Genomic DNA, 55,434 nt, shown 5'->3' with positions numbered 1-55,434 from the left:
ACGAGCCGTTGTTGACGGCGATCATCTTGCCTGCGTCGCGGATTTCCTGGGGCAGACGTGCTCGCAACGCGTCGTCCTGGGACTGCCTCTGGATGTCTTGGGACCAGGCAGCGTTCGCTGCAAGGATCGCTGTCAGGGCGGCGAGAATAAAGGCAGGTTTCTTCATGGCATTCCTCCGTGATTTTGTCCGATTGCTTCGGGTTTGGTCGCCTAAAACTTGTCTTCGAAGGGAAAAAGGGTCTGGGGCGTGAGGTCCGATTCCAGGATGCCCTGCTCGGACAGTTCTGTGATGAAGTCCTCGATCATCGGGCTATTGGCTTCCAGTCCGCTGTCGTTCCAGCTCGTCGGCAGGGCGCGCGCCGAGCGCAGCAGTTCGTCAAACATCCACGGCGTCGTCTCGGCATATTTGCGCCGCTTCGAGGTCCAAAGCCGCTGGCTCTCGTCGACAAGGCGTGCCAGTTCGCCGGGAAGCCACGGATGCGTTTCGGCAAGCTGCTGCTTGACTGCGACGATGTGCATGCCCGGCACATAGCCGACGGCGTCGAAATAGGCCTTTTCCGCTGCGACGAAATCCGGCAGCAACTGGCGGAACCCCGACCCGTCGTCAAAATAGCCGTCGGGCATGAAGGGCGTGAAAACGGCATCGAGCCGGCCTTCGGCGAGCAGTTCCATCATCGGACGGTCACCGGGAGCTGCCTCGATGCGTCCCGGCCGGCCAAAGCCGTCCAGGCGATCCACGACGGGATGGGAAGACGTCAGGCGCCCGGCGAACCAGTAGGCGTCTTCCACTCCTACCCCTTCGCGCCGAAGTGCTGCACGTGTCCACGTGTTGCCGGAATCCCGCCAGCCGGTAACGCCGATGCGCTTGCCGGCGAGATCCGACAGCTTGGTCATGGGGCTGGCTTCGGTGGTGATGATGCACCGGTGACGAAAGCCGCGCATGATGAAGCAGGGGATGCCCACAGCGGTCTCTACGCCTTTGGCCATCGCGGATGTGTAGCGACTGAAGGATACTTCCGCCGCATCGTAGATCTCGCTCGCTGCGAGGTCGGGTATCAGCGTTCCGACGCGATCGACCTGGATATCGAGACGTTCGGAGGTCACGTCGCCCAGCACAAGCGGCGTCAGGTAGTCCCAATCCCTTGTGGCGAACTTGACCGGAACGCGCATGAATTTCCTCGTACTGCTAAAATTGACGACCGCTCCGTAAATGTTTAAGTCCGTTCCAGCAAATGTTATTATGGCATTAAACATTTAAAGTTGCGACGATGGCTGATCGATATGATGCTCAATGGTTTGCGGATCGGCTTGGCGATCGAACGTCTCGCGGCATAGCCCTCGAAACCGGAGCCATGATCCGCTCGGGGCTTCTTCCCGTCGGAACGAAGTTGCCATCGGTGCGCGATCTCGCCTTTCGGCTCGGCATCAGTCCGGCGACAATCTCCATTGCCTGGGCCGACCTCAGGCGTCACAAGATCATCGGCGGGCGAGGCCGGAATGGCGCGTGGGTGATGGGAGATCGTTTTGCTCCACGTCCAACTCGACTGGTGAGCACCGGCAATTACGGCCCGGATGTCCTTAATCTCGGGATCGCCTCTCCGGACGTCGAATTGCTGCCTCCGCTCGAACAGGCACTGCTGCATGGCGCGAAGGCCAGCCAGCTGAACAGCTATCAGCGGGAACGCATCCTGCCGGAACTCGAGCAGGTCGTTCGGCCCAGTTGGCCCTATGATCCGGGTGCCTTCCTCGTCACCAACGGCGGATACAACGCCGTCTACACATTGCTGCATGCGCTGGTGCCGCCCGGGGCGCCGGTTGCCATCGAAGATCCGACAGCCTTGCGTCTGCTCGACATTCTCGAGGATCTCAATGTTCCAATCATCCCGGTCCGATGCGATGCCCAGGGACCAATCCCCGAGGCTCTGGCGGAAGCGCTGAAAGCGAAGCCCGTGGCGTTTCTATTCCAGCCAAGGATCCATTCGGTCACGGGCAGTTCCGTGACCCGAGACCGCCTCGAAGCGCTTGGCGATGTGCTCAAGGGCTCGGATGCGTTGATCATCGAAGACGACGGCGTCGGCGACGTGTCGGAGACCGCTCGGCAATCACTGGGAAAGCGTTTTCCGGATCGCGTTATTCATGTCCTGTCCTATTCGAAGACGCTCGGGCCTGATCTCAGGCTGGCCATTCTGTCAAGTTCGGCAAGCATTGTGGAGCAGATCCAGTCCTATCGCAGCTTCAGCGCAGGCTGGACCAGCCGCATCCTGCAGGCTGCAGCATCCTGGCTGCTCCAGGATGCTGAAACCGAAAACATTGTTCGTCGCGCACGAACCGTGTACCAGGCCCGCCGGCATGCCCTGGCCTCTGCCCTTTTCGCATTGGGGATCGAAATCAATGAGGGGGAGGGGCTCAGCGTGTTCGTGCCTGTGGAGACGGAAAGCTTCGCGCTGGTGACGCTCGCTTCGCGTGGCATCGCCGTAAGTGCTGGTTCGAGATTTTCACTGAAACCAATCAACGCCATCCGCATTGCCACAAGCGTGCTTCCGCTGTCGGAGGTCGATCGCGTGGCTCACGCAATTTCGGCAGCTGCCGCCAAACCCAGATAGCGCGCAGCGGGTTCGCTAAACCTGCATTCGCACGGTCTGCTGATCCTGTTTGTCAGGGCATGCTATGCCGGTCGCCACCGTCGGCCTGCGTCCATCAAGCCGCCGGTTAAGGCCCCTTGTTACGCGCGCTCGCGTCATCGTCGAGATGCAATGCGATCTGCCGCATGCGTTCGTTGAGCGCCTCGATCTCTTTCGAGATCCGACGCATCACTTGTGGCAGATCCTGCGCATGACCGTCGATGCCCGGTCTCATCGGCCCTCTGCCAAGTCCGGTCAGAAGCCAGGATGGGCTGACACCGAGAATGCCTGCCATGGTCGTCAGCCTGTTTCCGCGCGGAACGTCGCGGTCGCATTCCCAGGCGCGCCAGCTCGACGGAAGGACACCAAGTCTCTCGGCCGCATGCTCCATGGAAAAGGCCTTCGCGTCCCGGGCGAGCGATATGCGACCGCCGAGCGTTTCGTCATTGTGTGCGAGGCGATTGTCGTCAAGCATGTTTCATTCTCCAGTTCGTCAGGATATTGAGGCAGGGTGGACCAGCCCGCAGACGGCGGCGGTGCATGCCGTCGGCACGCCGGCTGTTCACCGAGTTTCGCTGCTGGCCTGCCGGCTGGAGCGGGCGCGACAGCCCGCTCGTTCGCCGGGGCGCCTAGTCGCCTTCAACCCATTGCTTGATCTTGTCCGGATGGTCGACGATGTATTTGTCGACCGCCTTTTCGTAGGAGGTTTCCTGCGCATTGAACATTGCCGCCTCGAGTTCGGGGATCGGCAGTTTGATGCGCGAAAGCAATTCCGCGACCTTGGGGTTTTCATCCTTGAATCCCTTGCGGGCGAGGATGTCGATGTGTTCGGCCTTGCCGAGCGCCCCCTTGGGGTCGTCGATGTAACGCAGCTTGTACTTGCCGAACATCCAGTGCGGGCTCCAGGCTGTGGCGACGAACCACTTCTCGGAACGCATGTCCCGGTCGATCGTGGTCAGCATGCCAGCCTCGCTGGAGATCTTCAGCTTGTAGTCCAGGTCATAGTCCTTGACCGCCTGCTCGGAAAGTCGTGTCAGGCCGGCACCAGGGTCGATGCCCTGCACTTCACCGCCAAGCTTCTCCTTCACCTCGTCCTTCTTCAGATCTTCGATCGAGCTGATTTCGCTTTCGGGAATATATTGCGGAACGACCCAGCCCAGTTTCGCGCCGTCATAGACGGTGCCGAGCGTCTCCACCTTGGATTCCACGCGCTTGAAATAGTCGGCATGGGTTTCCGGCAGCCAGGCCATCATCATGGCGTCGATGTCGCCGCGGCTGACACCCTGGTAGAGCGGCGCGACGTCGGTCTGTACCAGCTCGACTTTCTGGCCGAGCTTGTCCTCGATGAGTTTAGCAGCGAGCTTGGTGACGAATTCCGCGTCCGACCACGCAGCCCAGCCCAGTTTCACAGGTTTTCCGTCCTGCGCGAAGGCCGATGTGGTCATGCTGGCCGCGACGAGCGCGGCAAGTCCAATACGGGTCAGTGTTCTGAACATATTTTCTCCTTCGTATTTGGAAGTTCAGGCAGCGACGGAGCGCTGCTCGTCGTCGGTCGGAGCGCCGTCCGACGAAGTCGATTGCGGGCGTCCCTTGCCGTTGCGGAAGGCCAGGAAGCTCAGGAAGCCCGAGCTGCCCTTGCCGCAGCTTTGCGTGATCCGGTCGAGCACCACGGCCAGAATCACGACAGCCAGACCACCTTCGAAGCCGGCGCCGACGTCGAGCCGCTGGATGCCTGTCAGCACGGAATTGCCGAGCCCGCCGGCGCCGATCATCGAGGCGATCACCACCATCGAAAGCGAGAGCATGATCGTCTGATTCACGCCGGCCATGATCGAAGGCATGGCATTCGGCAGTTGAACCTTGAATAGAAGCTGCGAGGGCGTACAGCCGAAAGCCAGTCCGGCCTCAACGAATTCCGGGTGCACCTGGCGTATGCCAAGATTGGTGAGGCGCACGACCGGCGGCATTGAAAAAATAACCGTGGCAATCGTGCCCGGCACGGCCCCAAGGCCGAAAAACATCGCGGCCGGGATCAGGTAGACGAAAGCCGGCATCGTCTGCATGAGATCGAGCACGGGGCGGAACAGGCTTGCCACCTTGTCCGACCTTGCCATCGCTATGCCGGCAGGGATGCCGAAAACCATCGCGATGATGGTGGCAGAAAGCACCAACGACAATGTCTCCATGGTGCCTTGCCACAGGCCCATATGATCGACCAGGGCAAGCGCAAGCAATGTGAAGCCGGCAAATTTCCAGCCCACACGCCACAGCGACAGCATCGTCAGTATGGCAATACCTGCAGTCGGCGGAATCCCGGTCAAGGTGCCTTGGATGTTGTCGGTAACGAAACCGATTGCCGTGGCGATAGCGTCCAGCGCAGGAGTGAAGTTGTCGAGAATGTAATTGACGGTGACATCGGCGCCATGGCCGACACTGAAACTGAAATCCATTGATTGTTACCTTCGGTTCGGCTCAGCCGGTCCGGTCGAGCGTTTCCAGAAGCGCCGATTTGCTGATGGAGCCGACATAGCGGCCATGCTCGTCGACCACGGGAACGGGCCAGCGGCTTTCGGCCACACGACTCAGAACATTGGACAGGGGTTCACCGGCGGGTATGGGTGCTACGTCCTGAAGGAAGGCGTTGCGGGAGGGCTCTACGGCCTTTGTCTTAACCTTTTCGATCAGCGCATCCTGGCTGATCATGCCGTGGAATTTCTTGTCGCGGCCGACTACGATAGCGACATCGCGTCCGGACTGTTCCATCTGCTCCAGCGTGGCAGCCACTGACGCGCCTTGCCGATCGATAATGGTCAGTTGGGTCTTGCGGGCGATATCGCCGGCTTTGAAGACCTGCGAGACATCCACGTTGCGAAAGAAGGATCGCACATAGTCGTTGGCCGGCTTGGAAACGATCTCATCCGGCGTGCCAACCTGCACGACCTTGCCGTGTTGCATGATGCAGATTCGGTCGCCGATGCGCATTGCCTCGTCGAGATCGTGGCTGACGAAGATGATCGTGCGGCTCTTCTCGGCTTGAAGACGCATCAACTCATCTTGCATCTCTGTGCGGATCAGCGGGTCGAGTGCCGAAAAGGCCTCGTCCATGAGCAGGATGGTCGGCTCGCCGGCCAGCGCCCGCGCCAGGCCGACCCGCTGTTTCATGCCACCTGAGAGTTCGTCCGGCCTGCTTTTCGCATAGGGCTTGAGCCCAACCGCATCGAGTGCGGCAAGCGCTTTCGCGGTGCGCTGCGCCTCGCCCACACCGGCGATCTCCAAGCCGAATGCGGCGTTGCCGAGGACATCGCGATTGGGAAGCAAGGCGAACGATTGAAACACCATGCTCATGTCGCGCCGGCGCAATTCGATCAACTCGCGCTTCGACATTTTCGTGATATCGCGGCCGTCGATCTCAACGGCACCGGCAGTTGATTCGATCAGGCGGTTGAGAAGGCGGAGCAGGGTCGACTTGCCGGAGCCGGACAGGCCCATGATGACAAAGGTCTCACCGGCCATGATGTCGAAGCTTGCATTGTCGACACCGATCGTACAGCCGGTGGACGCGTAGATCTCGGCTTTGCTCTTGCAGGCTCGCGCCATACGCAGCGCCTGCTCGGAATCGTCTCCAAATACCTTATAGATATTTTTCAGACTGATTTTAACAACAGATTGTCTATTGTATTCTATGCTTTTTATAGTCAAGGGCACTCTAAGATTACAATCCGCTTGCTTCGGCGGATAATCTCTCCTTTGTTCCGGCAAATGCGCAGAAGAACACCGCGCCACGAATACTATACACAAACGCCCTCCCCAGGATTGGAGAGATTCGTTTGTTGCGCTCCGTTATATAAACCGCTGAGCTGGCATGTCCACCCAACATGGGGAACCATGTCACCGGCAACGACGGAGTTCTGCTTCGAAAGCGACGGCGTTGGCGCTTCAGGCGCAGCGAGGACTAAGCTTTCGCTTCAGAGGTCAGCCAGGAAACGAACGCTGCAACGGCGGGTCTTTCTCTGGCCTGCGGCAAGGTCACCACATAGTAGGCGAATTCGGTTGGCCAGGGACGGTCGAGGGCAACAGCCAGTCGTCCTGCCCTGACTTCTTCGCGGGCATAGATGTCGCGGACCAGGGCAATTCCCTGACCGGCCTCGGCAGCCCGCACGAGCAGGAAATCCTCGTCGAAAGCCTGCCCGCGTTCGATTCGGGGGTCGCCCTCGACGCCAAAGGCCTGGAGCCAGAGGCGCCAGTCCGCGCGGTCGGAATCCTGCAGCAGGGGGTAGGCGAGGCAATCGGCCGGGCTATCGATTCTGGGGCCATCGGCAAGTAGTCGCGGACTGGCCACCGGGATCAATTCGGGCGCCATCAGGTGAGTGGCCTCAAGGCCAGGATAGTCGCCAAGCCCATGGCGGATCGCGATATCCACCCGCTGCTTGCGCAGATCGGCGAGTGCCGATGAAGCCTCCACGCGAACCTCGATCTGCGGATGGCGCTCCGTGAAGCGCCCCAGCCGTGGCACCAGCCAGGAAGCGGCGAAGGAAGGCACCGTGCAGACCGTGAGCGATTGGGCGGCCTTGCTTGCCTCCAGCGTTTCCAGACCGCTTTCGATCTGATCGAAGGCGCGAAGCATTGCCGGATGCACTTTGGCCGCAGCTTCGGTCAATTCGACACCGTAGCGTGTGCGGGAAAAAAGGGGCGCGGCGACACGCTCCTCCAGAAGCCGCAATTGCTGGCTGACGGCGCCGGAGGTCACGCCCATGACATCGGCTGCGCGTTTTATGCTGCCGTAGCGTCCGGCTTCCGCGAAGGCTCGCAAGGCAAGGAGGGGAAGTACGCGGCCCATTCGGTATCTCGTCCAGGATTTAACAAAACTAAATTTTCTTTTGAGCGTGTCAATTACCTCTTGGTGTTCCCCTAATGCAAAACCTAAGCCTGAGGTTGGCAGTCAGTTAAGCTGATAGAGATCGGTCTATGAACTTTAGAATTTAGCTGGCCTAACTCCAAAGAGAGAAACGATCGTTTCTCTTCGCCAACCGGTCTCCATAAACATCGCAGCCGAAGACAGTCGTGGATTCGGTCGGAGACGGCCGAGCCTGCTGGCCTGAGCCAGCGGCAAGGCACGCTGTCGCGCAAAGGAGTTTGTCATGAACATAGCCGCTTCAAAAACAGATCGCGCAACCGCGCTTTCCGGGTCCTCGTTCGAGGCCTTTGCAGATCATCCGGGCTATCGGCGCATGTTCGCGCCCGACCGGCTGACCATCGGCATCTTCCTGCCTTTGCGTTTTTTTCAGGGAAGTATGGCTGTCCTGCAAGGGCAGGCCGAGCTTGTCACGGAAATCGATCACCTTGGCTTTTCGGCTGTCTGGGTTCGCGACGTGCCGTTATTCGATCCCGCCTTCGGCGATGCCGGCCAACTGTTCGACCCCTTCACCTACCTGTCCTATCTGGCGGCACGCACGCAGAAGGTCGCTCTGGCGACCGGCAGTGCGATTTTCACGCTGCGGCATCCGATCGACTTGGCGAAGGCAGCAACGACCATCGATCATCTCTCCGGCGGGCGGCTGATACTTGGAATTGCCTCAGGCGACCGGCCGGTCGAATTCCCTGCCTATGGCATCGACATGGAAAGCCGCGGCGAACGGTTTGCCGAGACGGTTGCGTATTTCCGCCAACTTATCGCGGCCGGCCGACCCGAGATCGCCTCGAGCCTGGGTAGGATGCGCGGCGTGGATTTTTACCCGAAGCCGGTTTTCGGGCGAATCCCTCTGATCGTCACCGGCGCAAGCCGCCAGGAGCGATCCTGGGTGGCGGAGAATGCCGACGGCTGGCTGACCTATCCCCAGGCTGCCCACTCGCCGGAAGGACCACAGCGATTAGCTACCATCATTCGCGACTGGCGCGCGAAGATACCGGGCGGCGGCTTCAGGCCGCATATGACCAATGAATGGCTCGATCTGGTGGAGGATCCGGATTTTCCGCGTACGCCGCTCAGGGGAGGTTTTGTCCTGCAGACCGGCCGCAAGGGCCTGATCGATCTGCTGACAGAATGGCATGGCGCCGGCGTCAATCACGCCGCGCTAGGCATCCAGTTTGCAAGGCGTCCTGCGGGCGAAATCATACAGGAACTCGCCGAAGAGGTCCTGCCGCTTTTCCCCTCGCTGGAGGGGCCGCAGCCGCTGTCGACCCAATGGTGAACCATACCAGCAACAAGCCGTCGACCGAAGCCCTCAAGGAGCTTTTCGCGCATATACCGACGTCGGTCGCGGTGGTCACGGTCGGTGGCCGTGCCGGGGCTTATGGGCTGACGGTAGGCACGTTGAACACCCTGTCGCTCGAGCCGCCATTGGTGATGTTCGCGGTCAACGCAGCTTCGCGCTTGCTGCCACGACTGCATACCGGTGCAGCGATAGGCATAAACCTTCTCGCAGCCGACCAGACCGACATTGCCCGGCAGTTTGCAACGGCGGCAATCGACCGCTTCGATGGCATCCGATGGTGCGAGGAGTTCGCGCTACCGCGTATCGATGACGCCCTGGCCTGGATACCGGCGCGCGTCCAACAGCGCGTGAGACTGGGCGACCACAGGTTGATCACGGCCTCGGTTGCGTTCGGCGAAACCAGCCAATCCCTGCCGCTTCTGCATTGGCGTAGAGCGTTTCACGCGCCGTCGCCCGTCGCTCCGCCCAACTTCCCGCCGCGATCCGATGCGTAACCGACGATGTTATCAGACAAGGAAGAGATGATGTCCGCTATCCAGCCAACTCTCGTCATTCGCCCCGCGGAACCGGTCGATGCACTCACATGGAGGGAGCTCTACCGCCAGTATGGCGAATTCTATCAAACGTCCCTAGACGAAGACGTCCTGGATCGCGTGTGGAACTGGCTGCTCGATGCGGGGCATCCCTTGAACGCTATCCTGGCGATCGCGCCGGACAACACGATGGTCGGCCTTGCCCATTATCGCGCTTTTTCGGAAACACTTCTCGGTCGCGACGCGGGATTTCTGGATGATCTGTTCGTGTCACCGGCGCAACGCGACAAAGGTGTCGGACGAGCTTTGATCAACGGCGTTGCGAAAATCGCCAAGGCGCGAGGGTGGCCGTTCGTGCGGTGGATCACGGCGGAAGACAATGCGCCGGCCAGACGGCTTTACGACGATGTGGGAGCCAAAACACATTGGGTTACCTATGAGTTGAACCTTGCTGACTAGAGCCGACGTGATCACTGGCGGGGATGTCTCTCGCCGCGACGCTGATGAGGCTTGGCGTAGCAAGGGCCCCAAGAATTGCTCATGTCCTATTTGACAAGCTTTTTTCTTGATATTTGCATGCACATACAAATATATGAGGAATGCGACGGCGGTTTACCTGCAACGTGAGGAGCAGTGAAGGCGAGGTCCCGACGGAGGTCGTCGACGAAATGCCGTTGCTGGCGCATTAGTCATGAAAGGAAAAGCACAATGAACTGGCTGTATCTTGGCATCGCCGTGATTTTCGAAATCGCGGTCGCGATCAGCGCGGGCAACGCGAAGGGGTTCACGAACCTCTGGTGGACAGTTGCCACGCTGGTGAGTGGCGCGATCGGCACCTTCTTTCTCAGTTTGGCTCTGCTCACCTTCGACGTAGGAGTCGGCTATGCGATCTGGACTTCGGTTTCCGGGGTGGGGATCGTCATCCTGGGCGTGCTCTTCTTCGGACAGAGACTTAACTGGAAGAAGGCCTTCGGCATCGCTCTGGTCATCGGAGGTGTCGTCGGTCTCCGTCTGAGCGGGGCTGCCTAGAAGGCGGCCTATCCTCCCAAACCTCGTGAAACGGAAAGAAACAGAGATGACATGTTCAAATGAAAAGCATCAGGGTGACGGCCGCGCATGGGTCATGCTGCTGTTCGCCGGCGCGTTTGAAATCGGCTATGCCCTCAGCGTCGGCGGCAGCCAGGCGTTCACCGTTCCAGGCTGGTCGGTCGCCGCATTGATCTTCTTCCTGCTGACGCTCTACTTCCTCAGCGCCGCCTTGCGAACCATCGATGTCGGGATCGGTTATGCGGCGTGGGCGGGCATCGGTTCCGTCGGTGCCGCGGCTTTCGGCAGCGTCCTGCTCGATCAACCGCTTACGCTGGTTCAGACGTTCTGGCTCGGGGTCATTATTGCCGGTGTCGTCTGGCTGAAGCTTGCCGACAGCGCGAAGCTTCAGGGCGAAGTGAATGCTCACTGATGTTCTTGCCCGTTGCTCGTAACTTATGGAGAGTATCAGCGAGTTGGCCGTCTCAGGTGACTAATGTCCATTTCTTGAATTTTCAAAGTCGGACACGCACGCATCCAAACGGCGCCGTCCTTGAATAAATCTTTTGCATGGACATACATAGTGATCATACTCATCGCTCATAGCGGAGCCCGAAGACCATGCCCAAAAAAAGCGATTCATGGCTCAAGCTGATCCATGCCGTGGCGACTATCGAGTCCACGCTTGGCCAGATGCTGCAAGGACAACACGATCTGGGTCTGTCGGAATATCGTGCGCTGCAGATCTTATCGCGCTCTCCGAAATCCGAACTCAGGATGCAGGACTTGGCTACATATCTGCGGCTGAACCAAAGTTCGGTTTCACGCATGGTCGAGCGCCTGGAGCGTGACGGGCTTGCCCTTCGGGACCTTTGCCCCGACGACAAGCGTGGTGTTTACGCGGTTCTGACCGACAAGGGCCGCTCGCGGCTCGCGAGTGCCCAGCCCGATTACGAGAAGGTGCTGGGCAGCGCCCTCAAGCAACATGGTGGTGAAGAACTGCTGTCTGCCAAACTCATTGAGGCGAAATAAGCGTGATCAAGGCATCGTTTCACCGGACGACGTCCAGACTGTATTCGTGAGTGCCAGGCGATCCGGTGGTTTATCTGCAAGAATGTTGCGTCCGGGCAGAGCGTTTTTCATTTGAGAGCGTGACCAGCGATATGGATAATACCAGCCGCTGTGACGTGGAGCATTGCGATGTGGCCGAACCGACGGATCGTTGACCTCTTCGGCATCGAGTTGCCGATCATCCAGGCGCCGATGGCTGGCCCTGTTTTCTCCGATATGGTTGTCGCGGTCGCTGAGGCGGGAGGGTTGGGCTCGCTTCCCTGTGCGATGATGGATGCCGAGCAGGTGCGAGCCGAGCTCGGCACGATCAGGAGTCGAACCAGACGTCCGATCAATGTCAACTTTTTCTGCCATGTCGCGCCGGCGGTGGATGCGGCACGCGAGGCCAACTGGCGAAGGCAACTCAGGCCTTACTACGAGGAATTCGGTCTTGACCCAGATGGACCAATTCCGACCTCCAACCGCACACCGTTCGATGACCGGCTCTGCACCCTGGTCGAAGAATTCAGACCCGAGGTGGTGAGTTTTCATTTCGGACTGCCGGAGCGCCAATTGCTTGAGCGGGTGCGGGCGACGGGCGCAAAGATCCTTTCGTCGGCTACGACGCTCGACGAGGCGCGCTGGCTGGAAGACCACGGCTGCGATGTCATCATCGCGCAAGGACTTGAAGCCGGAGGCCATCGAGGCATCTTCTTGACCGAAGATGTCGCCAGCCAGATCGGTACTTTTGCTCTGGTACCGCAGATTGTCGATGCGGTGAAAGTTCCCGTTATCGCGGCTGGGGGGATAGCCGATGCCAGAGGGATCGTAGCAGCTTTCGCGCTCGGCGCTTCCGCAGTCCAGATCGGCACCGCATATCTGTTTACGCCTGAGGCGCGCATCTCCAAACCGCACCATGCCGCTTTGCGCAGCTCGTTGGTGGTGCACACAGCCCTGACCAATGTGTTCACCGGCAGGCCCGCGCGCGGCATCGTCAATCGTGTCATGCGCGAAATGGGTCCGATGAGCGAGGCAGCACCGGCCTTTCCGCTTGCTGGTGGAGCCCTTGCCCCTCTGCGGGCGGCGACCGAGAAGGCAGGCTCCGGCGACTTCATGTCTCTTTGGTCGGGGCAGTCTGCCAGCCTGTGCAGGGAGCTCTCCGCTGGCGAACTGACCCGCAACCTTGCCGCCGAAGCCTTGTCGCGTCTCTCGGCGCTAGGCGAATCCGGGCGCAAGGCAGCCGGGTAAGATCGTCGCTAAAGTTCCTTGCAGCAAACTCCGCGGCACACACCGTAACGGACTTAAGCTCCGGAGCGGTTCGGTGAACGTTGCACGGATGGAAAAGGAAAGCTGCGAGATTCCGGGTTGACGTGAAGTCTCGCGCTTAATAAGTTCGGTAACAGAACGAATTAATGAGGCGGCAGTGACAGACAGCCTGCGGATCTCCCGACGGTTTTCGCAACGCTCGGTCATGGAGGCGATCGTGCAGGGTGGGCCGATCTCGCGCGCATCCATCGCCAAGCAGACCGGGCTGTCAAAGCAGACGATCTCGGAGATCGTGCGGGCCCTGGAGCAGGATGGCTGGGTACAGGAGACGGGGCGTACAAGCGGCCACGTCGGACGCACCGCCGTTACGTACGAACTGGTCTATGATGCTGCCCACATCGTTGCTGTGGATCTTGGTGGCACCAAGGTTAGGGTTGCCATCACTGATCTTGCCTGCCAGATCTTCGCAGAAGACACCGTGCCAACCGATCCACGGGGTGGTCAGTACATTGTCGACCAGATCGTCGCGCTGGCTTTCCAGGCAGCATCGCGCCGCGGAATTCCTCGGAAGAAGATTCGCCTTGCGGTGATCGGTGTCCCAGGCGCGCCGGACAATGCGACGGGCCGCGTACTCATGGCGCCCAATATTGCCGGCTTCGACACGATGGACGTAGTCGCGGCATTCGAGCGCGGATTCGGTTTCGATACCATGCTTGAGAATGACGTTAACCTAGCAGTTCTCGGCGAGAACTGGCTGGGCCAGGGCCAAGGCCTCGACAATCTCGCCTATGTTGCGCTGGGCACCGGCGTGGGCTCCGGGCTAATGGTTGGCGGCCATCTGGTTCGCGGCGCCATCAATGCAGCCGGTGAGTTGGGTTTCCTGCCTTTAGGTGCTGACCCCTTCGAGGCCGAGTCGCTGCGCACCGGTGCTTTCGAACGCGTTGTCGCCTCGCATGGCATCGTCGAGCGTTATGCCGCCCTTTCCGGTGAGCGGCTGGGCGTTCCGGCCATCTTCGAAAAAGCTGAGGCAGGAGACAGGGCAGCGCTGGCCGTCCTGGACGAAACCGCTCGCTATCTGACCCGTGGCATCGCGGCCATTGCTGCGATCGCCAATCCGGAAAAAGTCATCCTCGGCGGGTCGATCGGTCTGCGTCCGGAAATGCTGGCCCGGGTGAGAACCTTTTTGCCGCAGTGTTTTCCTTATCCCGTCAAGGTCGAGACCGGCGAGCTTGGATCGCGTGCAGCGATCATCGGCGCGGCGGCGATCGGCCTTGGCCAACTGCATAACTCCCTGTTCGGGGTCAATGCGCCCGACGGCAGGATTTCGCTGCCACCCGCCAATATGAGTGCGGCACTTCGGGAGGCGGTGTGATGGTGGCCACGAATGATTTGACCAGCCGGTTGCTTGCCGCGCTTGATCGTGACGAAGCTCTGACGCTCTTCCGGGGTGCCGTTCAACGGGAAAGCGTCACCGGCAACGAGGCGAACTTCGTCGCCTATCTGGAAGAGAAGTTGCGTACGCTCGGCCTGACGGGTTTGAAGACCGCCGATTTTCTGCCAGGTCGGCCCAACATCTGGGGAGAACGCAAGGGCGTGGGGCAAGGCCGGAGTCTGCTGTTCATCGGCCATACCGACACCGTCCACGTCGATGGCTGGCGAGAATATTGGGGCGGCACAGAGCGCGAAGACCCATTCGGTGCACCGGTGATTGACAATGCGGTCTGGGGGAGAGGCTCGGGCGATCTGAAGGCCGGCATCTCGGCGTCTCTCGCTGCGCTTTCATTGCTGGATAGAGTCGGGATCAAGCTGGCCGGCGACGTCGCCTTCGCTTTTGTCGGCGACGAGGAGAGCGGCCAACCCGGCACAGGCGTATCCGCGGGCATCAAGGATTTCGTTTCCCGCATCGAGGCAGGCGAGGTGGCGGCTCCCGATTTCGTCATCTATGTCGAACCCACGCGGCTTTCGGTCTATCCGGCGCAGATCGGCTTCTTCATCACCGACATCGCGATCACCGGCAAATCCGCCTATTTCGGCGTGCCGGAACTGGGCAAGGACGCGCTGCGCGCCAGCCATGCCGTCATGACCGCGTTGTGGAAGCACTCCGACGAGATCGCGGCGCGGGCTGAGCACAAACTGGCGGGCCGCGGCTTCCTGCTGATCACCGGCCTGACCGGTGGCGGCTATATCGCCGTTCCCGAGCGCTGCTCGTTGTCACTGATCCGCAAGCTGCTTCCGGGCGAGTCCCTCGATACGGCCGCAGCCGACATCGAGCGGACGGTGCGCGAGGCCATCACCGATCCGGAAATCCAGGTCGAGTTCTCCTATCCGGCCGGCCGCGACCACGCGCTCGGCGGCACTGCCGCCGAGATCGATGCGGCGGCACCGGAAGTGCGCATGCTGTCGGCCGAAATGGCTGCCGCGATGGCTGGGCGTGGGATCATCGAAGGCGCTCCGTTCTGGTCGGAGCAGCCCTTTTTCGTGAACCGACTCGGCATTCCCGCCGTCTATTGCGCGCCGGGCGATATCCGCAATTGCCACACCTATGAGGAACATGTGGACGTCGAGGAGTACCTGGCCGGCGTCGTCGGTTTCGCCGCCTTCATGGCCCGCTATTGCGGTGTCGTCGAATGATCCTGAAATTCTAACGAACAACAAAAGGAGGAGAAAATGATCTTGAAGAAATTGTTGGGAGCTTCACTGGCGGGTGCCTTGGCGCTGACTGCCAGTGTCACCCTCGTGCAGACGGTCGGACCGGCTGGGGAGGCCGCAACACCGAGCGCCGATGTCAAGCTGAACGAGGCTGATATTGGCGCGCTGAAAGGCAAGGGCTACAAGGCCGCCTTACTGTGGCACACCTCTTCGGACTTCACCAATGCGGTCTCGGCAGGCGCCAAGGACGAATTCGCGCGTGCCGGCGTCGATATCGCAGTGACCACGGATGCGGGGTTCGACGCGGCCCGCCAGCGCAGCGACATCGAAACCGCGCTGGCTGCCAAACCAAATGTCATATTGGCGCTGCCGCTCGATCCCGTTACCTCGGCCGAGGCATTCCGTCAGGCGGTCAAGGACGGCACCAAGCTGGTGTTCCTGTCCAACGTGCCCAGCGGCTACAAGCAGGGCAGCGATTATGCCTCGATCGTGACGGACGACCTGTTCCAGATGGGCAAGCAGGCTGCCGATGCGCTGGCCAAGTCGATCGGCAGCAAAGGCAAGGTCGGCTACATTTTCCACGACGCCACCTATTACGTGACAAACCAGCGCGATCAGGCGTTCAAGACCACGATTGAAAAGAGCTATCCCGAAATCAAGATCGTTGCCGAAAAAGGGATATCGGATCCGGCACGCGCCGAAGAGATCGCCAATGCGATGCTGCTGCAGAACCCGGATCTGGACGGCATCTACGTGACTTGGGCCGAACCTGCCGACGGCGTGCTTTCGGCACTGCGTTCGGCCGGCAATGCCAAGACCAAGATCGTAACGCTGGATCTGGCTGAACCGGTGGCGCTCGACATGGTCAAGGGCGGTAACGTCACGGCGCTTGTCGCCGACAAGGCCTACGAGCTTGGCCGCGCCATGGCGGCGGCCGGCTTGAAATCGCTGCTCGGCCAACAGACGCCGGCTTTCGTGATCGCGCCTGCACTGACCGTTACCAAGGGAAACGTCGCCGATGGTTGGAAGGAGTCGCTCAATCGCGATGCGCCGGAATCGGTGCTCGATGCCGCCAAGTAGTGGGACCACCTGCGGCTTGCCGCAGGGTCCCCCAATGGGCTCCACGGAGAGGAGACAATGTCGATGAAACTCAATAGCCTCAGCCTCGCGCTGTTCGCAGGTCTGGTGGCGGCGACATCCGCTTTTGCTGCCGAAGGTGTGACCACCGGTCCGCATGGCGAGAAGCCGACACCGGCGGCCACCATGACGCTGAACCAGGAACAGGAACAGAAAATAAGGGACGGAAAATTCACCGCGGCGCTGGTCTGGCACGAGATGAGCGAATACACCAATGCGGTGAACCGCGGCGCCCAGGACGAGTTCAAGCGCCTTGGCATCGAGGTCGTTGCCCAGACGGATGCCGGTTTCGACGGCGCCCGTCAGAAGGCCGACGTGGAGACGGTGCTGGCCAAGAAGCCTTCGATCATCGTCTCGTTGCCAGTCGACCCGGCCAGCGCGGCAAGCGTCTATGATCCGGCACGGGCGGCCGGCGTGAAACTGGCTTTCGTCGACAATTCCCCGGCCGGCTACGAACACGGCAAAGATTATGTCACCATCGTTTCCGACGACCTGTTCCAGATGGGCAACAAGGCCGGCATTGCCATGGCAGAAGCGCTCGGTAAGAAAGGCAAGGTCGGCTACATTTTCCACGACGCCGATTTCTACGTTACCAACCAGCGTGACGGCGCCTTCAAGGTCACGATCGAAAAAGATTATCCTGAGATGAAGATCGTCGCCGAGGCGGGCATGGCCGATCCTGCGCGCGCCGAGGAGATCGCACAGGCGATGGTCACTCAGAATCCGGATCTCGACGGTATCTACGTCACTTGGGCGGAGCCCGCGCTCAGCGTGCTTTCCACCCTGCGCAACGCCGGCAACACCCATACCAAGATCGTCACGCTCGACCTCAATGAACCTGCAGCACTGGATATGGTCAAGGGCGGTAACATCGCAGCGCTCGTTGCCGACGAAGCCTACGATATCGGTGTCACCGTCGCGCGTGCGGCCGCCGGCTCACTAGTCGGTCGGCAGGCAGAACCGTTCCTGGTGGTCGACTCGCTGGCCGTCACCAGGGAGACCGTTGCCGATGGCTGGAAAAGGTCACTTCACAAGGACATGCCTACCAGCATTGCGCAAGCCACGAAGTAACAAGGATGCAGGGGCTCGCGCTCCTGCCTTTCCGGAGGAAAAATGATGTCCAGTGCCAATACGAGCGCTGCCGGCCAAGGCTTGGCCAATCGCTTCAATCTGCAGCAGTATGTTGTCTATCTTGGCTTCCTGGCCATTTTCCTGTTCTTCGCCGTGGTGCTGAGGGACAGCGGTTTCCTGACGGTTCGGAACCTCTCCAACATCGTGCTGCAGACCGCACCAGCCACGATCATGGCGATTGGCCTGGTCTTTGTCATGTCGGCAGGAGAAATCGATCTTTCGATCGGCTCGACAGTCGCCGTCGCTGCTTTGGCCGCGGCGGTGACACTTGGCCAGTACGGGCTCATTGCCGGCGTCCTGACGGGTCTCGGCGCCGGCCTGCTTGTCGGCCTGCTCAACGGCGCACTGGTCGCCTATGTCAAACTGCCGTCCTTTCTGGTCACATTGGCGACGCTTGGATTGTTTGCAGGCGTGTCGCGATCGATGACTGATCTTCGCTCCATCCCGGTCACCGACAGCGTTTTCACGGGCTTCTTCGGCTCAGGCGCTTTTCTAGGCATTCCATCGTTGATCTGGTGGACGGCAATCGCTGTCGCCATTGGTCACATCATTTATCGCGAGACCCGTTTCGGCGCGCATGTCCTGGCGACGGGCGACAATGCCCGGGCTGCCAGCGTGTCAGGCATCAGCGTGCCACGCATCCGTCTGGCCGTCATGGCCATCAGCGGCTGCCTCGCCGGTCTTGCCGGCCTGCTTTATGCCGGCCGTCTGCAGGCTGCCAAATACACGCTCGGTGAAACCGATCTGATGACCGTCATCGCCGCCGTGATCGTGGGCGGTACGCTGCTGAATGGCGGTCGAGGGTCGATCATCGGTGCGCTGGTCGGCTCGCTGATGATGGGCATGCTCAACAATGGTCTCATCCTCATGGGCCTGTCGGTCTCGGACCAGATGATCGTGAGAGGCCTCATCATCCTGGCTGCAGTCGCCGTGTCGCTGCGCGAAAAGTCCCGCTGAAGGAGCAACCATGTTTCTCGACGTTCTGCGCCGCCGCAACCCGGCTTTCATCGAAGTGGCGATGGCCCTGCATCAGCAGGGGAAAATCCCGGCGAACGCATATGTGCTCGACCTGGATACGGTCGAACGCAATGCACGCCTGTTGTCGGACGAGGCCACGCGGCTTGGGCTGAAGACCTTTGCGATGACCAAGCAGGTCGGTCGTTCCAGTTCATTTTGCCAGGCCGTCAAGCGCGGCGGTGTCGACCGCGCGGTCGCCGTCGACATGGCGTGTGCGCGTGCAACCCACAAGGCGGGCCTGAAGCTTGGCCATCTCGGACATCTCCAGCAGGTCGCACGCCACGAAGCTGCGGCTGCGGCGAAGACATTCAGCCCGGACTATTGGACGGTTTTCAACGACAGCAAGGCGCAGGAGGCTGCCGCCGGGGCGAAGGCGGCCGGATACACCCAGGATTTGCTTGCGCGCATCCGCGCCGAAGGAGACACATTCTATCGCGGGCATGAGGGCGGCTATGACGCGGCAGATATCGCGGTTGTGGCTGATCGGCTGGATACGCTGGATGGGGGGCGCTTCGCCGGGATCACAACGTTCCCCGCCCTGCTGTTCAACCACGCTACGCGCAAGGTCTTGCCGACGCATAATCTTTCGACCCTTTCAAAGGCCGCGGAGACGCTGGCGAAATCCGGCCGTAAGGATATCGAGATCAACGCACCCGGCACCACTTCCGCGGTGATGCTGCAAGCTCTTGCGGATGCGGGCGCTACACAATGCGAGCCCGGCAATGGCCTGCACGGCACGACCGCGCTGCACGTCATGGAGGATCTGCCGGAACTGCCGGCGGTGCTTTACCTTACCGAAGTATCGCATCTTTCGGGCGGCAAGGCCTATTGCCTGGGTGGCGGTTTCTACATCGATCCGATTTTCCCGGACTATGACGTGAGGGCTCTGGTTAGCGCCGAGCCCACCGTGGCGTCGGCCGCTTTGCGCAGTGTCGAGGTGCCACCACCTTCGGCGATCGACTACTACGCGATGATTGATGCTGCTGGTTCCTCTGCGCCCAAACCAGGAGACACCGCTGTCTTCGGCTTCCGCGGGCAGGCTTTCGTCACCCGCGCCTTCGTCGTCGGTGTTTCGGGCATTTCGAAAGGACAGCCGAAGGTCGAGACAATCGAAAACGGCTTTGGCGAGACGGCCGCCTGGCCGGTCTAGGAGACGTGTCATGATTCCCTCCGAGGCAAATGCACCGGTGCTCAAGCTGCAGGACATCCACAAGACGTTCAGCGGCATCACCGCGATCGAGAATTTCTCGCTGGAGGTCTATCCGGGCGAGATCGTTGCGCTGGTCGGCGACAATGGGGCCGGCAAGTCGACGTTGATCAAGATCATCTCCGGGGTTTATTCGCCGACTTCGGGCACGATCTCCATCGAGGGCGAGACGGTAACGATGTCCAACGCCACCATGGCGCGGTCGCACGGCATTGAGGTGGTTTACCAGGATCTTGCTCTCGCCGATCAGCAAAGCGTCTACATGAACATGTTCCTGGGCAGGGAACCGGTGAATGGTTTCGGCTTGCTGGATCGGCGTCGCATGATCGCGGAGACCGAAAGTCTGGTGAAGGAACTGGACGTGCGCATTCCTTCCGCGCACGCCACCATTCGCGACCTGTCAGGTGGTCAGCGCCAGGGTGTGGCGATCGCGCGTGCGACGCATTGGGCGAGCAAGCTGATATTGCTCGATGAACCGACCGCTGCGCTGGGCGTTGCCGAAACCGCCAAGGTCGAGGAAATCGTACTGTCCTTGAAACGGCGCAACATTGGCGTCCTGATCATTAGCCACAGCCTCGATCAGGTCTTCCGGCTCTCCGACCGTATTTGCGTGCTGCGTCGCGGCAAGCAGATTGGCGTGCGCGAGACGGCAAAGACCGACAAGAACGAGATCATCGCCATGATCACCGGCCTGCAGCCGGTGTGATGATCAACGGCTTGAGAAGGAGGCCCTTGACCAAATCCGGTGCCATCCCTCAGTAGGACTGTAGCCACCTGTCTCTCCGGAGTGGCCAAAGGTCAACCCGCGCTCGCGTCCGTTGGACGCTAAAAGCGAGCTAATTCGATGAGCGAATTCGATTTCGGTGCTCGCAGCGCCAGGGAATTCCGGCACCGGAGCTTCTGGGCGCTTTTCGAGGAGCGGCATCCCGCGGAGCGTTCCGGCAGAGTGAGACACGGTCCCTGGTCTGGCAGCGTGGCCTGCCGGAACTCAATCTCGTCATCACGATGTATGTGGCGCCCGAGCAGAGCCTCGTCGGTGTCTTTTTCGGCCGCAACGAGCGGCTTGGCGCGGTCGATACAATGAGGCGACTGGAGCCATTCAGAGCCGCGATTGAAGACAGGCTGAGGCTTAAACCGGAACAGAGCGCGCAGGGTTTCGGCGTCAACGCGATCTGGCGGGTCAACTGTTTTGCCGATGACAATTGGCCGGCGATGGCCGACTGGCTGGTTACAGAGGCCAGTCGTTTCGAGCGAGCGGTGACCGAGGTTCTGAACCCGGGGACGTAATTTCGATCGTTCTTTTTCGGCCGGGTCGATAGCCAGACTTTGCGGATGTCTCGTTGATATCTTTCCACTGCAATGATCAGATAACGGCGGAGGGGGCCCAAGATCGCATTCTTTGAATGGACGGAACGTCGTCGCGAGCCGGTGTTCCGTGAGGAGGAGGCCTTTGATGTGGAATCAGGTTTATGACCCTTTCGGCAATGCAACCCTCTCGACGATCGTGGCCGCCGTGCCGGTCGTCATCCTTTTGGGGTTGATTGCCTCGAATGCCGTCAAGGCGCATATCGCAGCGCTAATCGCACTCATCGCGGCCAATCTGGTCGCGATTTTTGTTTTCACGATGCCAGTCGACATGTCCTTGCGCGCTACGGTGCTCGGTGCGGTCACCGGCTTTTTCCCTATCGGCTGGATCGTGCTCAACGTCATCTTTCTCTATCGCCTCACGGTCGAGAAAGGGCAGTTCGAGAAGTTGCAGCAAACCATCGGCAGCGTGACCGACGATAGGCGTATCCAGTTGCTGCTGATCGCCTTCGCCTTCGGCGCCTTTTTCGAGGGCGCTTCCGGATTTGGGACACCCGTCGCTGTTACCGGCGCAATCCTCATCGGTCTCGGCTTCTCACCTCTGGCAGCATCCGGCCTGTCGCTGATCGCCAACACGGCGCCCGTTGCCTTCGGCGCGCTCGGTACGCCCATCCAGGGCCTTTCCCAAGTCACCGACATCGACCCCTATCTGCTCGGCGCCATGGTGGGGCGACAGCTGCCATTCTTTTCCGTGCTGGTGCCATTCTGGCTTATCTGGGTCTTTGCCGGCTGGCGTGGCATGATGCAGATCTGGCCAATGATCCTGGTTGCCGGCGTTTCCTTCGCCGTGCCCCAGTTTCTGATATCCAACTATATCAATCCCTGGATCGTCGACATCGGCGCGTCGCTGATCTCGATGGCTTGCATTATCGGGTTCTTGCAGGTGTGGCAGCCAAGCGAAATCTGGACCTCGCCCAAACTGCGCGGCCACGATGTTTCCGATGACGGACGCCTCGCGGCGGCCAAGCCGGTAGAGCGGCCAAGCCGCCAGGAAATCTGGAAGGCGCTGACGCCGTGGATTATCGTATGTGCGGTGCTGCTCATCTGGGGCACGGGCATGTTCAAGAGCGCGGTCAACAGTTGGGCTGTCTGGAACTATCCGGTCCCGGGTCTCGACAAGATGATCGCAAAAATGCCGCCGGTTGCTCCGGCTCCAACGCCCGAGGGCGCGACATTTGCGTTCACATGGCTGTCCTATACCGGCACGGGCATGCTGATCGCGGCAATCTTCTCCGGCTTCGCCATGGGTTTCAGTCCACTGCAAATGCTGAAGACTTATGGGCAGACCGTAAAACTCTGCGCCTATTCCTTGATTACCATCTCCGCGATGCTGGCGATTGGAACCTTGACCAGGCTGTCCGGTATCGATTCCACACTTGGCCTTGCGTTCGCCACGACGGGAATTCTCTACCCGTTCTTTGGCACTCTGCTTGGCTGGCTGGGTGTTGCGTTGACCGGTTCCGACACCGCCTCCAACGTGTTGTTCGGGAATCTCCAGAAGGTGACATCGGAACAGCTGGGTCTGTCGCCGATCCTTATGGGAGCGGCCAACTCATCAGGGGGTGTGATGGGCAAGATGATCGATGCGCAATCGATCGTTGTCGCGTCGACAGCGACAAATTGGTTCGGTCACGAAGGATCGATCCTGCGCTTCGTCTTCTGGCACTCGATTGTGCTGGCCTGCCTGGTTGGTGTGCTCGTCATGTTGCAGGCCTATGTCTGGCCATTTACGGCGATGGTGGTCCAGCCATGACCTCGATTGAGCTGATTCTGATTGGCGAGGGGAGCATCTGAAGCGGCTATCCGGGCCGGATCGGATCAACTTGTATTCGCCCCGGATCGACCTGCGGAGATAAAGATCGAAAAACGCTTGCGGCGTGCAATGCCGCAAGCGTGTCCTTTGCCAACTACGCGGTTTTCAAGAAACGCGGGTCAAAAGTTTGGGAGAACGCGATATTCGCGTTGGCAAGTTCCGGATCGAGCGTCTTGAGCATTTCCAGGAGACTTTTGAACCCTTCTTCAGCGATCAGGCCTCTTTCGGAATACATGGCACGCGATTTTTCAAAACCGGTCTTGTACAGCTCGCGGTCGCCCAGCAGGAATTCCTCCGGTACGACATCGGCAATGTCGTCGGCCGACGCCTTGTGGATCCATGCGAGCGATTTGGTGAAAGCATTGACGACACGCTGGGTGGTGATCGGATTGGCGTCGATGAAGCTTTGCTGCAAATAGACGGTGGCGGCCGGGTTCGTGCCGCCGAAAAGCTGACGCGTGCCCTCCTCGGTCCGCGTGTCCAGCAACAGCGTGATGTCACCATCGACTTCCAATCGGGTGATGACCGGGTCGAGGTGAACAAGAGCGGCGATTTCACCTTTCTTGATGGCGGCAACAGCGCTTGCACCGCCGCCAACCCCAATGATCGAAGCGGCATCGGCCGATTGGCCGTTCCTGATCAACGCATATTGAAGCAGCAGCGCGGTAGAAGAGCCGGGTGCCGTGACGCCGACATTTTTGCCCTTCAAGTCGGCAATCGTCTTGATTTCGTTTGCCAAATCCTTGCGTACACCGATGCATATGCCGGGAAAGCGGCCGAGTTCGCAGACGGCCTTGATGTCCTGTCCCTTGTTCTGCATTCGGATCGTATGTTCGTAGGCGCCGGTCACGATGTCGACCGAACCGCCGACCAAGGCTTGCAATGATTTCGCGCCGCCGCCGAAATCATTGATCGTCGCCTTGATGCCCTCTTCTTCGAAAAACCCCTTACGCTCTGCGATCGTCAACGGCAGATAATAAAACAGCGGTTTCCCACCAACGCCGAACATGAGTTCGGCTTTCTCAGGCGCTGCCGACGCATCCTGCGCATAGGCCGGCAAGCGGGACACAGCACTGGCAAGGCCGAAAGCAGCCGCCCCTTCCAACAAATTTCTGCGGGTGATCCTCATGGTCTTCCTCCTTGATGATTTCGGCGCTCAGATGCTGTTCTGCCCGGTCGCCTTCGGCCGCCACACCAGCAAGCGTTCCTCGATGATCGTCACGCCCCAATCGATCAGCAGCACGAAAGCGGTGAGCACCAGCATGCCCGCAAAAACGCCCGTCACATCGAACACGCCCTCGGCTTGATGGATAAGGTAACCGAGACCTGCCGAGGAACCGAGATATTCACCGACCACGGCGCCGACGACCGCGAAGCCCACGGCTGTGTGCAGGCTTGAGAACATCCAGGACAGCGCGGAAGGCAGGTAGACGTTGCGCAGCAACTGCCGTTCGTTCATGCCGAGCATCCGGGCATTGGCGAGTACGTTCTGGTTGACCTCCTTCACGCCCTGGTAAACGTTGAAAAAAACGATGAAAAAAACCAGCGATACGCCAAGTGCCACTTTCGACCAGATGCCAAGGCCAAGCCACAACGCGAAAATAGGCGCGAGGACCACACGTGGCAGCGAGTTGGCGGCTTTGACGTAGGGATCGAAGATTGCGGCCAGCACCGGTTTGCGGGCGAACCAGAAACCGATCAGCACGCCACCGGCCGCGCCGATGGCGAAAGCCAGAATGGCTTCCAGCAGCGTGATGCCGAGATGGTACCAGATGGTCCCTTCGGCAAACCATTTATAGGTTCGCAGCGCCACATCGCCGGGCGTTGCGAAAAAGAACTTGGCCTTGGAAGGATTGCCGAACAGGTCCGTAGCCGTGAAAAGATGCCAGGCAACGATGACAAAAGCAGCGACGCTGAGCTGCGCCAGAAATAGCATCGGTTTCTTCATTGGCGATCTCCGCTGGTCTGTCTGTAGCCCTTGAGGACCTCTTCTTTCAACGCACCCCATATTTCGCGGTGAATATGATGGAACTGGTTGTCGAGGCGGATCTCCGAGATTTCGCGGGGCCGGGCGAGCGGAATGCGGTATTCGGCCATGATGCGCGCACGCGGTCCGGCGGACATGATGACGACCCGGTCGGCAAGCGCGATGGCTTCCTCCAGGTCGTGCGTCACGAATATCACCGCCTTCTTGTCTTGAGACCATAGATCGAGAAGGAGATCACCCATGATCACCCGCGTCTGCGCATCGAGCGGACCGAACGGCTCATCCATCAAGAGGTATTTCGGATTGCGGATGAGTACCTGCGCAAGCCCGACGCGCTTGCGCTGACCGCCGGAAAGCATATGCGGATACCGGTCGCCGAAATTCCCCAATCCGACTTTTTCCAACCATCCTCGCGCCTGTTCGCGAGCCTGCGCCTTGGGTACTCCAGCAATCTCCAGGCCGATCGCGACGTTCTCAAGCACCGTTTTCCACGGCATGAGAGCATCTTGCTGAAAGAGGTAACCTGCCTTTCGGTTGAGTCCCTGCAGGCGTTGGCCACCAATTTCCACAGCCCCGCCTGCGGGAACAAGAAGACCGGCCACTGCATTGAGCAAAGTCGATTTTCCGCAACCGGTCGGGCCGACGATGGCAACGAATTCGTTTTCGGCCACTTTGAGATTGCTTTCCGCGACAGCGTCAAATCGACCGCCATCGGCGAGCTTGAATGATATCTGGATATCCTTGAGTTCAATCACGGTTTCGCGGGATTGGTTCGGCTGAGCGATTTCCAGAGGGTTGGTACTCATTTTACTTTTCGCTCCAGATCGTAATTTCGCTTCGCCGCGCGGTTCATGTTCACATCTCAAGAGTTTGCTTCGGCACGCCATCACACTGGAGGTCGTACAGGTGGAGGGGGAGCCTGGCAGATTCACCTATACCTATCTGGAGCAGCGGGACGCAAATCACCCTGCGAGCCGCTGTCGGCGTCGAAGGTTGCGCGTCAAGCACGCAACCGATTCATGCAATGGCTGCCAGATAGCGCTCCACGGAAAAGCGCATCGCTTCCTTGGCGCCACCGATCACGTTGCTTCCCCACCAGGCTCCATAGATATGATCGTAGTCGAACGGTTCGACCGCCGATGCGATGCGTTTTACGGTCGGTGCGTTGAGCGGGATCTGGTTGGGATAGCTATACATGAAGGAGAGGTGGCGGCGCGTCGGCACTACCTGCAGGATATCGCCGGAGAGGATGGCGTTGCCGCCGTTGCCGCGCCTCCAGTGCAGGACTTGTCCGCCGGGAAAGTGACCGCCGCAACGAATGAGGGTGAGCGAGGGATTTAGAGCCAGCGTTTCGCCTTGCCAGAAGGTGATGGACGGATGCGGCCGCATCACCCATTGGCTGTCGTCGGCATGGATATGGATCGGCACGCCGCCGAAGGCCTCGCTCCACTCGACCATCGCTGAATAGTAGTGGCAGTGCGAGATCGCGATCGCCTGCAGGCCGCCTCGGCGTTTGATCTCGGCGACGGCCTCATCGCTGACCAGGCTGATGCAGTCCCACAGAACATTGCCATCGGGTGTTTCAGCAAGCAGCGCACGTTGTCCGATGGCAAAGCGCGGCTCGATGCCGAAGGCAAGCACACCCGCGTCGTCCTTCATCGCCAGTCTGTGGGTTTTTGCGAGGTCCTCGTAGGTCGTCCATGCCTGGCCTTCCCAGCGCACATATTGGCGCTCGTCCTCGCAGATCGGGCAATGGTCTGGCGGCAGTTCACTTTCGGCGAACTGCACGCCGCACTGCAGGCACATAAAGCGCGCCATTCTTCTCCTCCGGCTTTCCACCCCAAGGGGACATAGGTCAGCCGGAAGCAATACGGAAGAGCCGGAATGAGCGCAGTTGCTATCAGGCCGGTTCGAAATTGAGGGCCACGCCGTTGATACAATAACGCAGGCCGGTCGGTGGCGGGCCATCCTCGAAGACATGGCCAAGGTGGCTGCCACAGGTGGCGCAATGCACTTCCGTGCGCACCATACCGTAGCTACGGTCGACCGTGGTCTCGACCGAACCTTCGACGGGATCGTTGAAGCTCGGCCAGCCGGTGCCGCTTTCGAATTTCAGCTTGGCTTCGAAAAGCGGGCTGTCGCAGCCCACGCATTTGAAAGTACCGGCGCGCTTCTCATAGAGGAGGGCGCAGCTTCCTGGCCGCTCCGTGCCGTGCTGGCGCATCACCTGATACTGTTCCGGCGTCAACAAAGCGCGCCATTCGGCATCGGTGCGGGTGACGGGGTAGGTGTGAGTGTCCATGAGGGTCTCCTTGCCTTTGCGGCTTGTTGTTCGTTGCAAAGGGTGTTCGCCCAAACATAGGGATTTGTTACGCGCCTGCACAGCACCGGCGTCGCTCAGATTCCGCTGCCGGCGCTTTCCTGTTCCTGCCTCAGCGTGGCGATGAAGCGCTTGGTGCGCTGGTGCTGCGGATTGCCGAACACGGTTTCCACCGGTCCTTTTTCTACGATGACGCCGGCTTCGAGGAACACCACTTCGCGCGCCACTTTCGAAGCGAGCCTCAGGTCGTGCGTGGCCATCACCATGGTGGTGCCTTCGCCGGCGAGCTGGCCGAGCACGTCGACCACTTCCTGTGCTAGCTCGGGATCGAGTGCCGAAGTCGGCTCGTCGCACAAAAGCACGCGCGGCGAAGGTGCCAGTGCGCGGGCGATGGCGACACGCTGCTGTTGCCCACCGGACAGCGTTGCAGGCCAGGCATGGGCTTTGTGTTTCATGCCGACCTTTTCGAGCAGTGAAAGCGCGCGTTCGCGCGCTCTGTCTTCAGGCCATTTCAATACGGTCACCAGCCCTTCCATGACGTTCTCGATCGCCGTGCGATGCGGAAACAGCTGGAAATTCTGGAACACCATACCGGTCTGGCGTCGCAGCTTCAGTATATCGCCGGAAGAAACCTTGCCACCGGGTTGGAAGGTCAATCTTTCCGATCCGATGCGTACGGTGCCGGCAGTCGGGATTTCCAGGAGGTTGATGCAGCGCAGAAGCGTCGACTTGCCGCCGCCGGAGGGGCCGACGAGCGCGGTGACGCTGCGTTCGGCCATGGCGACATTGATGTCGTTCAAAACGATGTTGTCGCCGAAGCGCTTTTCCAGATTGGAGAGTTCGATCACGAGCGTGCCTCCAGGAAACCGCCATAACGGCTGAGCCGTTCCTCCAACCGTACCTGCAATGCCGAGAGCACCGAGCTCATCGCAAGATAGATCAGAGCCGCCTCGATATAGAGGATCAGCGGCTCGTAGGTGACGGCCACGATGCGCTGCGCCGATTGGAACAGCTCAGGCACGGTGATGGCCGCAGCCAGCGATGTGTCCTTGACCAGCGAGATGAAGGTGTTGGAAAGCGGCGGCACCGCGACCCTGCCTGCCTGTGGCAGGATCGTGCGGCGCATGGCCTGGCTCCAGGTCATGCCGATGGAGTAGGCGGCCTCCCATTGACCTTTCGGCACCGAGCTGATCACCGCGCGGATGATCTCGGACGAATAAGCGCCGATGTTGAGCGTAAAGCCGATCAGAGCCGCCGGGAACGCATCAAGCACGACGCCGATGCTCGGCAGGCCATAGAAGATGAGAAACAACTGCACCAGAAGCGGGGTGCCGCGGATAATCCATACGTAGAAGCGCACGATGGCGGCCAATGGGCGAGGACCGAACAAGCGCAGCAACGCCGCGCCAAGCCCGACGGCAAGCCCGAATGCGAAAGACAGGAGGGTGAGCGGTATGGTGAAAACAAGTCCGGCCCACAGCAGGGGGCCGAGTGAATCCAGCATCAATTGCAGCCAAGGCGGCACGAACGGTTCTCCCTCCGACTTGTTCTATTGCGCGTCGCGAACTTTCAGTTCGCTCCTGCGCATCACGTCTTTGATTCACGCATGTCGTTGTCGCAAAACCGCTGCGCACTTTTGCGCGACATGCTTTGGAGTTGCGATAGCATAAATGGTGGCAGAAAACACAAAAGCGGCGTGCCGGCAAAGGCCCCCCCCCGTTTGAAAGGGCTGGGCCATATAGCGATTGCGTTTTTTGGGGGAACGCGCGGATCTTTTTGTTGAGCAAATACGGACGGAAAACCCGTTCACACGTTTTCAGGAATTTGTGCAGTCCGCCCGTTACGATCCTAGTTCGAAACGTCCTGGCCGAAATAGGTCTCGGAAATCTTCTTGTAGGTGCCATCGGCCTTGATATCGGCCAGCGCCTTGTTGATCGCCGCGACCAGTTCGGGATCGCCCTTGCGCACGATCACGCCGGAATAATCGGCATTGGCTTCCTGCGCCGCGATCTTCACCTTGGCATCGGGCTTGTGTTTCTTGAAGTCGTAGAAGGACAGGCTGTCATTGATGGTGGCATCGGCGCGGCCGTTGAGGACCAGCTGGATCGACTGGTCGAAACCGTCGGTGCCGACCAGTTCAGCGCCGTTCTTTTCGGCAAGCTTGCCGAAATTCGAAGTAAGCGACTGTGCCGACTTCTTGCCCTTGAGATCCGGGAAATCCTTGATGTCGGTGTTGTCGTCGCGCACGATCAGCACGGCCTTGGAGGCGATGTAAGGATCGGAGAAGTCGTACTTTGCCTTACGCGCCTCGGTGATGCCGACCTGGTTGATGACGGCGTCATAGCGCTTGGCATCGATGCCGGCGATGAGACCGTCCCACTTGCCCTCGAGGAACTCGGCCTTGACGCCGAGCCGCTTGGCGATCTCGCGGCCGATCTCGACATCGAAACCGACCAGAGCGCCGGAAGCGTCATGATAGGTGAACGGGGCATAAGTGCCTTCGGTGCCGATCTTGAAGACACCCGTCTGCTTGATCTGATCGAAGTCAGCGCCGGCATGGCCAGCGGTGATGGCCAGCACCTGCAGGGTGCCGGCTAGGAGCAGCGATTTCAGCCATTTCATTTTTTTGTGATCCCGTAATTCAGTCTGCCGGTAGAAGGCAGGCTCTGGAGAGGTGGTGAAATCTGGCAGAAGCCAGCTCAGCGAATAAGGAATCCTATTCTAAATATTCCCTCCCTACGGAATTTCGTACCAATATTTGAGAAAATGCCTGGTGGACATGAGGAAAGCGTCATCGCGTTTCTTGTCGGCGCTCCGGGAACCATTACCCGCGTGACACGTTTGGGAGACGCCTTGGGACGCAGACCCGCCGGTCGATCCGTCCAGGTTCAACGGGCAGACGGGAAAGTCGCGATGATTCAAGACAGTGCAGGGCGCATCATGGTCCGTGCGGCGATGGCCGCTCCTTACCTGGAACGAGATCACGAACATGAGTTGGCACAACGATGGAAAGATCGTCGCGACCAGCATGCACTCAATCAGATCGTCATTGCCCATATGCGGCTGGTTATCTCGATGGCAGCGAAATTCCGCTATTTTGGCTTGCCCGTCTCGGATTTGATCCAGGAGGGACATATCGGCCTTCTGGAGGCTGCCGCCCGCTTCGATCCTGAACGCGAGGTTCGCTTTTCCACTTATGCGACCTGGTGGATCCGGGCCTCGATGCAGGATTACATTCTCCGCAACTGGTCGATCGTGCGAGGCGGTACAAGTTCGGCGCAAAAAGCGCTGTTCTTCAACCTGCGCCGGCTGCGTGCCCGTCTTGGCACCGGAACCGAAGCCCTGTCCAATCATGTGCTCTATCACCAGGTCGCGACTGCCCTCGGCGTTTCCGACGAAGATGTGGCAATCATGGATGCGCGGCTGTCGGCACCCGACAGCTCTCTTAACGCTCCCCTGGCTGACGACGGCAACGGTGCCGAGCGTATGGATTTCCTGGTTTCGGACGCGCCGCTGCAGGACGAGGTGGTCGGCAACGTGATCGACATCGAGCGCCGATCGGGATGGCTCAAGCATGCGCTGGAAGCGCTCAACGAGCGCGAGCTGCGGATCATCGAAGAGCGCCGGCTCGGCGACGAAAGCGCGACGCTGGAAGAGCTGGGCGAAACGCTGGGCATTTCCAAGGAGCGCGTGCGGCAGATCGAGGTGCGTGCGCTGGAGAAGCTCAAAGCAGCACTCGTCAAGCAGAACCCGGAGTTCCTGGCCGCCTGATCATTCACGGCTGTCCAGTCACCGAGCAGAAAGACCCTAAACCACCCTTGCGATCGCCATCGTGATGACGGTTATGGCCAGAAGTCCCGTGGCTATTCGCTGGCCGCGTATTGCTTGCTCCACACCAGTTTCACCGGTGTGGCTTTGGCTCCGCCGAGCCCGGCCCACAAGCGCTCCCTGGACACCGGCAGCGGTGATGGCGGCAATTGCTCCGACCGCCAGGACCTGTTCTTGCGGACCGAAGTAGCCCGTACCGTGGAACAGGTGCCACAAAACGGCACCCGAAAGCACGGCGGCGGTCGCAGCGCCCATTTGTGGTCCGAAGAGCGAGATGGCCTGGCGACCGTCACCGGTGCGCGCCAGCACGAAGGTGGAGCCTGCCCAGAACACGCCAGACATGACATGCAATGCAAGCGCGAGCATGAAAACGATCTGCATCGGGATCTCCACGACAGACGAGGGCTGAACTGAACTAAATGATAGATATCTAACCGTTAGATGTCAATCTATTAGACGTGATCGGTTTCCGTGCTACTGTCCTGTCATGTTCGAACTCGCTTCCACACCGATTGGTCTCGACCTTGCTCAAACCGCGAAAATCGTCCGGCGCGCGTTCGATGATGCCATGGTGGCCAAGGGAGGGTCGCTGCCCGTCTGGTCCGTGCTGATTTCGGTGAAGTCGCGTCAGTTCGGCCATCAGCGCGAGTTGGCGGAATCGGTCGGTATCCAGGGAGCTACGCTGACGCATCACCTCAATGCCATGGAGGCGGATGGGCTGGTGACCCGTCGCCGCGATCCCGCCAATCGGCGCAAGCATCTTGTCGAACTCACACCGAGTGGCGAGGCACTATTCCTGCGCCTACGTGACACGGCGATTGCCTTCGACCGGCAGTTGCGGGCCGGCCTTGCCCTGGGCGAGATTGATGCCGCCCGATCGATCCTTGCACGCTTGCGCGCGAATGTCGGCGGGGAAAGCTTGGAGGTACAGGAAAGCGGGGCCGACCAGTAGGCCCGCAGATCGCAGCTTTACCTGTCGGTGACGATCTTGACCTTGTCGCCGGCCGAAACCGTTGCGCCGGGACCCATGGCATTGAGCACGCGGAACAGGTCGAGCTTGCGGTCCACTCCTACCATCTGCGCTGACAAAGTGCCGATGGTCTCACCGGGCCGCACGGTGGCGATACGGATGCGCAGTGGCTTCAGCGCGGCTTTTTCGGCGGCACTCAGAACACGGAAGGTCCCGCTGACCGAACGCGCGACGGATTCGAGCGTCGTGCCGGCAGCGGGCGCTGCAGTGAGAAGGCGATAGACCTGACCGCCGGCGCGAATGACCACGATGTCGAACTGCCAGCCATCGGCGCGTGCCTTGGCAACCGCTGCTTCATTGCCGTTGATCGTTTCCTGGCGGACGCTGGCCTCCTCCAGCCCGGCAACCCAGCCGCTACGGATGTAGTCGGGCAGCGTGACGTCCTTGTCGATGGTCACGCCATCGAAACGCACCGCCATGTCACCCGGGCCGGTCGCCGTGACGGCAGCGGCCGAATTGTCGATGACAAAACCATCGGGCACCGAGAAGGAGACGCCGAGTTTCGGGTGAAGGAAGGTGTGGCCGCGGACGTAACCCTCCTCGGGCGTGTCGCCATAAAGAAGGCCATCGATGCCGGCGAGGTAGGAATCACGGTCGCGCGTGCCAAATCCGGGCTGGCCGAACATGCGCGCATGACGTTGCGCCAAATCGATACGCTGCGGCGTATTCGGATGGGTGGCAAGGAAGTCGAGGCTGGCATCCGTCGCGCCGCTGACCGAGCGGAAGCCGGCGTAGGAGGCCATCGACTGCAGGAAGCGACCCGCTGCGTAGGGATCGTAGCCAGCTTCACCCACCGACTTGATGCCGATGGCGTCGGCTTCGAGTTCCTGGTTGCGCGAGAATTGCGCGAGCCTCAGCTTGCCGCGGATCAGCGCTGCCTTTGCGGTCGGGTTGTCGCCGAGAACGTCGGACACCACCTTGGTGGCCAACCCTGCCTCGGCCTCGAGCTGCTGGCGTTGCAGGCCATGATTGGCAGTGACGTGACCCATTTCGTGGGCGATCACCGCGGCGATTTCGGATGAATCGTTGGCAAGCGCCAGCAGGCCACGGGTGATGTAGAGATAGCCGCCCGGCAGCGCAAAGGCGTTGACGTTGGGCGAGTTGAGGATGGTGATGCGATAGGTCTGCGTCGGGTTAGCCGACACCACGGTCAGCCTGCCGACGATCTTGGCTACCATGCGCTCCAGCTTTGGGTCGGAATACTCTCCGCCATAGGTGGCAAGAATGCGCGGATGCTGCGCCTTGGCGAGGTCGGCCAGTCGGCTGTTGGCCTGGGCGTTGTCGACCGTGATCGGCCTGTTCGACGGTTGGAAGCCGGATTCCTCCACCGTGTTCGGCATCACCGACTGGCAGGAAGCGAGTGCAAAAATCACCCCTGCCAGCGCGAGGACGCGCGCCGGGGCTTTCTTTTCGGTCATGCGCAGGCCGGTCGGCAGGTCGGCTTCCTTTCGTCTCGACGGGGCATCGGCAGCTGGGCCAGACATAGTCTTGTGCGGACCTAGACATATGCAAGGCCGATTTACAAGCGAGGACTGTCGCACCCCAAACCGGTTTGATCGCAAATTATGTCGGCTTCCAGGCAAGACGAATGCCTGAGTCGCAAAATCTGTTCCAGATGTCCAAAGACCCCCGCGCGTCAAAAATGTGTCTTTGGCAGTCACATTGCTTGTCGTCCTAATGCGCGTTTGAAGCGAGCGGCGTACTTCCGGCCGAGCCGGCATAGCGCCGAAATGCTTCAGGGCCATCCGCGGAGAAGAAATCGGCGGCCTCGCCGGCCGCTGCAACCGTGCCGTTCTCCAGAAAAACGACGTGCGAGGCAAGGCGGCGGGCATCTTCCGGCTGGTGAGTGACGAAGAGTGTCGTCATCTTCCGCTCGATCTGCATGGCTGCGACAAGCTCGAGCATGTCTTCGCGCAATGCCGGCCCGAGCGATGCGAAAGGTTCGTCGAGCAGAAGAACCGGACGGTCCCGCACCAGCGCACGGGCCAGGGCGACACGCTGGCGTTCACCGCCGGAAAGTTCCCGCGGCAGACGCTTTTCCTTGCCCGCCAAGCCGGTGCGGGCCAGCGCGTCGGCAATGGCGGCATGGCCGCCGGAATCGAGCGTCAGCGAAGGAGATATTCCCAGGCCGACATTACGGAAGACATCGAGATGAGCGAACAGATTGTTCTCTTGAAAAACCATGGAAACCGGACGTTCTGCCGGCGAGGTCGCAGTAAAGTCCTTGCCGTTTATCAGGATGCGTCCGGAACTCGGAATTTCGAACCCGGCCACGAGATTGAGCAGTGTCGATTTGCCTGAACCGCTTGGTCCCATGACGGCGCTGATTTTGCCTGCGGGAAATTCGACGTCGAAGGCAAGCGTTGTTTCGCCATAGCTGAACGTCGTCTTGTCGAGCGTGAGCGAGGCGACCTGTCGAGCCGGCTTGTCGGCGATCATGCGGAGCGTTCCTTTCCGAGCCGATCGGCGAGCACGATCAACGCCAGGCACAGGATACCCAGAAACAGGGCCAAGCCGGCGGCGTCTGCCGTACGATAGCTGCCCATGCGCGCCAGCAGAAGGTAGGGCAGGGTCTGCAGGGAATCCGAACCGAAGAGCGCGATCACGCCAAGATCGCCGAGCGACAGCGCCATGGCAAAGGCAAAGGCAGTGGCCAAGGGACGTCGCAGAACCGGCCACTCGACGAGCCTCAAACGATTCCAGCCGACAATGCCCAACTGCGCGCAAAGCCGTTCATGCCGTTCGCTGGCCGCATCATAGGCCGGACGGACGGCACGCAAGGCAAACGGCATCGCCATGACGGCATTCACCGCGACGACCATGATTGGGGCAACCGCAAACGCGCCGCCGATATGGCGCAAAGGCAGGAACCAGCCGGCGCCGATGACAATCGGCGGCACGACAAGCACCAGGCCGGCGCCGGTATCGCTGGCATATTCCAGCAACGATCGCTTGTCGGTCCTCCCGCGCCTGGCCGCCAAGGCGCGGCGCGCCATTACCAGTGACAGGGAAAGTGTTGCCGCCAGCAGTGCCGACAGAAAAGCGAGTACAGCACTGGTCGCGGTCGCAAGATGCACGGCTTTTTCCCCTGCCAGGCGAACAAGGTCGGATTGCAGTCCGGCAGCGACCGTGGCTCCCATCGGTCCCGCAACAAAGAGCAAAGCCAAAACGATGAGTGTGGCGTTCAGGGCGAACTCACCGCTCCCGATCGAAAGATAACGGCGCTGCGACACCGAGAGATTGGTCTCACCGGTCGTGTTGGCCCCCAGCCGGGTCAGCAGAGCGATGACCACGAAGGTCAGCAGGATCTGCAGCAACGTCAACACAACGGCGCGCGCTGGATCGAAGTCGAAGCGCAGCGCCTGATAGATGGCGACCTCCAGCGTGGTCGCGCGCGGTCCGCCGCCCAGGATGAGCACGATGGTGAAGGAGGTGATGCACAGCATGAAGACCAGACCGGCAACGCCTGGCAAAGCCTGCCTCATTGCTGGCCACTCGATGAAACGGAAGGTGGGCCGTGCGCCCATGCCAAGCTGGCTGGCCAGCCGCCACTGGTCGGTTGGCACGGTCTGCAACGCTTCGAGAAACAAGCGCACGCAAAGTGGCAGATTGAAGAAGACATGGGCGACGAGGATTCCGGAAAGCCCGTAGATTCCTGGCCAGTCGCCCGCACCTGCGCGCATGTACAGTTCTGCAAAGTAGCCGGCGCGGCCGTAGAGGGCGAGAACCCCGAGCGCTGCGACAATCGCCGGCAGTGCCAGCGGCACAGCAAAGAGCTGCAGAATGAAGCTTCGCCCCGGGAAATGGGGATGACGCGACAGCGCACGCGCAACGAACAGCGCCGGCACGACTGACAGAAGCGTCGACAGCAGGGCCTGCCAAAGAGTGAAGCGGGTTATGCGGAAGAGATAGGAATCGAAGGCCGCGGCCGCGCCGGAAAAATCACCAGCACTTTCGATGACCAAGCCAAGGAGGGCGCCACCGATCAGGGTGCTCGTAAAGATCAGCGCGCAGATGCCGGCTGCGATGCGCGGATCGCTCCCTGATGCCGCGCTCCGCCCCTCTGCAACCGCGGCAGACGTTATTTGCTCATCACGGCCAGCCATTCGTCCACCCAGGCCTTGCGGTTCTTGGCGATCTCTTCCGGGCTGAAAGTCAGGGTCTCGGTCGGCTTCACCAGTTTTTCGAAAGCGGGGTCGAGCGGTTTGTCCGTCTTGGCGGCGGGGAACATCCAGTTGGTTTCAGGAATCACGTCCTGGAATTTCGGACTGGTCATGAAAGCCATGAACTTCTGCGACAGAGGGTTCTTGGCGCCTGTCGTGGTGATGGCGGCCACTTCGACCTGCAGATAATGGCCTTCGGAGAACGAAGCAGCCTGATAGCGATCGGTCTTTTCGGCGACCATATGGTAGGCCGGCGAAGTGGTATAGGACAAAACCATCGGCGCCTCACCCTTGGTGAACAGGCCATAGGCCTCGCTCCAGCCCGGCGTGACGGTGAGCACGCGGTTCTTCAGCTTTGCCCATGCCTCCGGCGCCTTGTCTCCATAGACGGAGCGTACCCAGAGCAGCAGGCCGAGCCCGGGCGTGGACGTGCGAGGATCCTGGATCGCAATCTTCTGCGAAGCGTCACCCTCGACCAGTTCCTTGAGGCTTGTCGGGGGCGTCTTCAATTTTTCGGTGTCGTAGACGACAGCGAAGTAGCCATAGTCGTAGGGCAGGAAGGTTTCGTCGTTCCAGCCCCCCGGTACCTCCAGCGTTGCGGCCGTGCCGTGTGGAACGAACAAACCGCTCGCCTTGGCGTCGGCTGTCAGGTTGGTGTCGAGGCCAAGCACGATGTCGGCCTTGGTGGAAGCCCCTTCCAGTTTGACGCGGTTGAGGAGTGCGACGCCGTCAGCCACCGAGACGAAGTCGACCTCGCAGTCGCATCCCTCTTCGAATGCTTTCTTCACCTGCGGGCCCGGACCCCATTCGGCGGTGAAGCTCTCATAGGTATAGACGGTGAGCTTGTCTTTCGCTGCCGCGGGCAGCGTGGCGGCAACGAGAGCGAGTGCCGAAACCAGAACAGATAACGTTTTGCGCATCGGCGCCTCCTTCACTTCGTGACAAGGGAACTGGCGCTTTGGCTAAGCGTCTAATCCCTCCGCCGGTACAAGCCGGATCAGGTTCAGCGGGTTGGCTTTTAGCCTCTCAGCCGGTTCGTGAAACCACGATCCGGCACCCCGTTAGAGCGGCCTGAGACATAGAGCGGGCAGAGATGGCGCGCAAGCCTTAGTTTGCCGGGTCACATCGAGTCGCTACGCGGCCACTCGCGTGCCCTTCCGTTTCCGCATGCGGGCTGGTAAGGGCGACGCCCATGAGCACATTCACCCTTCTGCTCGGCGGCGAGGTCATCCATACGCCGCGGCTCGAAACGCAGGTCGCCGGCACGCGCGTCATCGCCGCCGATTCCGGTATTCGTCATGCCGACGTGCTGAAGCTCTTGCCCGAGCTGTGGGTGGGGGATTTCGATTCCGCACCGGACAACCTGCCGCTGCATCTGGCAAGCGTGCCAAAGCAGCGGTTTCCGGCCGAGAAGGATTCTACGGACGGTGAACTTGCGGTCTCCATCGCACTCAAGCACGGCGCGACGAGGCTGAATCTGGTCGGCGCTTTTGGCGGCGCCCGGGCCGACCACGCCTTCCTGCATTTGGCCTTGGCTGTACGGTTGGCGGAGCAGGGGATCGAGGTGCTTCTGAGCAGCGGCGCGCAGGAAGGCATCCCGCTGCTGCCAGGAAAAACCGCCGCCTTCGACTATGCCGACGGAACGCTGTTTTCCGTGCTTGGCTTCTCAAACCTCGATGGACTCACCATTACGGGGGCCAAATGGCCGTTAACGGCGGTGGAAGTACCTTTCGGGTCCTCGCTCACCATTTCCAATGCGGTAAAGGGCAAGCTCGAAATGGCGCTTGGCTCCGGCCGCGCCCTCTTGCTTGCGCATCCTTACCCACTACCTGAAAGCTGACATGGCGCCGCCACTTCTCAACCTGACCGGTATCAAGCTGACCTTCGGCGGTACACCGCTGCTCGACGGCGCGGACCTCGTGGCTGCTCCCGGCGACAAGATTGCATTGGTCGGCCGCAACGGATCGGGCAAGTCGACGCTGCTCAAGATAGCCGCCGATATGATCGAGCCGCAGGATGGCGAGGTGTTTCGTCAACCAACGGCGACCGTGCGGTATCTGCCCCAGGTTCCCGACATGGATGGCTTCGCCAGCGTGCGCGCCTATGTCGAAGCAGGACTTGGTCCGGCTGACGATCCGCATCGTGCCACCTATCTGATGGACCATCTGGGCCTGACGGGCGAGGAGAGGCCGTCGGATCTTTCCGGCGGAGAGGCGCGCAGGGCCGCCCTGGCTCGCGTGATGGCTCCGGAGCCGGACATCCTGTTGCTCGACGAACCGACCAACCATCTCGACCTTGCCGTGATCGAATGGCTGGAAGAGGAACTGGCACGCACATCGTCGGCCCTGATCGTCATTTCCCACGATCGCCGCTTTCTGCAGCGCGTTTCGCGCGCCACCGTGTGGCTCGACCGTGGTCAGACGCGACGGCTGGAAAAGGGGTTCGCCCATTTCGAGGAATGGCGTGACCAGGTGCTGGAAGAAGAAGAGCGCGAGCAGCACAAGCTCGGCCGGCAGATCGTGCGCGAGGAGCACTGGTTGCGCTATGGTGTGACCGCGCGGCGCAAGCGCAATATGCGCCGGCTCGGCGAGTTGCAGTCCATGCGCCAGCGCTTTCGCAGTCATCGCGGCGCCGAAGGTACGGCAACGCTGGTCGCGAGCGATGCCGCGGAGTCCGGCAAGCTGGTCATCGAAGCCAAGAATATCGACAAGAGCTTCGGCGAGCTCACCGTGGTGAAAGGGTTTTCAACCCGCATCCAGCGTGGCGATCGGGTTGGTTTGGTCGGGCCCAACGGTGCCGGCAAGACGACGCTGCTCAAGATGCTGACGGGAGAACTAGCGCCCGATGCAGGTTCGGTTCGACTGGGCGTCAATCTGGAGATCGCAACACTCGACCAGAAGCGCGAGGCCGCGAGCCCCGAGGAGACGCTGGCCCACTATCTCACCGACGGGCGCGGCGAGAATCTCGTCATCAATGGCGAGCAGCGCCATGTCGTATCCTACATGAAGGATTTTCTGTTCAAGCCGGAACAGGCACGCACGCCGGTCCGGGAGCTTTCCGGCGGCGAGCGGGCGCGACTGCTGCTTGCCCGTGTCCTGGCGCGGCCAGCCAACCTTCTGGTCCTGGACGAGCCGACCAACGACCTCGACATGGAGACGCTGGAGCTTCTGCAGGAACTGGTGGCGGGTTTCGCCGGTACGGTCATCCTGGTCAGCCATGACCGCGATTTCCTGGACCGCACGGTGACCAGCGTGATCGCGCCGGACGGCGCTGGCCGTTGGGTCGAATATGCCGGCGGCTATTCCGATATGCTGGCGCAGCGCGGCGGCACGAAGCTCGAGGACCGCAAGGCCCGCAACGGTCAAGCGGCCGAGCCGAAGGCTGAAAAGCCGCGTGCCGAAGCATCGAAGGAACCGGCCAGGAAACTTTCCTTCAAGCAGAAATTCGCCTTGGAAAACCTGCCGAAGAAGATCGATGCGGTGACGGCGTCGATCGCGCGACTTGAAAACAACATCGCCGATCCGGCCTTCTACGAACGCGATCCAGTCGGCTTCCAGAAGACGATTGCGGCGCTCGACAAGGAGCGCTCGGACCTCGCGGTGCTCGAGGAAGAATGGCTGGAACTGGAAATGTTGCGCGAGGAGTTGGAAGGCTGATTGTGCCTCTCGGGCGTGGCTTGTGCCGGCATCATCAAATCCGGCATTGATTCCAGCGGGGCGGGTCGTGCTACCGTTGTCGCGGCGGTCGATCGATGCGCCGAGCCTAGAGCGTTTCCGTTTTTTACGGAAACGCGGAAACGCTCTAAGCTTTTTTCGCGGCATTATTGTAACGCCAAGTGATTCCACTTGGCTACAAAATGCTCTGGGAGGAGGATTTCATGGCAGAACCAACCGGGTGGCGTCACATGTCGAGCGCGCCGAAGGACGGCAGCCGCGTCCTGGTGACGGTCAGGTCGTCCGAGCAAGGGCCTGCCGAAGTCGATGTCGCCTATTGGGCCCGGGCCGATCAATACGGCATGGAAGGCTGGCGCGCGAACGATTCCTATCCAGGCCATATGATCGAATACGCCGATCCCGAGCTGAAATGCTGGATGCCGCTGCCGCGCGCCAACGCGAATGCCTCCGCCTTGGCCGATATGCCAAGCCCATGGGAGGGCAGTGAAGAGGAACTCTACGGCTCGGGAATTTAAACCGAGAACGCTGCAAACCGCGCTGTCCGTGTAACCGGTCGGCTTTCCAAAATCGTGCCACGGCTCATGCTTAACGGATGGTGTCTGAGCCTGATCCGGCATGTAACCATGTTGTTCAATATATTATGAAGCTCTTTCATAAAGCAGCAATATTGATATAGCTTGATATATCGGCAAAAAGACCGACCGAAAAAGACCGGTTGTATCAAGGCGTTGCAGGGATGCGTAATCTTGAGACTGGCCCGGGCCATCCTGCTCGGCACCGCATGTTTTTTCCTCTTTCACGTCGTACCGCTCGGGTGCGTTCGCTTGCGGCTATTCTGGTCCTTGCGTTCACCGCAATGACTGCTTCCACGGCATTCGCGGATGAATGTTCGTCGCTGGCACGCCAGATCCGAAGCGGCGGCAGCGGTGGAGCCAGTCCACAGCAGGCACAGTTACGGCGACAGCTCGTGGCCATCCAGGCACTGGAACGGCGCCGGCAGTGTTCAGGCAAAAGTACAAGCGGTTTCTTCAATCCCTGCGCCGATCTGGCACGCATGCGCGATGACGTGATGCGGCAGATGTCGGCGAGCAGCGGCGGGCGCGACGTGTCCAATCTTCGGGCGCGCTATGCTGCGCTCGGCTGTGCGCCGGAACGGCGTGCGCAGCCTAAACCCCAGGCTGTTCGCGAGGCCTCTTCGGGTTCGATGGCGATCGGCGGCACGTCGATGCTTTACTGCGTGCGCCCGTCCGACGGCTATTTCTTTCCCGCGCCAAAATCGCAGTTTGCGAGAGATTCCGATCTGAAAGAGACGATCGATCAGTGCCGATTCATTTGCGACGATCCGAGCATGGAGGTCTACGCCCTCACGGATCCCAGCCTGGAAACGGAAGAGATGATCTCGGTGGCTGAGCGCAAGCCCTACAAAGATCTGCCGGCCGCCTTCCGCTATCGCGACGCTTCGACTTTCAAGAGCTGCGATTTGCGCAACTACTACAGCCGGGTCAACGAAATGCGGGCGCGAACGGTAACGCCGGGCAATATGGCCAATGCCATCATTCCGCTGCCGACCGAGAAGCCTCAACAGGATTCGATCGTCTCATCGGCAACTGTTGCGGAGCCCCCAGCGCCGATGGCGCTCGCCGAAGAACCTGCAGCCAACAAAGCGGTCCGCATCGTCGGCCCCGTCTTCCTGCCGGATTCTTGAAAGAACCAGCAGGCGGCTTTTGCTTTTGGTCGACGCAATGCAGCCGCATGCTGGGAGATGCCTGAGATATTTAGTGGCGAACCAGTCCATTGTGATTTGGGCCGGACGACGCGCGTATACTTGATGCCGCCGTTATTCCGCTCCACATCCACTAAGATGAACAACAAGGCACGACAGCTTGATGCGGGTTGGCTTTGGGGATTGGCCCCGTCGCTGATTCTGCATGCGCTGATCATCGCTCTCTTGGTCTACGGGACTTCAAGCCTTCCCCTGCAGCCGCAGGATGATGGAACGGTCAATGTCGTCATGGTTCCACCGCCTGACCGAACGGAACCGAAACCGGTTCCGGCGCCGCCCGAGCCGAAGGCCGAAGAACCAGTTGAGCAGAAGGCCGCTTTGCAGCCAAAGCCTTCGCCCCTCGAGGAGCTGAAGCCGGTGTCCAGGTTCGGCGCCGAAGACGAAGGCCCTCGAAAATCCCTGGCTGGAGACAGTGCGCAAGAAAACCCAGCGCCGGCGAAGACTGACGATCCGAAACAGCCCGCCGCGGTGACGGACGGCGAGAGTCAATCTGCCGTGGAGGCTGCAACTGCAGCAAAGGATACAGGCGCGCTTGAGCCCGACGAGCAAGAACCATCGACGACCGATGCTGAAATCGAGCTTCCCATGGCAGCCGCAACGCCGCGGCCCCGACCCACAAAAGCTCCAAAGCCGGCGAGGGAGAGCGCGAGAAGATCGGGTGCCGCGGATGTGGAAATCGCTTCGTCGTCGCAAGGATATTCCAGCCTTCCCGGCGTCCGTCGCCTTTTTTCGCAAGGTGCGACCGGCGACCCGTTTGCAACGACCTCTATGGAGGGGGTGCCGCGCGATCAGCGGGTCGGCAAACTTTGTGCAAGCGCATTGCAGCGGAAGCTCCGGGATGAAGGTTACTCCGCCGAATTGCTCCCATACCGGCGGCTTAAGGCTGGCAATGTCCTAGCCGACGCAGACGCTACCTTCCGCACGCGATCGGCTTGGTACAGGGTCAGCTTCAAATGCGAGGTCGACGCCAACGCGACACGGGTACTGTCCTTTGTTTCCCGTACCGGAGCTGTTGTTCCGCAAGCTGAATGGGCAGACCTCGATCGGTCTGCCCGCTTCTGAAACTGCGGGCAGCGATCAGCCGGACGTCTTGCCCTGCCAGGCCTTGAGCGCTTCGTCGAAGACCTTGTCGCCGGGAAGCCCCTTCTCCATCGTGATCAGGGCGCGACGACCGGATTTGTAGACGACAGGGATGTCGATCCACTGCTGATTGCGCAGCAAAGTCAGGTTGGCATCCTGGTCGGCTTTGGTGTCGTTGAGGGCAACGAGAAAATAGCCGTCGGCTATCTTCGCCGGCACGCCGATCAGCGGACTGCCGGCCTCCTGCTCCGATGTCTTCATAGCGATGCGAAGCACGTTGTCGATGCCGCCGCCTTCGAAACCTTGCGGGGTCAGAAAGATCATTTCGATGATGTGGCTTGCCGGCAAGGTCTGGTCGGCATTGCGGCGGATCGTCATGCGTAACTGCACATCCTTGCCGGGCACCGTCACTTCCGCGCGGATCGCAGGTTCCGGCGGAGCGTCGCCACCAGGCGACTCCTGAACCACCGTCCAGACGATGTTGCCCGGTTGCGCTGATCCTTCGGCCGCGCTGGTGCGCTCTTCATAGTAGATCGCCTTCTGACCGACCGGAATGGCCGGCTGCGTGGCGGAGGCCCCGGGCGTTGCGGGTGTTGTCGCTCCCCCTGGTGCAGCAGGATCATTCGGTGTCTGCGCTCCCGGCGCGGCCGGCTGTCCGTCGGCAGGCTGCGTCTGGGCCGGGGGTGTCGCCGGAGGCGGTGTGGTCAACGCGACGATCGATGTGCCTTCGCCGACGCCGGCAGCGCCGGCCGCACGGCCAGGGTCTGTCTCCTTACCGTCGGGCATCAGGCGTTGGGTGAATTTCTGTTGCTCGCCATTTTCGGCAGCTGGCGCTGGTGCAGGCGAGGGGGGTGTCTCTGCCGGAGATTGCGCCGGTGTCGGGGCCGGGGTTGCCTGCTCTGCAGGCTTGGGCGTGGTGTCAGCGGTCTGCGTCTGATTGAGACCGAGCATATCTTTGAAGGTATCCCGGTTCAGCCAGACACCATAGCCGCCCCCGGCCAGAACAGCCAGCGCGAGAAGCGCCACGATGATGGGGCCGAAGCTGCGCTTCTTTTCCGGCTCGTCGATGTCGTCGAAATGCTCGTCCGCAATATCGTCTTCAGCGGGCTGCTGCGTCGAGAAAAGCGAATCGTGGACGTTTGGCAGTCGTTTGTCGGTCTCGAAGGCCTGCGCCAGCGGCCGTTCAGAAGGCGATGCCTTTTCCTCACCGAGATCGAAAGTGGGGCCGGTGTCGCTTTTGGGTTTCGGCCATACCGGCGCAGGCGGTGGTTTTGGAGCGGACGGAACCGGATCCGACTTGGCGGTCGTTGCAGGTTGTGGCCTGGGGTCCGGCTGGCTCGTTTCCGCTTTCGACCTTTGCCAGGACGGCTGCGGTTGGACCGGGCGTTCCTCCACACGGGGAGGAACGGCAGGCTGCGGCCGAGGCGCAGGTGCTGCAGGTTCGGTCTTCGTCGCAGGGCGCACATGGGTCTGCTGCGTACGGTTGCGATCGATCGAGGAGAAGATGTTCTCGAGTTCCGCCAGCGGATCGAGCGGTTGCGCGATCTTGTTATAGTCCTTTTCGACGGAGACGATGGCATCTTCGAGCGCCTTGCGCTGGCGATCGGCGACCGCAGCGGGCGGTGGTGGATTGATAGCAGCCAGCTTGGCCTCGATGGTGGCGCGCGCCTTGTCGTAGACCTTGGCACGCACATCCGGCGTCGTCTCGCCGAGCCCATCGAGAGTCTTCTTCAGAACTGCAACGAAATCTGCCATGCTTCAATCGAACCTGTCGTTCGCTTCCAGGGCGGGCTTTAACAAATCAGCGTGCCCGCCAGGCTTTTGACAATTAATCTTGAAACGGATCAGTCACAAGTATGGTGTCGTCCCGTTCCGGACTGGTGGAGAGAAGCGCCACGGGGGCACCGATCAACTCCTCAATGTAACGCACATATTTGACCGCCTGAGCCGGCAATTCGGCCCAACTTCTCGCTCCGGCGGTCGTCTGAGACCAGCCTTCCAATGTTTCATAAATCGGCTTAACTGCAGCTTGTGCCCGCATTGAGGCAGGCAAATAGTCAATCTGCTGGCCGTCGAGCTCATATCCGACGCAGATTTTGATTTCCTTCAGCCCATCGAGGACGTCTAGCTTGGTCAGCGCAATGCCCGTGATGCCGGAAGTCTTGACTGTCTGGCGCACGAGTACGGCATCGAACCAGCCGCAGCGACGCGGGCGTCCGGTGTTGACGCCGACCTCTCGGCCGACCTTGGCCAGATGACGGCCGATCTCGTCATCCAGCTCGCAGGGGAAGGGACCTTCGCCCACACGCGTGGTGTAGGCCTTGGTGATACCCAGGACATAACCGATCGCAGTCGGGCCGAGGCCGGAGCCTGCGGCAGCCTGGCCCGCGACCGTGTTTGACGAGGTGACAAACGGATAGGTGCCATGGTCATTGTCAAGCAAGGCGCCTTGCGCACCTTCAAACAGGATACGCGCACCGGTGCGGCGCTTTTCGTCCAGTACCCGCCAGACCTGATCCATGAAGGGCAGGATCTGATCGGCGATGGAAGTCAGTTCTGCATGGATCGTCTCAGCTGCGATCTCGTCCAGTCCCATGCCGCGCCTCAGCGCATTGTGATGGGTCAACAGCCGCTCGATCTTGAGCATCAGCGTTTCGGGTTCTGCTAGGTCCACCAGGCGGATCGAGCGGCGGCCGACCTTGTCTTCGTAGGCCGGGCCGATGCCGCGGCGGGTGGTGCCGATCTTGAGACCTGAATTCGCGTCTTCCCTGATGGCATCGAGTTCGCGATGCAGGGACAGGATCAGCGGCGCATTGTCGGCGATGCGCAGGATCTCCGGCGTGATCGTCACGCCCTGGCCGCGCAGCTTTTCCAGCTCCTGGACGAAATGATGAGGGTCGACGACGACCCCGTTTCCGATGACCGAGAGCTTGCCCTGCACGAGACCCGACGGCAGCAATGCGAGCTTGTAGCTGACACCGTCGATCACCAGAGTGTGGCCGGCATTGTGGCCACCATGGAAGCGCACGACCACATCGGCGCGGTCGGCTAGCCAGTCCACGATCTTGCCTTTGCCTTCGTCGCCCCATTGCGAGCCGACGACCACCACATTGGCCATGTCACTATCCCTTGTTCGACACTAAAAGCGAGCTCCGAAGCCCGCCACGACAGGCCCATATAGCGTCAAGCCCTCCGTCGCGCGACCTTTCTTTGCCGTTAATGCCATTCCTAGGCACAAGATTTTCGCCTTTTGCATCATTTACTTGGGTGTCGCGGCACCATAGGTCGGTGTCTTCGCGCCAAGAGACGATCCGGCGGAGTCTGCCGTATGCACCGCAAAGCCTATCTCCTGCTTCTTCTGACCACGCTGCTATGGGGCGGCAACGCTGTGGCTGGAAAACTCGCCGTTGGCCATGTTTCACCGATGACACTGGTGTTCTTTCGCTGGGCTATGGCGGTCTTGATCCTGCTGCCGATCAGCGGGCGTGCCTTGCTGGAAGACTGGCCGATTGTTCGGCGCCACCTGTTCCTTCTTCTCATTCTCGGCGCCTGCGGCTTTTCGTTGTTCAATGTAATTTTCTACGCAGCGCTCAACTATACGACGGCGATCAACGTATCGATCGAGCAAGCCAGCATGCCGATCTTGATCATCGTTGCGAATTTCCTATTCTTCCGCCTCAAGATCGGCTGGCTGCAAGGGTTCGGTGTTTTGCTCACCATTGTCGGCGTCATTCTTACCGCCAGCCATGGAGACCCGACCCAGCTCCTGAAACTCAACTTGAATTTCGGCGACGCGATCATGCTGGTCGCCGTCGTGCTCTACAGCGGCTATTCGGTTGGTCTTCGGCTGAAGCCGACCTTGCAGTGGCAGAGCTTGATGCTGGCCCTGTCGATCGCTGCCCTCTTGGTTTCAGTGCCATTCTTCATTTGGGAGGTCGCGAGTGGCACTGCTATCTTCCCCGACGGACCGGGATGGGCAATCACGCTTTACACGGCGCTCGGGGCCTCGGTGATCTCACAGGTCACCTATATTCGCGGCATTGAGCTCATCGGCGCCAACCGTGCCGGGCTGTTTATCAATCTTGTGCCGATTTTTGGCACCCTGCTGTCCATTCTGATCCTGGGTGAGGATTTCCACCTGTATCATGCCATCGCCTTGGCGCTGGTCTTTGGTGGCATCTGGCTGGCCGAGCATGGCAGCCGCCGAAGAACAGTCCAGCAAGGGGCCTGAACGTTATGAAAAAGGCGCGGCCGAGCCGCGCCTTTTGAGGTTTACCGGGCGGTGAAATCAAGCTGGCCCGACATCGAACTGTAGCCGTTTGGCCGAATCGATCGTCTCATGTGCACGTAGCTTGGCAAGTACTTCCTCCGGGAACGGCGCATCGAGGTAGAGCAGTGCGATAGCGTCGCCGCCCGGGCGGTTGCGGCCGAGCTGGAAGTTGGCGATGTTGACGCCGTTCTGGCCGCAGACCGTGCCAAGCAAGCCGATGATGCCTGGCGCATCGGCGTTGGTGGTGTAAAGCATGTGCTGCCCAACCTCGGCATCGAGATTGATACCCTTGATCTGGATGAAGCGCGGCTTGCCGTCGGAGAAACAGGTGCCGGCGATCGAACGGGTCATGTGCTCGGTCTTGACGGTCAGCTTGATGTAGCCATCGAAAACGCCGGATTTGTCGCGCTTGACCTCCGCAACGATAATGCCGCGCTCCTTCACCATGATCGGAGCCGACACCATGTTGACGTCGGCCACCTGGGGCCGGATCAAGCCGGCGAGAGCTGCGCTGATCAACGCCTTGGTGTTCATCTGCGCGGTCGAACCATCGAACAGGATCTCGACTTCCTTGATCGGGTCTTCGGTGACCTGGCCGACGAAGGCACCGAGCACTTCGGCCAGCTTGACGAAGGGCTTCAGTCGCGGGGCTTCTTCCGCGGTGATCGAGGGCATGTTGATGGCGTTGGTGACGGCGCCCTTGACCAGGTAGTCAGCCATCTGCTCGGCCACCTGGAGCGCGACGTTTTCCTGTGCTTCGGAGGTGGACGCACCAAGATGCGGCGTACAGACGACATTCTCCATGTTGAAGAGTTCGTTCTGTTCGGCAGGCTCGACTTCAAAAACGTCGATGCCGGCGCCCGCGACCTTGCCGCTCTTCAGGCCTGCGATCAGGTCCTTCTCGACGACGAGACCCCCACGCGCACAGTTGATGATGCGCACGCCATCCTTCATCTTGGCGATCGCCTCGGCGTTGATGATGTTGCGCGTCTTGTCCGTCAGCGGCGTGTGCAGGGTGATGAAGTCGGCACGGGCGAAAAGTTCGTCCAGTTCCACCTTCTCGACACCCAGTTCTTCGGCGCGTTGTTCGGAGAGGAACGGGTCGAAAGCGACCACATGCATCTTCAGGCCGACGGCACGGGTGGCGACGATGGATCCGATGTTGCCGCAACCGATCAAGCCGAGCGTCTTGCCGGTGATCTCCACACCCATGAAGCGGTTCTTCTCCCACTTGCCGGCATGGGTCGAGGTGTTGGCTTCCGGAATCTGGCGGGCGACCGCGAACATCAGCGCGATGGCGTGTTCCGCCGTGGTGATGGAATTGCCGAACGGCGTGTTCATGACGATGATACCGCGTCGCGACGCGGCAGGGATGTCGACGTTGTCGACGCCGATGCCGGCTCGGCCGACAACCTTCAGATTGGTTGCTGCGGCAATCAACTTCTCGGTGACCTTCGTGGCCGAGCGGATTGCCAGGCCATCATATTGGCCGATGACTTCGAGCAATTTTTCTTTGTCCTTGCCGAGATCGGGTAGGTAATCGACCTCGACGCCGCGATCCTTGAAGATCTGGACGGCGGTGGTGGAGAGTTTATCGGAAACGAGTACGCGGGGCGCCATTGCTGCCTCCTTGAAGAATGATTGAATGGTTCGAGAAGAGGCGGCCCCTTTGTTGGAGCGTGATCTTTTCCGAAAACCGATTTCCACTCTTCGGGATCACGCTGTAAGGCCGCCACAAGCCTGTGTCAGGCAGCCGCCTTGAGCGCCGCCTTTTGATTGGCAAAGGCCCAGTCGAGCCACGCGGTCAGCGCAACCAGATCGGCCGTCTCAACCGTCGCACCGGCCCAGATGCGAAGGCCGGGAGGGGCGTCGCGATAGTGACCGATGTCAAAAGCCACGCCCTGCTTGTCGAGTGCGGAGACGATGCCCTTGGCGAAGGCTGCCTGGCCCTCGGCATCCAGCGCTGTGACGTCCGAGTCGACGATCGACAGGCAGATGGAGGTGTTGGACCGGGTTTCCGGAGCCACAGCCAGATTGTCCAGCCAGGCGGATTTTTGCACGAACGCGTCAAGTGCCGCAAAATTGGCGTCCGCCCTGGCAATCAGCGCGTCGAGGCCGCCCAGGCTCTTTGCCCAGTTCAGGGCATCGAGATAGTCTTCCACGCACAGCATCGACGGCGTGTTGATGGTTTCGCCCTTGAAGATCCCCTCGATCAGCTTGCCGCCCGAGGTGAGGCGGAAGATTTTCGGCAATGGCCAGGCCGGCTTGTAATTTTCAAGCCGCTCGACGGCGCGGGGCGACAGGATCAGCATGCCGTGTGCGCCTTCGCCGCCCAGAGCCTTCTGCCAGGAGAAGGTGACGACGTCGAGCTTGGCGAAATCCAGCCGCTGGGCGAAGGCTGCCGAAGTGGCGTCGCAGATGGTCAGGCCCTTGCGGTCGGCCGGAATGAAGTCGCCGTTGGGTACGCGCACCCCGGATGTCGTGCCGTTCCAGGTGAAGACGATATCGCGGTCGAAATCGACCTTGGTCAGATCGGGGAGTTCGCCATAGGGCGCCTCGAACTTGCGAACGTCTTCCAGCTTGAGCTGCTTGACCACGTCGGTGATCCAGCCGGCGCCGAAGCTCTCCCAGGCGACCATGTCGACACCGCGTTCGCCGAGCAGCGACCACAATGCCATTTCGACGGCGCCGGTGTCGGAAGCCGGAACGATACCGATGCGGTAGTCCGCCGGAACCTGGAGAATTTCGCGGGTGAGGTCGATGGCATCGGCCAGCTTGGCCTTGCCGATCTTGGCGCGATGCGAACGGCCCAAAGCAGCATTCCGGAGCGCCTCGACCGACCAGCCGGGACGTTTCGCGCAAGGACCTGAAGAGAAATTAGGATTAGCCGGACGCACGTCCGGCATGGGGAGAGCAGTCATCGTGGTCTATCCTTCCAGATAGTAAGCCCCTCGGTGGGGAGGGGTGGCCCACTCGCGGCATTACCCGAACGTCCCGAAAACCGCAAGAGATAAAAGAAGTTGCTGTGCCGGTTCGTGCAGCATCGTGCAGAACGAAGCTGGAACGTGTCAGCCGAAGTGGCACAAAACTGACACAAGCGGTTCGCCGTCTGTTCACGCAACGGCTGGTCCAGAAAAGCAAATCGCCGCCCCGACTGGCATCGGGAGCGGCGACAAGACAATTGAAAAGCACGACAGCGCTTTCGAAGGAAATTCCTACCACAGCGTCCTGAACGCCGCAACGCGGGCGGGCCTCTGGTATGCGGAAAACCGCGATACTTGCCCGCGTCCGGTGGTGCCGACGCTTAGGCGCATGTTCGGCCTGTCGGCGCTCGAAGCCGTCCAGGCGATCCGCGTGGCCAACGGGGTGCCGCGATGAGCGCGCCCTTGCAGGTCAGCGCCGCGCTGCTCAACTCGCGGCTGGTCAAGAACGGTCCTTCCAATCCCGAACTGATCGCCGGCTACGCTTCCGGTGAGATCGTCACGCGCCCAGCACGATCGACGGCCAGCCGCGCCATGCGTCGGTTTCAGGGTCGCTTTAGCAAGTCGCGCCCGCAACGCTCACCCGATCGGGAAAAATCGATCCATCGTCGCCGCACCCTCGCCGCGACCTGGCCCATGCCTCCCGTTATGGCCGGCATGCTCACAACCAGCCAAGTCGCCTATGCGCGGCTCATCGCGGATGAGGTTCATCGCACTGGCCGGTGCGAGCTGACCCTTGACGAGATCGCCGCGCGCGGCGGCATGTGCCGCAAGACTGCGAAGCGCGCCCAGGATCGCCTTGCTGAGCTGGGATGGATCACGGTCGCGGAACGGCCGATCGAAGGCCGCAAACACCTGTCCAACGTCGTGCGCATCGTGTCTAGCGAATGGTCGACATGGATCAAGATGGGGCCGAAGCCTCGCCCGATAGGGGGACATTCGTGTCCTACCACGGGAAACCAGTCATCTAAATCCTTCCACGCCAAGCCGGTTGATAGGCCGCAAGGGGCTTATGAGAGGGAGCGAGGGCGACGGCGAGGGCAACCGGGAACGGGAGAGCGCGCCAATGGCTGAATGGCCATACAACACAAGGAACTGGCAGCGGCTCAGGCTGGCGAAGCTTGCCGAGAACCCGTTGTGCCACGCTTGCGAACTGAGAGGGCGCATCGCGCCGGCCGTGGCCGTCGACCATGTGAAGGCGATCAAGGCCGGCGGCGATCCTTTCCCGTCGTTCGACGGGCTGATGAGCCTTTGCGAGCGCTGCCACAATGAGAAGACGAATGCGGTTGATCGGCCTGACCGCGCCGCGTCCGGTCGACGGTTCAAAGGCTTCGACGTGCACGGCAATCCGATCGATCCGGGTGACGATTGGCATGGTGGGGGTGCCTGAGATCACGGGGAACGCGGGGTGTAGGACCGGCGTGGGAGTTGGGAAAATACTTAGTTTCATAGACTTAGCAGGATGAAGGGTAAGAGAAAATGGCACTGAGAGGCGTGGGAGCGAAGCCGCTTTCGGAGCGTGGCAAGGTCGACGGCCGTGAGGTTTTGCCTTGGAATGAGCCGGGTCTGAGCCGCGCCGATCGCGTGATCGCGTTCTGTGAAGACCTACCGATCACCGCCGGCAAGCTTGCCGGATCCTCGATGCAACTCCGCGAATGGCAGCGAGAGTTCATCCGCGCCGTCTATGCCGAGGACACGGCCGGCCGGCGGCCGGTGCGCACTGCCGTGCTGTCGATGGGCCGCAAGAACGGCAAGACGCAGCTCGCGGCGGCGCTGGCGCTCTGCCACCTACTGGGGCCGGAAGCCGAGCCGCGCGGCGAGGTCTATTCCTGCGCGCTTACCCGCGACCAGGCGGCGAAGCTCTATGCTGAAATGGCGGCGATCCTGCAGGGCCACCCGGAGCTTGACGACCGCTGCAACATCGTCCGGTTCACAAAGCAAATCGAGGTGCTGACCGGCGACGGGGCCGGCTCCATCTATTCCGCCCTGTCGGCAGACGCCGGGAGCAAGCTGGGCTTGTCGCCGTCCTTCGTCGTCTATGACGAGCTGGGGAGCGCGCCGAACCGTGCCCTGTTCGATGCGATGGATACCGCGTCGGGCGCTCGCGACAACCCGTTGATGATGGTGATTTCCACTCAGGCGGCGGCGGATCACGCCGTCATGTCCGAGCTGGTCGACTATGGCTTGCGCGTCCAGTCGGGCGACGTTGCGGACCCGTCCTTCCACCTGACGCTCTACGCCGCACCGGAAGACGCGGACCCGTGGGAGCCGGCGACCTGGCTGCTGGCAAACCCGGCGATCGGCGATTTCCGCTCTCTGGAAGACGTGCAGCGGCAGGCGGGGCAGGCGCGGCTTGTGCCGTCGAAGGAAGCGGCCTTCCGCAACTTGATCCTCAACCAGCGCGTTTCCGCCGTCTCGCGGTTCATCCACAAGGCCGAATGGGATGCGAACGCCGGCACCGTCGACGCTGCCAGCCTCGACGGCCGCGAATGTTATGCCGGCCTCGACCTGGGCGCGACGCGCGACCTGACGGCCTTCGTCATGGTCTTTCCGGACGAGAAGGGACGCTATGATGTGCTGGCGCGGTTCTTCATGCCCGAAGCTAACATCGAGGATCGATCGAACGAGGACCGCGTGCCCTACGATCTATGGGCGAAGCAGGGGCACATCACGCTTATTCCCGGCGCGACGATCGATCCGGGCTTCGTCGCGGACGTGCTGGCAAACGCGGCTTCACGCTACAGCATGCAAGCACTTGCATACGATCGTTGGCGGATCGAAGACCTGAAACGCGAGCTGGGGCTAATCGGCGCTGCGCTGCCGATCACGCCGTTTGGCCAAGGCTTCAAGGACTTCTCGCCGGCCGTCGACATGCTCGAAAGGTGCGTGGCCGAAAAGCTGCTGCGGCACGGCGGCAATCCAGTGCTCAACATGTGCGCGGCGAACGCCGTGGTGACGCGCGATCCTGCCGGCGGACGGAAACTCGACAAGTCGAAGGCAGCGGGCAGGATCGACGGTCTTGTAGCGTTGGCAATGGCGCTCAGCATCTCGAAACGGCACGAGCCGGAAACGCTGCCAGCCTGCCTGGCTGAACTGGTAGCATGATATCTATTCCGGAAATTCTAGAACTGGGCGTTCGCCCTGATGCGGGCTGAGTTGGGCGCGCACGAACATCGGTGAGGATGTGTTCACGATCATGTCTTCGCCCATGTGCGGATTGTGCAAGCGAAGCAGCGGCGCTTGATAATCAACTACCTTGTAGCTGCTTTGACCTTCGTCTCCGCCCTCGATCAACCACACCCAGTACCATTTGCCGATTTCGAACATCAGTGTTTCCCTTTGAGGCGGACACCCGGGCCGCCGCCATTTTCTGGAATGAACTCAACGCCAGCGCGAACTAGAGCCTGAAGAATCGAGCCGCGCGCGGTCTCAGAAACCTGCCTACGTTCCTTTTCGAAGTCCACTACTGTTGACAGTCCAATGCCCGCTGAGGCGGCCAATTGCGGTTGCGTCATATCGATAAGCGCGCGTGCTGCGCGACACTGTGCAGGGGTCATTTCAACATTTTCTATTGACGTTGTCGGTGGGCATATTTATCAACATTAAATGTTGATATCAGGTTAAGAGGAGGTCTCCAATGCCGAAACAGTCGGTTCAGGCAGGCGTCAAAGTCAGCCAAGGTTATCCCCGTCTTCCACATGAGGGAGCCTCACAGGGGCTCGTTTCTTCGAAGACGAGTGATCTGTCGCCGGGACTTCCCGGCAAGCGCAAACACCAGAAGGAAATTACCATGAACAAGCACATTAACCCGCAAGACCTCCAGACCAGCAGTCGCGATCTTATCTTGATCCTCGCAGATGAGTTGAGTGTGCTTGAGCAGCGGTACTCTGCATTGGAAGAAGCGGCGATTAAGAAGGATGCGCCGTCGTTCCATGAAAACTATCGCAAGGCGGAACAAGTAGATTTCCTGGATCGCATTGAGGCAATCAAGGAAGCCATGTCATCAGTCGAAGCCACGTCGATCAAGGCGGCAGTCATCCAACTTGCTGTTGCAAACACCATCGTTTCGGACATGGTGGGGTTCGATCTGCCCGACGCCGAAATCGGAAAACTCGAACGGACGTTCCGCAGGCTCATGCACTCGGCGATGGGTGTTTTGATGCGTGATGCGGGGTTAGATCGCATGAGCTTCGGCATCGATAGGCTGATGTCCTTCCACTTAAACCCTTGGGAAGCCTACGAGGACCGAGTGGCTGCTTTGGGCGACCTATAGCCTATGTAAAACATGGAGTGCGAGGTTTTGTCTTGTAAGCCATAACATGGCCTGCTATGTTTCTCTTGATTGACATGGCAGGCTTGGTCGAATGGCAGGGACGGCAGCAGATTTGGTGAGGGCATTGAGCGCGAGTTTGCGCGTGCCCTTTCCGACGATCGAAGCGTACACCAGTACCCTGAGCCGCATTGGCTGGTGGGAGCGCCCCAAGCGTGGACGCGGAGCGCGCAAGAAGTCCGATATGGACGCCGCCAAGCTTCTGTTGGCAATTCTCTCAACCGGCCCGGCTAACCTGCCGAACTTCCTTCAGTACGCCAATATGCATGTCGCGCCGGGTCAAAAGCACTCGAAGCTCGTGTCGATCCTGCGTCGTGAGATGGATTTGGCGGATGATGCGAAGTTTCTCGATTTCGCAGAGGGTTTTATTCGCCTCTATCGTCGCGGCGAGACCGACCGCGTCATCTGGCATTCCCCGATGCCGGAAGGCTTCTACGGTGACGATGCGATTGACGTGCCTGGTTTGGAAATGCGCGTGAAGGGTCCTGTGCCGATGGGAGCATTCACCTTCCTGCTTTCGCATTCCGTGATCGATGAGCTGACTGACGGTGGCGAAGATAGCGCTGCGTTCCTCGGTCCACAGAAAGTTGAATTCGTGCACGAATTCCTGGGGATGGCGGAGGACGCCAAGGCCAAGGGCCGTGCTACCGAGATGTTGTCGTTTGGCAACGCTTTCCACGCAGTGGTGACAAACGCATCCGGCGTCGGTTTCGAGCGCTTTGTCGGAGGATCTGAGTTTGCAGCCGCCGCCGGCGCGCTCAACGAGGCGGCCGAATGATTGAAATGGGTAGCGAGCCCGCACGTTTTCCCGCCGTGAGGCGGCATGTCCCTGTGCCGAACGTCGTGAGACGCCCGGACAGATGGACGGGGGGGGGGGGGGGGGGGGGGGGGGGGGGCGGGGGCGGGGGGGCGGGGGGCCGCGCGCGCGCCCCGCCCGCACCCCCCGAGCCGACGCGCACCC

Annotated in this window: 57 protein-coding genes and 1 riboswitch (1 of these 58 only partly in view); of the genes, 31 read left to right on the top strand and 26 right to left on the bottom strand. The window is 60.6% G+C overall.

Annotation, left to right across the window (positions count from 1 at the left end):
- Both L4923_RS03720 and L4923_RS03715 read right to left on the bottom strand, forming a co-directional pair.
- On the bottom strand, positions 1-166 hold the 5' portion of the coding sequence (locus L4923_RS03720) for an ABC transporter substrate-binding protein (protein WP_239362154.1). The gene continues 707 nt to the left of window position 1, outside the view; the window shows 166 of its 873 coding nt (coding positions 1-166); its start codon is at positions 164-166; its stop codon lies off the left edge, out of view.
- 44 nt (positions 167-210) lie between these two features.
- Positions 211-1,170 carry a substrate-binding domain-containing protein gene (locus L4923_RS03715; protein ID WP_239362153.1) on the bottom strand — a complete coding sequence of 320 codons (960 nt, stop codon included), beginning with the start codon at positions 1,168-1,170 and terminating at the stop codon, positions 211-213.
- A 98-nt stretch (positions 1,171-1,268) separates the two neighbouring features.
- Between L4923_RS03715 and L4923_RS03710 the strand changes: the two genes are divergently transcribed.
- The gene (locus L4923_RS03710; protein WP_239362152.1) at positions 1,269-2,603 is read left to right on the top strand and encodes an aminotransferase-like domain-containing protein; all 1,335 of its coding nucleotides are present in this window, start codon (positions 1,269-1,271) and stop codon (positions 2,601-2,603) included.
- A gap of 106 nt (positions 2,604-2,709) precedes the next feature.
- Here L4923_RS03710 and L4923_RS03705 read toward each other — a convergent pair whose 3' ends face one another.
- The 5 genes from L4923_RS03705 to L4923_RS03685 form a co-directional block, all read right to left on the bottom strand.
- Positions 2,710-3,096 (bottom strand): helix-turn-helix domain-containing protein, encoded by a 387-nt coding sequence (locus L4923_RS03705; protein ID WP_239362151.1) that lies wholly within the window; start codon positions 3,094-3,096, stop codon positions 2,710-2,712.
- A gap of 154 nt (positions 3,097-3,250) precedes the next feature.
- Positions 3,251-4,117 (bottom strand): glycine betaine ABC transporter substrate-binding protein, encoded by an 867-nt coding sequence (locus tag L4923_RS03700; protein WP_239362150.1) that lies wholly within the window; start codon positions 4,115-4,117, stop codon positions 3,251-3,253.
- 24 nt (positions 4,118-4,141) lie between these two features.
- On the bottom strand, positions 4,142-5,071 hold the full coding sequence (locus L4923_RS03695) for an ABC transporter permease (RefSeq protein WP_239362149.1): 930 nt from the start codon (positions 5,069-5,071) through the stop codon (positions 4,142-4,144).
- A gap of 22 nt (positions 5,072-5,093) precedes the next feature.
- Positions 5,094-6,305 (bottom strand): glycine betaine/L-proline ABC transporter ATP-binding protein ProV, encoded by a 1,212-nt coding sequence (gene proV, locus L4923_RS03690; RefSeq protein ID WP_239362466.1) that lies wholly within the window; start codon positions 6,303-6,305, stop codon positions 5,094-5,096.
- A 268-nt stretch (positions 6,306-6,573) separates the two neighbouring features.
- Entirely contained in the window at positions 6,574-7,458 is an 885-nt protein-coding gene (locus L4923_RS03685; RefSeq protein WP_239362148.1) for a LysR substrate-binding domain-containing protein, read from the bottom strand.
- 301 nt (positions 7,459-7,759) lie between these two features.
- On the opposite strand from L4923_RS03685, the gene L4923_RS03680 reads away from it, so the two are divergent.
- From L4923_RS03680 to L4923_RS03605, 16 genes are all read left to right on the top strand, one after another.
- On the top strand, positions 7,760-8,809 hold the full coding sequence (locus L4923_RS03680) for an LLM class oxidoreductase (RefSeq protein WP_239362147.1): 1,050 nt from the start codon (positions 7,760-7,762) through the stop codon (positions 8,807-8,809).
- A complete protein-coding gene (locus L4923_RS03675) occupies positions 8,806-9,327 on the top strand; it encodes a flavin reductase family protein (RefSeq protein WP_239362146.1) in 522 nt (173 codons plus the stop codon). Before L4923_RS03680 ends, L4923_RS03675 begins: the two co-directional genes overlap by 4 nt.
- A 30-nt stretch (positions 9,328-9,357) precedes the next feature.
- Positions 9,358-9,825, top strand: coding sequence for a GNAT family N-acetyltransferase (locus tag L4923_RS03670; RefSeq protein ID WP_239362144.1), 468 nt, complete (start codon positions 9,358-9,360; stop codon positions 9,823-9,825).
- A 249-nt stretch (positions 9,826-10,074) separates the two neighbouring features.
- Entirely contained in the window at positions 10,075-10,395 is a 321-nt protein-coding gene (locus tag L4923_RS03665) for a DMT family transporter (RefSeq protein ID WP_239362142.1), read from the top strand.
- A 94-nt stretch (positions 10,396-10,489) separates the two neighbouring features.
- Entirely contained in the window at positions 10,490-10,825 is a 336-nt protein-coding gene (locus tag L4923_RS03660; protein WP_239362139.1) for a DMT family transporter, read from the top strand.
- A gap of 188 nt (positions 10,826-11,013) precedes the next feature.
- Entirely contained in the window at positions 11,014-11,424 is a 411-nt protein-coding gene (locus L4923_RS03655; protein ID WP_239362136.1) for a MarR family winged helix-turn-helix transcriptional regulator, read from the top strand.
- 168 nt (positions 11,425-11,592) lie between these two features.
- The gene (locus L4923_RS03650) at positions 11,593-12,690 is read left to right on the top strand and encodes an NAD(P)H-dependent flavin oxidoreductase (RefSeq protein WP_239362134.1); all 1,098 of its coding nucleotides are present in this window, start codon (positions 11,593-11,595) and stop codon (positions 12,688-12,690) included.
- A 175-nt stretch (positions 12,691-12,865) separates the two neighbouring features.
- Complete coding sequence (locus L4923_RS03645) at positions 12,866-14,080, top strand: ROK family transcriptional regulator (protein ID WP_239362132.1); 1,215 nt, start codon at positions 12,866-12,868, stop codon at positions 14,078-14,080.
- On the top strand, positions 14,080-15,339 hold the full coding sequence (locus L4923_RS03640; RefSeq protein WP_239362131.1) for a M20 family metallopeptidase: 1,260 nt from the start codon (positions 14,080-14,082) through the stop codon (positions 15,337-15,339). The genes L4923_RS03645 and L4923_RS03640 overlap by 1 nt, the downstream gene beginning before the upstream one ends.
- Positions 15,340-15,375: 36 nt before the next feature.
- Positions 15,376-16,437: a substrate-binding domain-containing protein gene (locus L4923_RS03635; RefSeq protein ID WP_239362129.1), complete on the top strand. Its 1,062-nt coding sequence runs from the start codon at positions 15,376-15,378 to the stop codon at positions 16,435-16,437.
- Positions 16,438-16,500: 63 nt separating this feature from the next.
- Positions 16,501-17,565 (top strand): substrate-binding domain-containing protein, encoded by a 1,065-nt coding sequence (locus L4923_RS03630; protein ID WP_239362128.1) that lies wholly within the window; start codon positions 16,501-16,503, stop codon positions 17,563-17,565.
- A 45-nt stretch (positions 17,566-17,610) separates the two neighbouring features.
- Positions 17,611-18,582, top strand: coding sequence for an ABC transporter permease (locus tag L4923_RS03625; RefSeq protein WP_239362127.1), 972 nt, complete (start codon positions 17,611-17,613; stop codon positions 18,580-18,582).
- A 10-nt stretch (positions 18,583-18,592) separates the two neighbouring features.
- Positions 18,593-19,792 carry an alanine racemase gene (locus tag L4923_RS03620; protein ID WP_239362126.1) on the top strand — a complete coding sequence of 400 codons (1,200 nt, stop codon included), beginning with the start codon at positions 18,593-18,595 and terminating at the stop codon, positions 19,790-19,792.
- A 10-nt stretch (positions 19,793-19,802) separates the two neighbouring features.
- Positions 19,803-20,555, top strand: coding sequence for an ATP-binding cassette domain-containing protein (locus L4923_RS03615; RefSeq protein WP_239362125.1), 753 nt, complete (start codon positions 19,803-19,805; stop codon positions 20,553-20,555).
- A 299-nt stretch (positions 20,556-20,854) separates the two neighbouring features.
- Entirely contained in the window at positions 20,855-21,136 is a 282-nt protein-coding gene (locus tag L4923_RS03610; RefSeq protein ID WP_239362124.1) for a hypothetical protein, read from the top strand.
- Positions 21,137-21,302: 166 nt separating this feature from the next.
- Positions 21,303-22,967 carry an L-lactate permease gene (locus L4923_RS03605; protein ID WP_239362122.1) on the top strand — a complete coding sequence of 555 codons (1,665 nt, stop codon included), beginning with the start codon at positions 21,303-21,305 and terminating at the stop codon, positions 22,965-22,967.
- A 154-nt stretch (positions 22,968-23,121) separates the two neighbouring features.
- On the opposite strand, the gene L4923_RS03600 is transcribed toward L4923_RS03605, so the two are convergent.
- From L4923_RS03600 to L4923_RS03565, 8 genes are all read right to left on the bottom strand, one after another.
- Positions 23,122-24,156: an ABC transporter substrate-binding protein gene (locus tag L4923_RS03600; protein ID WP_239362120.1), complete on the bottom strand. Its 1,035-nt coding sequence runs from the start codon at positions 24,154-24,156 to the stop codon at positions 23,122-23,124.
- Between the two features lie 27 nt (positions 24,157-24,183).
- Positions 24,184-24,975 (bottom strand): ABC transporter permease, encoded by a 792-nt coding sequence (locus L4923_RS03595; protein ID WP_239362118.1) that lies wholly within the window; start codon positions 24,973-24,975, stop codon positions 24,184-24,186.
- A complete protein-coding gene (locus L4923_RS03590; RefSeq protein ID WP_239362465.1) occupies positions 24,972-25,820 on the bottom strand; it encodes an ABC transporter ATP-binding protein in 849 nt (282 codons plus the stop codon). The genes L4923_RS03595 and L4923_RS03590 overlap by 4 nt, the downstream gene beginning before the upstream one ends.
- Positions 25,821-26,031: 211 nt before the next feature.
- Complete coding sequence (locus tag L4923_RS03585; protein ID WP_239362115.1) at positions 26,032-26,832, bottom strand: MBL fold metallo-hydrolase; 801 nt, start codon at positions 26,830-26,832, stop codon at positions 26,032-26,034.
- An 82-nt stretch (positions 26,833-26,914) separates the two neighbouring features.
- Complete coding sequence (gene msrB / locus L4923_RS03580; RefSeq protein ID WP_239362113.1) at positions 26,915-27,316, bottom strand: peptide-methionine (R)-S-oxide reductase MsrB; 402 nt, start codon at positions 27,314-27,316, stop codon at positions 26,915-26,917.
- A gap of 95 nt (positions 27,317-27,411) precedes the next feature.
- On the bottom strand, positions 27,412-28,182 hold the full coding sequence (locus tag L4923_RS03575) for an amino acid ABC transporter ATP-binding protein (protein WP_239362112.1): 771 nt from the start codon (positions 28,180-28,182) through the stop codon (positions 27,412-27,414).
- The gene (locus tag L4923_RS03570; RefSeq protein ID WP_239362111.1) at positions 28,179-28,859 is read right to left on the bottom strand and encodes an amino acid ABC transporter permease; all 681 of its coding nucleotides are present in this window, start codon (positions 28,857-28,859) and stop codon (positions 28,179-28,181) included. The genes L4923_RS03575 and L4923_RS03570 overlap by 4 nt, the downstream gene beginning before the upstream one ends.
- A gap of 323 nt (positions 28,860-29,182) precedes the next feature.
- Positions 29,183-29,956 (bottom strand): amino acid ABC transporter substrate-binding protein, encoded by a 774-nt coding sequence (locus L4923_RS03565; protein ID WP_239362110.1) that lies wholly within the window; start codon positions 29,954-29,956, stop codon positions 29,183-29,185.
- Between the two features lie 291 nt (positions 29,957-30,247).
- On the opposite strand from L4923_RS03565, the gene L4923_RS03560 reads away from it, so the two are divergent.
- Positions 30,248-31,105, top strand: a complete 858-nt coding sequence (locus L4923_RS03560) for an RNA polymerase factor sigma-32 (protein ID WP_239362109.1) — start codon at positions 30,248-30,250, stop codon at positions 31,103-31,105.
- 36 nt (positions 31,106-31,141) lie between these two features.
- Here L4923_RS03560 and L4923_RS03555 read toward each other — a convergent pair whose 3' ends face one another.
- Positions 31,142-31,543 (bottom strand): hypothetical protein, encoded by a 402-nt coding sequence (locus tag L4923_RS03555; protein WP_239362108.1) that lies wholly within the window; start codon positions 31,541-31,543, stop codon positions 31,142-31,144.
- A gap of 106 nt (positions 31,544-31,649) precedes the next feature.
- Between L4923_RS03555 and L4923_RS03550 the strand changes: the two genes are divergently transcribed.
- Positions 31,650-32,114 (top strand): MarR family winged helix-turn-helix transcriptional regulator, encoded by a 465-nt coding sequence (locus L4923_RS03550; protein ID WP_239362107.1) that lies wholly within the window; start codon positions 31,650-31,652, stop codon positions 32,112-32,114.
- Positions 32,115-32,131: 17 nt separating this feature from the next.
- Here L4923_RS03550 and L4923_RS03545 read toward each other — a convergent pair whose 3' ends face one another.
- From L4923_RS03545 to thiB, 4 genes are all read right to left on the bottom strand, one after another.
- Positions 32,132-33,610 carry a M48 family metalloprotease gene (locus L4923_RS03545; RefSeq protein ID WP_239362464.1) on the bottom strand — a complete coding sequence of 493 codons (1,479 nt, stop codon included), beginning with the start codon at positions 33,608-33,610 and terminating at the stop codon, positions 32,132-32,134.
- 256 nt (positions 33,611-33,866) lie between these two features.
- A complete protein-coding gene (thiQ, locus tag L4923_RS03540; RefSeq protein WP_239362105.1) occupies positions 33,867-34,631 on the bottom strand; it encodes a thiamine ABC transporter ATP-binding protein in 765 nt (254 codons plus the stop codon).
- Positions 34,628-36,298 carry a thiamine/thiamine pyrophosphate ABC transporter permease gene (gene thiP, locus L4923_RS03535; protein ID WP_239362102.1) on the bottom strand — a complete coding sequence of 557 codons (1,671 nt, stop codon included), beginning with the start codon at positions 36,296-36,298 and terminating at the stop codon, positions 34,628-34,630. The genes thiQ and thiP overlap by 4 nt, the downstream gene beginning before the upstream one ends.
- Positions 36,274-37,275, bottom strand: a complete 1,002-nt coding sequence (thiB, locus tag L4923_RS03530; protein ID WP_239362100.1) for a thiamine ABC transporter substrate binding subunit — start codon at positions 37,273-37,275, stop codon at positions 36,274-36,276. The genes thiP and thiB overlap by 25 nt, the downstream gene beginning before the upstream one ends.
- Before the next feature lie 37 nt (positions 37,276-37,312).
- Positions 37,313-37,426: riboswitch (TPP riboswitch) on the bottom strand.
- Between the two features lie 121 nt (positions 37,427-37,547).
- Between thiB and L4923_RS03525 the strand changes: the two genes are divergently transcribed.
- From L4923_RS03525 to L4923_RS31050, 5 genes are all read left to right on the top strand, one after another.
- The gene (locus L4923_RS03525; protein ID WP_239362098.1) at positions 37,548-38,195 is read left to right on the top strand and encodes a thiamine diphosphokinase; all 648 of its coding nucleotides are present in this window, start codon (positions 37,548-37,550) and stop codon (positions 38,193-38,195) included.
- Between the two features lies 1 nt (position 38,196).
- Positions 38,197-40,011, top strand: coding sequence for an ABC-F family ATP-binding cassette domain-containing protein (locus L4923_RS03520; protein WP_239362097.1), 1,815 nt, complete (start codon positions 38,197-38,199; stop codon positions 40,009-40,011).
- A gap of 221 nt (positions 40,012-40,232) precedes the next feature.
- The gene (locus L4923_RS03515) at positions 40,233-40,544 is read left to right on the top strand and encodes a hypothetical protein (protein WP_239362096.1); all 312 of its coding nucleotides are present in this window, start codon (positions 40,233-40,235) and stop codon (positions 40,542-40,544) included.
- A gap of 689 nt (positions 40,545-41,233) precedes the next feature.
- Positions 41,234-41,734, top strand: coding sequence for a DUF2865 domain-containing protein (locus L4923_RS03510; protein WP_239362095.1), 501 nt, complete (start codon positions 41,234-41,236; stop codon positions 41,732-41,734).
- Between the two features lie 57 nt (positions 41,735-41,791).
- Positions 41,792-42,874, top strand: coding sequence for a DUF930 domain-containing protein (locus L4923_RS31050; RefSeq protein WP_343302647.1), 1,083 nt, complete (start codon positions 41,792-41,794; stop codon positions 42,872-42,874).
- A 15-nt stretch (positions 42,875-42,889) separates the two neighbouring features.
- Here L4923_RS31050 and L4923_RS03500 read toward each other — a convergent pair whose 3' ends face one another.
- Both L4923_RS03500 and L4923_RS03495 read right to left on the bottom strand, forming a co-directional pair.
- On the bottom strand, positions 42,890-44,647 hold the full coding sequence (locus L4923_RS03500) for a hypothetical protein (RefSeq protein WP_239362094.1): 1,758 nt from the start codon (positions 44,645-44,647) through the stop codon (positions 42,890-42,892).
- A 73-nt stretch (positions 44,648-44,720) separates the two neighbouring features.
- Complete coding sequence (locus L4923_RS03495) at positions 44,721-46,010, bottom strand: adenylosuccinate synthase (protein WP_239362093.1); 1,290 nt, start codon at positions 46,008-46,010, stop codon at positions 44,721-44,723.
- Between the two features lie 210 nt (positions 46,011-46,220).
- Here L4923_RS03495 and L4923_RS03490 point away from each other — a divergent pair, with 210 nt between their 5' ends.
- Positions 46,221-47,123 carry a DMT family transporter gene (locus L4923_RS03490; protein ID WP_239362092.1) on the top strand — a complete coding sequence of 301 codons (903 nt, stop codon included), beginning with the start codon at positions 46,221-46,223 and terminating at the stop codon, positions 47,121-47,123.
- Positions 47,124-47,180: 57 nt separating this feature from the next.
- Here the strand turns inward: L4923_RS03490 and serA are convergent, their stop codons facing one another.
- Positions 47,181-48,782 carry a phosphoglycerate dehydrogenase gene (serA, locus tag L4923_RS03485; RefSeq protein ID WP_239362091.1) on the bottom strand — a complete coding sequence of 534 codons (1,602 nt, stop codon included), beginning with the start codon at positions 48,780-48,782 and terminating at the stop codon, positions 47,181-47,183.
- Between the two features lie 125 nt (positions 48,783-48,907).
- Positions 48,908-50,083 carry a phosphoserine transaminase gene (locus tag L4923_RS03480; protein WP_239362090.1) on the bottom strand — a complete coding sequence of 392 codons (1,176 nt, stop codon included), beginning with the start codon at positions 50,081-50,083 and terminating at the stop codon, positions 48,908-48,910.
- A gap of 124 nt (positions 50,084-50,207) precedes the next feature.
- Between L4923_RS03480 and L4923_RS03475 the strand changes: the two genes are divergently transcribed.
- From L4923_RS03475 to L4923_RS03460, 4 genes are all read left to right on the top strand, one after another.
- Entirely contained in the window at positions 50,208-50,540 is a 333-nt protein-coding gene (locus L4923_RS03475) for a hypothetical protein (RefSeq protein ID WP_239362089.1), read from the top strand.
- Positions 50,537-51,217 (top strand): helix-turn-helix domain-containing protein, encoded by a 681-nt coding sequence (locus L4923_RS03470; protein WP_239362088.1) that lies wholly within the window; start codon positions 50,537-50,539, stop codon positions 51,215-51,217. The genes L4923_RS03475 and L4923_RS03470 overlap by 4 nt, the downstream gene beginning before the upstream one ends.
- The gene (locus L4923_RS03465) at positions 51,210-51,533 is read left to right on the top strand and encodes an HNH endonuclease (RefSeq protein WP_239362087.1); all 324 of its coding nucleotides are present in this window, start codon (positions 51,210-51,212) and stop codon (positions 51,531-51,533) included. The genes L4923_RS03470 and L4923_RS03465 overlap by 8 nt, the downstream gene beginning before the upstream one ends.
- 89 nt (positions 51,534-51,622) lie before the next feature.
- Positions 51,623-53,248, top strand: a complete 1,626-nt coding sequence (locus L4923_RS03460) for a terminase large subunit (RefSeq protein WP_239362086.1) — start codon at positions 51,623-51,625, stop codon at positions 53,246-53,248.
- Between the two features lie 3 nt (positions 53,249-53,251).
- Here L4923_RS03460 and L4923_RS03455 read toward each other — a convergent pair whose 3' ends face one another.
- Positions 53,252-53,470 (bottom strand): hypothetical protein, encoded by a 219-nt coding sequence (locus L4923_RS03455; RefSeq protein ID WP_239362085.1) that lies wholly within the window; start codon positions 53,468-53,470, stop codon positions 53,252-53,254.
- Positions 53,471-53,780: 310 nt separating this feature from the next.
- On the opposite strand from L4923_RS03455, the gene L4923_RS03450 reads away from it, so the two are divergent.
- Positions 53,781-54,416, top strand: a complete 636-nt coding sequence (locus L4923_RS03450; RefSeq protein ID WP_239362084.1) for a hypothetical protein — start codon at positions 53,781-53,783, stop codon at positions 54,414-54,416.
- Positions 54,417-54,507: 91 nt separating this feature from the next.
- Positions 54,508-55,251: a hypothetical protein gene (locus L4923_RS03445; RefSeq protein WP_239362083.1), complete on the top strand. Its 744-nt coding sequence runs from the start codon at positions 54,508-54,510 to the stop codon at positions 55,249-55,251.
- On the opposite strand, the gene L4923_RS03440 is transcribed toward L4923_RS03445, so the two are convergent.
- On the bottom strand, positions 55,232-55,434 hold a 203-nt coding region (locus L4923_RS03440), incomplete at its 5' end, for a hypothetical protein (RefSeq protein WP_239362082.1). The genes L4923_RS03445 and L4923_RS03440 overlap by 20 nt on opposite strands.

This window comes from Terribium retamae (assembly GCF_022347545.1).
GTDB lineage: Bacteria > Pseudomonadota > Alphaproteobacteria > Rhizobiales > Rhizobiaceae > Mesorhizobium > Mesorhizobium retamae.
The sequence above is the reverse complement of the archived record's forward strand: the minus strand, read 5'-3'. Positions and strand labels throughout refer to the sequence as shown.

Excerpts from the sequence above, each read along its gene's own strand:
- L4923_RS03470 (WP_239362088.1), top strand. The coding sequence starts at position 50,537 with ATGAGCGCGCCCTTGCAGGTCAGCGCCGCGCTGCTCAACTCGCGGCTG.
- L4923_RS03700 (WP_239362150.1), bottom strand. The coding sequence starts at position 4,117 with ATGTTCAGAACACTGACCCGTATTGGACTTGCCGCGCTCGTCGCGGCC.
- L4923_RS03515 (WP_239362096.1), top strand. The coding sequence starts at position 40,233 with ATGGCAGAACCAACCGGGTGGCGTCACATGTCGAGCGCGCCGAAGGAC.
- L4923_RS03710 (WP_239362152.1), top strand. The coding sequence starts at position 1,269 with ATGGCTGATCGATATGATGCTCAATGGTTTGCGGATCGGCTTGGCGAT.
- L4923_RS03695 (WP_239362149.1), bottom strand. The coding sequence starts at position 5,071 with ATGGATTTCAGTTTCAGTGTCGGCCATGGCGCCGATGTCACCGTCAAT.
- thiP (WP_239362102.1), bottom strand. The coding sequence starts at position 36,298 with ATGGCTGGCCGTGATGAGCAAATAACGTCTGCCGCGGTTGCAGAGGGG.
- L4923_RS03620 (WP_239362126.1), top strand. The coding sequence starts at position 18,593 with ATGTTTCTCGACGTTCTGCGCCGCCGCAACCCGGCTTTCATCGAAGTG.
- L4923_RS03630 (WP_239362128.1), top strand. The coding sequence starts at position 16,501 with ATGAAACTCAATAGCCTCAGCCTCGCGCTGTTCGCAGGTCTGGTGGCG.
- L4923_RS03490 (WP_239362092.1), top strand. The coding sequence starts at position 46,221 with ATGCACCGCAAAGCCTATCTCCTGCTTCTTCTGACCACGCTGCTATGG.
- L4923_RS03610 (WP_239362124.1), top strand. The coding sequence starts at position 20,855 with ATGTATGTGGCGCCCGAGCAGAGCCTCGTCGGTGTCTTTTTCGGCCGC.
- L4923_RS31050 (WP_343302647.1), top strand. The coding sequence starts at position 41,792 with ATGCCTGAGATATTTAGTGGCGAACCAGTCCATTGTGATTTGGGCCGG.
- L4923_RS03545 (WP_239362464.1), bottom strand. The coding sequence starts at position 33,610 with ATGACCGAAAAGAAAGCCCCGGCGCGCGTCCTCGCGCTGGCAGGGGTG.
- L4923_RS03455 (WP_239362085.1), bottom strand. The coding sequence starts at position 53,470 with ATGTTCGAAATCGGCAAATGGTACTGGGTGTGGTTGATCGAGGGCGGA.
- L4923_RS03495 (WP_239362093.1), bottom strand. The coding sequence starts at position 46,010 with ATGGCCAATGTGGTGGTCGTCGGCTCGCAATGGGGCGACGAAGGCAAA.
- L4923_RS03705 (WP_239362151.1), bottom strand. The coding sequence starts at position 3,096 with ATGCTTGACGACAATCGCCTCGCACACAATGACGAAACGCTCGGCGGT.
- L4923_RS03555 (WP_239362108.1), bottom strand. The coding sequence starts at position 31,543 with ATGCAGATCGTTTTCATGCTCGCGCTTGCATTGCATGTCATGTCTGGC.
- L4923_RS03625 (WP_239362127.1), top strand. The coding sequence starts at position 17,611 with ATGTCCAGTGCCAATACGAGCGCTGCCGGCCAAGGCTTGGCCAATCGC.
- L4923_RS03640 (WP_239362131.1), top strand. The coding sequence starts at position 14,080 with ATGGTGGCCACGAATGATTTGACCAGCCGGTTGCTTGCCGCGCTTGAT.
- L4923_RS03460 (WP_239362086.1), top strand. The coding sequence starts at position 51,623 with ATGGCACTGAGAGGCGTGGGAGCGAAGCCGCTTTCGGAGCGTGGCAAG.
- L4923_RS03595 (WP_239362118.1), bottom strand. The coding sequence starts at position 24,975 with ATGAAGAAACCGATGCTATTTCTGGCGCAGCTCAGCGTCGCTGCTTTT.
- L4923_RS03565 (WP_239362110.1), bottom strand. The coding sequence starts at position 29,956 with ATGAAATGGCTGAAATCGCTGCTCCTAGCCGGCACCCTGCAGGTGCTG.
- L4923_RS03670 (WP_239362144.1), top strand. The coding sequence starts at position 9,358 with ATGTCCGCTATCCAGCCAACTCTCGTCATTCGCCCCGCGGAACCGGTC.
- L4923_RS03550 (WP_239362107.1), top strand. The coding sequence starts at position 31,650 with ATGTTCGAACTCGCTTCCACACCGATTGGTCTCGACCTTGCTCAAACC.
- L4923_RS03465 (WP_239362087.1), top strand. The coding sequence starts at position 51,210 with ATGGCTGAATGGCCATACAACACAAGGAACTGGCAGCGGCTCAGGCTG.
- thiQ (WP_239362105.1), bottom strand. The coding sequence starts at position 34,631 with ATGATCGCCGACAAGCCGGCTCGACAGGTCGCCTCGCTCACGCTCGAC.
- L4923_RS03450 (WP_239362084.1), top strand. The coding sequence starts at position 53,781 with ATGCCGAAACAGTCGGTTCAGGCAGGCGTCAAAGTCAGCCAAGGTTAT.
- L4923_RS03600 (WP_239362120.1), bottom strand. The coding sequence starts at position 24,156 with ATGAGGATCACCCGCAGAAATTTGTTGGAAGGGGCGGCTGCTTTCGGC.
- L4923_RS03680 (WP_239362147.1), top strand. The coding sequence starts at position 7,760 with ATGAACATAGCCGCTTCAAAAACAGATCGCGCAACCGCGCTTTCCGGG.
- L4923_RS03685 (WP_239362148.1), bottom strand. The coding sequence starts at position 7,458 with ATGGGCCGCGTACTTCCCCTCCTTGCCTTGCGAGCCTTCGCGGAAGCC.
- L4923_RS03520 (WP_239362097.1), top strand. The coding sequence starts at position 38,197 with ATGGCGCCGCCACTTCTCAACCTGACCGGTATCAAGCTGACCTTCGGC.
- L4923_RS03650 (WP_239362134.1), top strand. The coding sequence starts at position 11,593 with ATGTGGCCGAACCGACGGATCGTTGACCTCTTCGGCATCGAGTTGCCG.
- L4923_RS03560 (WP_239362109.1), top strand. The coding sequence starts at position 30,248 with ATGATTCAAGACAGTGCAGGGCGCATCATGGTCCGTGCGGCGATGGCC.
- L4923_RS03615 (WP_239362125.1), top strand. The coding sequence starts at position 19,803 with ATGATTCCCTCCGAGGCAAATGCACCGGTGCTCAAGCTGCAGGACATC.
- L4923_RS03665 (WP_239362142.1), top strand. The coding sequence starts at position 10,075 with ATGAACTGGCTGTATCTTGGCATCGCCGTGATTTTCGAAATCGCGGTC.
- L4923_RS03655 (WP_239362136.1), top strand. The coding sequence starts at position 11,014 with ATGCCCAAAAAAAGCGATTCATGGCTCAAGCTGATCCATGCCGTGGCG.
- L4923_RS03500 (WP_239362094.1), bottom strand. The coding sequence starts at position 44,647 with ATGGCAGATTTCGTTGCAGTTCTGAAGAAGACTCTCGATGGGCTCGGC.
- L4923_RS03525 (WP_239362098.1), top strand. The coding sequence starts at position 37,548 with ATGAGCACATTCACCCTTCTGCTCGGCGGCGAGGTCATCCATACGCCG.
- L4923_RS03605 (WP_239362122.1), top strand. The coding sequence starts at position 21,303 with ATGTGGAATCAGGTTTATGACCCTTTCGGCAATGCAACCCTCTCGACG.
- L4923_RS03590 (WP_239362465.1), bottom strand. The coding sequence starts at position 25,820 with ATGAGTACCAACCCTCTGGAAATCGCTCAGCCGAACCAATCCCGCGAA.
- L4923_RS03585 (WP_239362115.1), bottom strand. The coding sequence starts at position 26,832 with ATGGCGCGCTTTATGTGCCTGCAGTGCGGCGTGCAGTTCGCCGAAAGT.
- msrB (WP_239362113.1), bottom strand. The coding sequence starts at position 27,316 with ATGGACACTCACACCTACCCCGTCACCCGCACCGATGCCGAATGGCGC.
- L4923_RS03445 (WP_239362083.1), top strand. The coding sequence starts at position 54,508 with ATGGCAGGGACGGCAGCAGATTTGGTGAGGGCATTGAGCGCGAGTTTG.
- L4923_RS03510 (WP_239362095.1), top strand. The coding sequence starts at position 41,234 with ATGGCGATCGGCGGCACGTCGATGCTTTACTGCGTGCGCCCGTCCGAC.
- L4923_RS03635 (WP_239362129.1), top strand. The coding sequence starts at position 15,376 with ATGATCTTGAAGAAATTGTTGGGAGCTTCACTGGCGGGTGCCTTGGCG.
- L4923_RS03715 (WP_239362153.1), bottom strand. The coding sequence starts at position 1,170 with ATGCGCGTTCCGGTCAAGTTCGCCACAAGGGATTGGGACTACCTGACG.
- L4923_RS03660 (WP_239362139.1), top strand. The coding sequence starts at position 10,490 with ATGCTGCTGTTCGCCGGCGCGTTTGAAATCGGCTATGCCCTCAGCGTC.
- L4923_RS03480 (WP_239362090.1), bottom strand. The coding sequence starts at position 50,083 with ATGACTGCTCTCCCCATGCCGGACGTGCGTCCGGCTAATCCTAATTTC.
- serA (WP_239362091.1), bottom strand. The coding sequence starts at position 48,782 with ATGGCGCCCCGCGTACTCGTTTCCGATAAACTCTCCACCACCGCCGTC.
- thiB (WP_239362100.1), bottom strand. The coding sequence starts at position 37,275 with ATGCGCAAAACGTTATCTGTTCTGGTTTCGGCACTCGCTCTCGTTGCC.